Annotated in this window: 41 protein-coding genes and 1 tRNA gene (1 of these 42 cut by a window edge); 22 read left to right on the forward strand and 20 right to left on the reverse strand. The window is 70.2% G+C overall.

What is annotated here, in order from left to right; all coding sequences use genetic code 11:
• The 13 genes from pstA to AC4BG9_RS12045 form a co-directional block, all read right to left on the reverse strand.
• Positions 1 to 144: the 5' end (the start) of a phosphate ABC transporter permease PstA gene (gene pstA, locus AC4BG9_RS11985; protein ID WP_490571326.1), read on the reverse strand. The gene continues 990 nt to the left of window position 1, outside the view; only the first 144 of its 1,134 coding nucleotides appear in the window; its start codon is at positions 142 to 144; its stop codon lies beyond the left edge, outside the window.
• A 1-nt stretch (position 145) separates the two neighbouring features.
• Positions 146 to 1,081 carry a phosphate ABC transporter permease subunit PstC gene (gene pstC / locus AC4BG9_RS11990; RefSeq protein ID WP_490571327.1) on the reverse strand — a complete coding sequence of 312 codons (936 nt, stop codon included), beginning with the start codon at positions 1,079 to 1,081 and terminating at the stop codon, positions 146 to 148.
• 40 nt (positions 1,082 to 1,121) lie between these two features.
• Positions 1,122 to 2,222, reverse strand: a complete 1,101-nt coding sequence (pstS, locus tag AC4BG9_RS11995) for a phosphate ABC transporter substrate-binding protein PstS (RefSeq protein WP_490571328.1) — start codon at positions 2,220 to 2,222, stop codon at positions 1,122 to 1,124.
• 125 nt (positions 2,223 to 2,347) lie between these two features.
• Complete coding sequence (locus AC4BG9_RS12000) at positions 2,348 to 3,226, reverse strand: NUDIX hydrolase (protein WP_490571329.1); 879 nt, start codon at positions 3,224 to 3,226, stop codon at positions 2,348 to 2,350.
• Positions 3,227 to 3,274: 48 nt separating this feature from the next.
• Complete coding sequence (locus AC4BG9_RS12005; protein WP_490571330.1) at positions 3,275 to 4,858, reverse strand: ABC transporter permease; 1,584 nt, start codon at positions 4,856 to 4,858, stop codon at positions 3,275 to 3,277.
• The gene (locus tag AC4BG9_RS12010; RefSeq protein WP_490571331.1) at positions 4,855 to 5,745 is read right to left on the reverse strand and encodes an ABC transporter ATP-binding protein; all 891 of its coding nucleotides are present in this window, start codon (positions 5,743 to 5,745) and stop codon (positions 4,855 to 4,857) included. Before AC4BG9_RS12010 ends, AC4BG9_RS12005 begins: the two co-directional genes overlap by 4 nt.
• Positions 5,746 to 5,801: 56 nt before the next feature.
• Positions 5,802 to 8,060, reverse strand: coding sequence for a heavy metal translocating P-type ATPase (locus AC4BG9_RS12015; protein WP_490571332.1), 2,259 nt, complete (start codon positions 8,058 to 8,060; stop codon positions 5,802 to 5,804).
• Positions 8,050 to 9,039, reverse strand: a complete 990-nt coding sequence (locus AC4BG9_RS12020) for a DUF8832 domain-containing protein (RefSeq protein ID WP_490571333.1) — start codon at positions 9,037 to 9,039, stop codon at positions 8,050 to 8,052. The genes AC4BG9_RS12015 and AC4BG9_RS12020 overlap by 11 nt, the downstream gene beginning before the upstream one ends.
• A gap of 51 nt (positions 9,040 to 9,090) precedes the next feature.
• Complete coding sequence (locus AC4BG9_RS12025; RefSeq protein ID WP_490571334.1) at positions 9,091 to 9,297, reverse strand: heavy-metal-associated domain-containing protein; 207 nt, start codon at positions 9,295 to 9,297, stop codon at positions 9,091 to 9,093.
• Positions 9,298 to 9,317: 20 nt separating this feature from the next.
• Positions 9,318 to 9,602, reverse strand: coding sequence for a metal-sensitive transcriptional regulator (locus AC4BG9_RS12030; RefSeq protein ID WP_490571335.1), 285 nt, complete (start codon positions 9,600 to 9,602; stop codon positions 9,318 to 9,320).
• 128 nt (positions 9,603 to 9,730) lie between these two features.
• Positions 9,731 to 9,892, reverse strand: coding sequence for a hypothetical protein (locus tag AC4BG9_RS12035; protein WP_490571336.1), 162 nt, complete (start codon positions 9,890 to 9,892; stop codon positions 9,731 to 9,733).
• A gap of 345 nt (positions 9,893 to 10,237) precedes the next feature.
• Positions 10,238 to 10,441 carry a cold-shock protein gene (locus AC4BG9_RS12040; RefSeq protein WP_068108172.1) on the reverse strand — a complete coding sequence of 68 codons (204 nt, stop codon included), beginning with the start codon at positions 10,439 to 10,441 and terminating at the stop codon, positions 10,238 to 10,240.
• 281 nt (positions 10,442 to 10,722) lie between these two features.
• Positions 10,723 to 11,250, reverse strand: a complete 528-nt coding sequence (locus AC4BG9_RS12045) for a MarR family winged helix-turn-helix transcriptional regulator (protein WP_490571337.1) — start codon at positions 11,248 to 11,250, stop codon at positions 10,723 to 10,725.
• A gap of 75 nt (positions 11,251 to 11,325) precedes the next feature.
• Between AC4BG9_RS12045 and idi the strand changes: the two genes are divergently transcribed.
• The 6 genes from idi to AC4BG9_RS12075 are packed head-to-tail and all read left to right on the forward strand — an operon-like array spanning position 11,326 to position 17,257.
• A complete protein-coding gene (idi, locus tag AC4BG9_RS12050) occupies positions 11,326 to 12,027 on the forward strand; it encodes an isopentenyl-diphosphate Delta-isomerase (RefSeq protein WP_490571338.1) in 702 nt (233 codons plus the stop codon).
• Positions 12,024 to 13,145 carry a polyprenyl synthetase family protein gene (locus AC4BG9_RS12055; protein WP_490571339.1) on the forward strand — a complete coding sequence of 374 codons (1,122 nt, stop codon included), beginning with the start codon at positions 12,024 to 12,026 and terminating at the stop codon, positions 13,143 to 13,145. Before idi ends, AC4BG9_RS12055 begins: the two co-directional genes overlap by 4 nt.
• Complete coding sequence (locus tag AC4BG9_RS12060; RefSeq protein WP_490571340.1) at positions 13,142 to 14,065, forward strand: phytoene/squalene synthase family protein; 924 nt, start codon at positions 13,142 to 13,144, stop codon at positions 14,063 to 14,065. Before AC4BG9_RS12055 ends, AC4BG9_RS12060 begins: the two co-directional genes overlap by 4 nt.
• Complete coding sequence (crtI, locus tag AC4BG9_RS12065; protein WP_490571341.1) at positions 14,065 to 15,744, forward strand: phytoene desaturase family protein; 1,680 nt, start codon at positions 14,065 to 14,067, stop codon at positions 15,742 to 15,744. The genes AC4BG9_RS12060 and crtI overlap by 1 nt, the downstream gene beginning before the upstream one ends.
• Positions 15,741 to 16,079, forward strand: coding sequence for a lycopene cyclase domain-containing protein (locus AC4BG9_RS12070; protein WP_490571342.1), 339 nt, complete (start codon positions 15,741 to 15,743; stop codon positions 16,077 to 16,079). The genes crtI and AC4BG9_RS12070 overlap by 4 nt, the downstream gene beginning before the upstream one ends.
• Positions 16,076 to 17,257, forward strand: a complete 1,182-nt coding sequence (locus tag AC4BG9_RS12075) for a prenyltransferase (RefSeq protein WP_490571343.1) — start codon at positions 16,076 to 16,078, stop codon at positions 17,255 to 17,257. The genes AC4BG9_RS12070 and AC4BG9_RS12075 overlap by 4 nt, the downstream gene beginning before the upstream one ends.
• 7 nt (positions 17,258 to 17,264) lie before the next feature.
• On the opposite strand, the gene AC4BG9_RS12080 is transcribed toward AC4BG9_RS12075, so the two are convergent.
• Together AC4BG9_RS12080 and AC4BG9_RS12085 are read right to left on the reverse strand one after the other, a co-directional pair.
• Positions 17,265 to 18,053 carry a glycosyltransferase family 2 protein gene (locus AC4BG9_RS12080; RefSeq protein ID WP_490571344.1) on the reverse strand — a complete coding sequence of 263 codons (789 nt, stop codon included), beginning with the start codon at positions 18,051 to 18,053 and terminating at the stop codon, positions 17,265 to 17,267.
• Positions 18,050 to 18,694 carry a DUF2238 domain-containing protein gene (locus AC4BG9_RS12085; RefSeq protein ID WP_490571345.1) on the reverse strand — a complete coding sequence of 215 codons (645 nt, stop codon included), beginning with the start codon at positions 18,692 to 18,694 and terminating at the stop codon, positions 18,050 to 18,052. The genes AC4BG9_RS12080 and AC4BG9_RS12085 overlap by 4 nt, the downstream gene beginning before the upstream one ends.
• 286 nt (positions 18,695 to 18,980) lie before the next feature.
• Between AC4BG9_RS12085 and AC4BG9_RS12090 the strand changes: the two genes are divergently transcribed.
• Positions 18,981 to 19,823, forward strand: a complete 843-nt coding sequence (locus AC4BG9_RS12090) for a resuscitation-promoting factor (RefSeq protein ID WP_490571346.1) — start codon at positions 18,981 to 18,983, stop codon at positions 19,821 to 19,823.
• A gap of 102 nt (positions 19,824 to 19,925) precedes the next feature.
• On the opposite strand, the gene AC4BG9_RS12095 is transcribed toward AC4BG9_RS12090, so the two are convergent.
• Positions 19,926 to 20,270 (reverse strand): cupin domain-containing protein, encoded by a 345-nt coding sequence (locus tag AC4BG9_RS12095; RefSeq protein ID WP_490571347.1) that lies wholly within the window; start codon positions 20,268 to 20,270, stop codon positions 19,926 to 19,928.
• Positions 20,271 to 20,343: 73 nt separating this feature from the next.
• Positions 20,344 to 21,774, reverse strand: a complete 1,431-nt coding sequence (locus tag AC4BG9_RS12100; protein WP_490571348.1) for an FAD/NAD(P)-binding protein — start codon at positions 21,772 to 21,774, stop codon at positions 20,344 to 20,346.
• A 274-nt stretch (positions 21,775 to 22,048) separates the two neighbouring features.
• Here AC4BG9_RS12100 and AC4BG9_RS12105 point away from each other — a divergent pair, with 274 nt between their 5' ends.
• The 4 genes from AC4BG9_RS12105 to AC4BG9_RS12120 all read left to right on the forward strand — a co-directional run bounded on the left by AC4BG9_RS12105 (position 22,049) and on the right by AC4BG9_RS12120 (position 27,668).
• Positions 22,049 to 24,811 carry a beta-glucosidase family protein gene (locus AC4BG9_RS12105; RefSeq protein ID WP_490571349.1) on the forward strand — a complete coding sequence of 921 codons (2,763 nt, stop codon included), beginning with the start codon at positions 22,049 to 22,051 and terminating at the stop codon, positions 24,809 to 24,811.
• Between the two features lie 25 nt (positions 24,812 to 24,836).
• Positions 24,837 to 26,294: a right-handed parallel beta-helix repeat-containing protein gene (locus AC4BG9_RS12110; protein ID WP_490571350.1), complete on the forward strand. Its 1,458-nt coding sequence runs from the start codon at positions 24,837 to 24,839 to the stop codon at positions 26,292 to 26,294.
• Between the two features lie 66 nt (positions 26,295 to 26,360).
• Entirely contained in the window at positions 26,361 to 26,798 is a 438-nt protein-coding gene (locus tag AC4BG9_RS12115) for a hypothetical protein (protein WP_490571351.1), read from the forward strand.
• A 237-nt stretch (positions 26,799 to 27,035) separates the two neighbouring features.
• Positions 27,036 to 27,668: a hypothetical protein gene (locus tag AC4BG9_RS12120; protein WP_490571352.1), complete on the forward strand. Its 633-nt coding sequence runs from the start codon at positions 27,036 to 27,038 to the stop codon at positions 27,666 to 27,668.
• A 385-nt stretch (positions 27,669 to 28,053) separates the two neighbouring features.
• Here the strand turns inward: AC4BG9_RS12120 and AC4BG9_RS12125 are convergent, their stop codons facing one another.
• The 3 genes from AC4BG9_RS12125 to AC4BG9_RS12135 all read right to left on the reverse strand — a co-directional run bounded on the left by AC4BG9_RS12125 (position 28,054) and on the right by AC4BG9_RS12135 (position 30,361).
• On the reverse strand, positions 28,054 to 28,782 hold the full coding sequence (locus AC4BG9_RS12125) for a hypothetical protein (protein ID WP_490571353.1): 729 nt from the start codon (positions 28,780 to 28,782) through the stop codon (positions 28,054 to 28,056).
• A 60-nt stretch (positions 28,783 to 28,842) separates the two neighbouring features.
• Positions 28,843 to 29,592 carry a hypothetical protein gene (locus AC4BG9_RS12130; RefSeq protein ID WP_490571354.1) on the reverse strand — a complete coding sequence of 250 codons (750 nt, stop codon included), beginning with the start codon at positions 29,590 to 29,592 and terminating at the stop codon, positions 28,843 to 28,845.
• A 169-nt stretch (positions 29,593 to 29,761) separates the two neighbouring features.
• Entirely contained in the window at positions 29,762 to 30,361 is a 600-nt protein-coding gene (locus AC4BG9_RS12135; RefSeq protein WP_490571355.1) for a hypothetical protein, read from the reverse strand.
• A gap of 668 nt (positions 30,362 to 31,029) precedes the next feature.
• Between AC4BG9_RS12135 and AC4BG9_RS12140 the strand changes: the two genes are divergently transcribed.
• The 11 genes from AC4BG9_RS12140 (at position 31,030) to AC4BG9_RS12190 (ending at position 44,231) form a co-directional block, all read left to right on the forward strand.
• Positions 31,030 to 32,367, forward strand: a complete 1,338-nt coding sequence (locus AC4BG9_RS12140) for a 3'-5' exonuclease (RefSeq protein ID WP_490571356.1) — start codon at positions 31,030 to 31,032, stop codon at positions 32,365 to 32,367.
• Between the two features lie 172 nt (positions 32,368 to 32,539).
• Positions 32,540 to 33,982 carry a hypothetical protein gene (locus AC4BG9_RS12145; protein ID WP_490571357.1) on the forward strand — a complete coding sequence of 481 codons (1,443 nt, stop codon included), beginning with the start codon at positions 32,540 to 32,542 and terminating at the stop codon, positions 33,980 to 33,982.
• A gap of 260 nt (positions 33,983 to 34,242) precedes the next feature.
• On the forward strand, positions 34,243 to 35,031 hold the full coding sequence (locus tag AC4BG9_RS12150) for a hypothetical protein (RefSeq protein WP_490571358.1): 789 nt from the start codon (positions 34,243 to 34,245) through the stop codon (positions 35,029 to 35,031).
• A gap of 1,032 nt (positions 35,032 to 36,063) precedes the next feature.
• The gene (locus AC4BG9_RS12155; RefSeq protein ID WP_490571359.1) at positions 36,064 to 37,152 is read left to right on the forward strand and encodes a hypothetical protein; all 1,089 of its coding nucleotides are present in this window, start codon (positions 36,064 to 36,066) and stop codon (positions 37,150 to 37,152) included.
• A 167-nt stretch (positions 37,153 to 37,319) separates the two neighbouring features.
• The gene (locus AC4BG9_RS12160) at positions 37,320 to 39,770 is read left to right on the forward strand and encodes a GmrSD restriction endonuclease domain-containing protein (RefSeq protein ID WP_490571360.1); all 2,451 of its coding nucleotides are present in this window, start codon (positions 37,320 to 37,322) and stop codon (positions 39,768 to 39,770) included.
• 341 nt (positions 39,771 to 40,111) lie between these two features.
• On the forward strand, positions 40,112 to 40,435 hold the full coding sequence (locus tag AC4BG9_RS12165; protein ID WP_490571361.1) for a hypothetical protein: 324 nt from the start codon (positions 40,112 to 40,114) through the stop codon (positions 40,433 to 40,435).
• Between the two features lie 116 nt (positions 40,436 to 40,551).
• Positions 40,552 to 40,698, forward strand: a complete 147-nt coding sequence (locus tag AC4BG9_RS12170; RefSeq protein ID WP_490571362.1) for a hypothetical protein — start codon at positions 40,552 to 40,554, stop codon at positions 40,696 to 40,698.
• Between the two features lie 244 nt (positions 40,699 to 40,942).
• Complete coding sequence (locus AC4BG9_RS12175; protein WP_490571363.1) at positions 40,943 to 41,902, forward strand: sunset domain-containing protein; 960 nt, start codon at positions 40,943 to 40,945, stop codon at positions 41,900 to 41,902.
• 225 nt (positions 41,903 to 42,127) lie between these two features.
• Positions 42,128 to 42,283: a hypothetical protein gene (locus AC4BG9_RS12180; RefSeq protein WP_490571364.1), complete on the forward strand. Its 156-nt coding sequence runs from the start codon at positions 42,128 to 42,130 to the stop codon at positions 42,281 to 42,283.
• Between the two features lie 378 nt (positions 42,284 to 42,661).
• Positions 42,662 to 43,792, forward strand: coding sequence for a hypothetical protein (locus AC4BG9_RS12185; RefSeq protein WP_490571365.1), 1,131 nt, complete (start codon positions 42,662 to 42,664; stop codon positions 43,790 to 43,792).
• 366 nt (positions 43,793 to 44,158) lie between these two features.
• A tRNA-Lys gene (locus AC4BG9_RS12190) sits at positions 44,159 to 44,231 on the forward strand.
• The last annotated feature ends 113 nt before the right edge of the window (positions 44,232 to 44,344 follow it).

Consider the following 44,344-nt stretch of genomic DNA (forward strand, 5'->3'; position numbering starts at 1 on the left):
GGCCGGGGCCTGGGCGGGAAGCTGCGGGCGGACCAGCGGGATCGACCCGGCCGGCGCGGCGGCGGGAGCGGCGTCGCCCTCGCAGCCGGACGGCTCCGTGGCCGAGACGTCGGGCTGCGTCTTCAGGTGCGTCGGGGTCTCCATCTCAGCGACCTCCCTTCACGGCGCCCCGCGTGGCGATGAGCCGGGCGAGGAAGTTGACGACGAAGGTGACGACGAAGAGCACCAGGCCGGAGAAGATCAGCACGTTGACCCGCACCCCGGAGGCCTCGGGGAACCCGAGCGCGATGTTGGCGGCGATGGTCGACGGGTTGACCGAGGAGATCAGGTTGAAGGTGATCACCCCGGTCGCGGAGAGGACCATGGCGACCGCCATCGTCTCGCCCAGCGCCCGGCCCAGGCCGAGCATGACCGCGGAGATCATCCCGGACCGGGCGTAGGGGAAGACGGTCATCCGGATCATCTCCCACCGGGTCGCCCCCAGGGCCAGGGCCGCCTCCTGGTGGAGGGTGGGGGTCTGGGCGAAGATCTCGCGGCAGATGGCGGTGATGATCGGCAGCGCCATGATCGCCAGCACCAGGCCGGCGGTCAGGATGGACCGGCCGTTGGCCGGGCCCTCGAAGAAGGGCAGCCAGCCCAGGTGCTCGGCCAGCCACTCGTAGACGGGGTGGACGCGCGGGGCGAAGAACTGGATCCCCCACAGCCCGTAGACCACCGAGGGCACGGCGGCGAGCAGGTCGATCAGGTAGCCGATCGGCCTCGCCAGGCGCCGCGGGGCGTAGTGGGAGATGACCAGCGCCAGCGCGATGCTCAGCGGGGCCGCCACCAGGATCGCCAGCAGGGCAGCCAGCAGGGTGCCGAAGAGGAGCGGCCAGACGTAGACGACGATGTTGTCGGCGCCGATCCGCTCCGACGGGGCCGTGATGGCCGGGACGCCCTCGATGGTGAGGAAGAGGGCGACCCCGGCGAGGGCGACCAGGATGAGGATCCCGGCGGCACGCGCCAGCCCGGCGAAGACGAGGTCGCCGGTACGCCGCACCCTGACGGGGGCGGCAGCACGCTCGGTGGTTGCCGTGGGCACGAGGGTCCTTCCTGGTCCGGTCACGCGGGGAGGGCGGGGGTCACCCGGCGGAGATGGCGTCGACGTGGCGCTGCGCCTCCTCGGCGAGGGAGTCCGCGAGCGGCGCGGAGCCGGCGTTCTCCTGGGCGGTGGCCTGGCCCTCGTCGCTGAGGACGTAGGTCAGGTAGCCCTTGACCAGCTCGGCGGTGGCGGCGTCCTCGTAGGTGCCGCACGCCATCAGGTAGGAGGTCAGCACGATCGGGTAGACGCCGGCCTCGTCGGTCTCGTAGTCGAGGTCGAAGACCATGGAGGTCTCAGCACGGCCCTCGACCCGCGGGGAGACCTCGAGGATCTTGGCGGCGGCCTCGGCGGTCGGGGCCACGAAGTCGTCGCCCACCTGGACCCGGGCGACGCCCAGCTCCCCGGCCTGGCTGGCGTCGGCGTAGCCGATGCTGTTGACGCCGTTGCCGACCGCGGAGACGACGCCGGAGGTCTGGTTGGCGCCCTCCCCGGCCTTGATCGGCCACTCCTCCACCTCGCCGTGCGGCCAGGCGTCGGGGGCCACCACCGAGAGGTAGTGGGTGAAGTTCCCGGTGGTGCCCGACTCGTCGGAGCGGTGGACGGCGGTGATGGCGGCGTCCGGCAGGTCGGCGTCGGGGTTGGTCTCGACGATGGCCGGGTCGTCCCAGCGGGTGATCTTGCCGTTGAAGATCCCGGCGATCACCTCGGGGGTCAGGTTCAGCTCGTCGACGCCCTCGACGTTGAAGACGACCGCGATGGGAGAGACGTAGTTGGGGATCTCGATCGGCGCCGCGGTGCACCGCTCCGTGGCCGCGGAGAGCTCGCCCTCGTCGTCGTCGAGGTAGGAGTCGGAGCCGGCGAAGGCGAAGCCGCCGGACACGAAGCCCTCGCGGCCGCCGCCCGAGCCGGTGGGGTCGTAGTTGACGGTCACGTCGGGGTTGGCCTGCTGGAAGCCGGCGCGCCAGGCGTTCTGGGCGGCCTCCTGCGAGCTGGCACCACCCCCGTTGAGGGTGCCGGAGAGGCCGGACGGCGACTCGCCGTCGGCGGAGGCTTGCTCGTTGGCCGCGCCGCAGGCCGAGAGGGTCAGGGTCAGGGCCGCGATACCGGGGACGATCACCCGGCGGAAGGAAGTGCTCGTCACTTCGTTGTCTCCTGAGTCTTCATGAGTGCTGACAACAGGAGTGAAGACCGTCGAGGTGACCATCGCCCCGAGCGCCGGTGAACGCCGGGTGAACGGGGGTGGGGAGTTGGTCGAATCCCGCGCCCTCAGGCCCGGGGGGCGCCGAGCAGCTCGGTCGCGACCACCCGGCGACCGCGGTGGTGGACCACCACCATGCCGCCCTTCTCGAGCCGCGTCATCGGCAGCCCGAGGGCGGCCAGGACCTCGGGCAGCACCGGACGATGGGTGCACACCACCGCGCACTCCTCGGTGTCGAGCAGCCGGGTGACCAGCGCCGTCACCGACCGGGCGGTGGCGTCCTCCTCGCTGAGCACGTCGGTCGCCTCGATCGCCAGCCCGTCGGCGGCCAACGGCGCGACGGTGTCGACGCACCGGGTGGAGCTGGAGGTCACCACCCGGGTCACGCCGTACGCGTCGAGCACCGGGGCCAGCGCGTGGGCCTGCTCGGCGCCGACGTCGGTGAGCGGCCGCTCGCGGTCGTCGCCGTCCCACCCCTTGCGCGGCAGCGCCACCGCGTGGCGCAGCACCACCAGGGCCTCGGTGCGACGCCGCAGCCGCCGGGCGTGCTCCAGGGTCGTGCGATCGCGGGCGTAGGTCAGCCGGGAGGCCGCCTTCGACCACGGCACCCACGCGACGCGGTCTATCTCGCCGGCGCGGGTGTAGTGGTCGACCGCGTCGTCCCCGCGCACCCGGGCCGCCCAGTAGTGCACGACCTTGTCGCGCCCGCCGGTCTCGTAGCGCTGGCGCGGCAGCGGCACCCCCAGGCGCACCCGCAGCCCGGTCTCCTCCTCGACCTCGCGCACCGCGCAGGCCGGCAGCTGCTCGCCGGGGTCGAGCTTGCCCTTGGGGAAGGACCAGTCGTCGTAGCGGGGGCGGTGCACCAGGAGCACCTCGTGGCCCGGGCGGCTGACGACCGCGCCGGCGGCCACGATCTCCGCACCCCCGATGGGGCCCTGCGCCGGCATGACGGCAGTCTCACACACCGGCGACGCCGGGAGGAGGAGCGCGGCCGCTCAGCCGGCCAGGTCGCGGCGGCGCAGCCCGGCCAGCCCGACGCCGGCCGCCGCCACGGCCAGGGCGAGCACCACCGTCGCGGGCACCGGGTCCCAGGAGTCGGCCGGGAGCAGCGGCAGGTGCCAGAACGGGGAGAGGCCCGCGACCGCGTCCGGCAGGTCCAGCAGGTCGCCCAGGTAGGACTGGAGGAGGGCGAAGGCGAAGAACGCCCAGGCCAGCACCGTCCCGCGCGGCCACCACCCCAGGAGCAGCACCGCCGAGGCGGCCACCAGCAGCACCGCCGGCACGGTCGCCAGGCAGGCGCCCAGCAGCGGCCAGAAGAGGCCGGGGTCACCGGAGACGAGGGCATGCGTGCCGGCCATGCCGACCCCCACCAGCAGCATCACCAGCAGGGTCCCGCCGACGGTGACGCCCAGCTGCCCCGCCGCCCACCGGGTCCGGGAGACGCCCGTGGCCAGCACCACCTCGGCCCGGCCGTCGGTCTCCTCGTGGCGCAGCCGCATCGCGGAGGAGACGGCGTACGCCGAGGCGAGCACGGCGAGGAGCGAGACGGCGAAGCCGAAGTAGCCGCGGACCACGTCGTCGAGCCCGCTCCCGATGACCTCGGCGATCTCGGGGTTGGAGGCCACCAGGGTCTCCACCTCGCGGCCGACCGCCCCGAAGAGGCAGCCCATCGCCAGCAGGCCCGCTGCCCAGCCCAGCGTCATGCCCCGCTGTACCCGGAGCGCCAGCCCGAACGGGGTGCCCAGCGAGGCCGGGGCCCGTGGTCGACCACCCCGCGGCTGCAGCAGCCCGGCGCCGAAGTCCCGGTGCGCGGCCAGCCACGCCGCGCCGGCCAGCACCAGCGCGGCGAAGGCGAGGAGCAGCAGGAGCGGCCACCACCGCTGGTCGCCGTAGGCCCGCACGCCCTCCTGCCAGCCGAACGGCGAGAGCCAGACGAGGCCGTCGCCGCGGACCGCACCGACGCCGCGGAGCAGGAAGAGGAGACCCAGCACCGCGATCGTCAGCCCCAGCGCGGCCCGGGCCGAGGAGGCCACTTGCGCCGCGACCGCGGCCACGGCGGTGAAGGCCAGCCCGACGCCGACCAGCGCGGCCCCGTGGAGCAGCGAGCCGCTCGCCGGGAGGCCGGCGGCGAGGAGCACCGCGGCGTCCAGCAGACCGACGAGCAGGCAGGCGCCGGCGGCGACCAGCAGCGTCGCCGCGATGGCCGCGTGCCGACCGAGCACCGTGCTGCGCAGCAGCTCGGCGGCGCCCGACTCCTCCTCGGCCCGGGTGTGCCGGACCACCAGGAAGGTGACCATCAGCGCGACCAGCACCCCCGAGGTGGCGGTGAGCTCGTAGGCGGTGATGCCGCCCAGGGTGTCCACGGCGTACGGCGTCCCGTTGAGGAGCTTGCCGGCGGCGCTGCTCTCGACGGTGGCGCGGTAGCCGGCCACCTTGACGGGGGTGTCGTAGAGGGACTGCAGGGACGCCGCCGAGACGGCGGTGAGCGCGGTGAGGCCCACGACCCACAACGGCAGCCGGACCCGGTCGCGGCGCAGCGCGAGCCGGACCAGGTGACGGGTGCCGGTCAGGTCGCTCACGGCTCGATCCGCTCGCCGTACTGCTGGAGGAAGAGCGCCTCCAGGGTCGGGGGGTGGGCCTGCAGGGAGAGGAGGCCGGCCTCGGAGAGGTGGCGCAGCGCCTCGCCGATGCGGGCGGAGTCGACCTCGAAGGAGACCCGCCCGTCCTGGTGCTGCACGTGGTGGACGCCGGCGACCTCGTCGAGCCCGGCGGCGGGCCGCGCGGTCTCCGCGACCACGGTGGTGCGGGTCAGGTGCCGCAGGTCGGCGAGCGACCCGGTGAGCACGTTGACGCCCGCGCGGATGATGCTGACCCGGTCGCAGAGCGCCTCCACCTCGGCGAGGATGTGGCTGGAGAGCAGCACCGTGGCGCCCTCGGCACGCATCTCGTGCACCACCCGCTGGAACTCCGCCTCCATCAGCGGGTCGAGCCCGGAGGTCGGCTCGTCGAAGAGGTAGAGCTCGACCCGGGAGGACAGCGCAGCGACCAGCGCGACCTTCTGGCGGTTGCCCTTGGAGTAGGTGCGCGCCTTGCGGGTGGGGTCGAGCTCGAAGCACTCGAGCAGCTCGGCGCGCCGCCGTTCGTCGAGCCCGCCGCGCATCCGCCCCAGCAGGTCGATCACCTCGCCCCCGGTCAGGGTGGGCCAGAGGTTGACGTCGCCGGGCACGTAGGCGAGGCGGCGGTGCAGCTCGGCGGCCTCGCGCCACGGGTCGCCGTCCAGCAGCCGGACCCGCCCCTCGTCGGCGCGCAGCAGCCCGAGCAGCACCCGCATCGTGGTCGACTTCCCCGACCCGTTGGGCCCGAGGAAGCCGTGCACCTCGCCGGTCTCCAACCGCAGGTCGAACCCGTCCAGAGCCCGCACGGTGCCGAAGGTCTTGACCACCCGCTCGATCTCGATCGCGCTCATGTGCCCACTCTGGCAGCGGGACGACCGGGTGGGGAGACGCCCGGGTTTGCGCCTCGCTAACGGAAGCGGCGCAGGCGGAGGCTGTTGGTCACCACGAAGACCGAGGAGCAGGCCATCGCGGCGCCGGCGAGCATCGGGTTGAGCAGGCCGGCCGCGGCGAGCGGGAGGGCGGCGACGTTGTAGGCGAAGGCCCAGAACAGGTTGCCCTTGATCGTCGCGAGGGTGCGCCGGGAGAGCCGGACGGCGTCCGCGGCGGCGCCGAGGTCGTCGCGGACCAGCGTCAGGTCGCTCGCCTCGATCGCCACGTCGGTGCCGGCCCCCATCGCCAGGCCGAGGTCGGCCTGCGCCAGGGCGGGGGCGTCGTTGACGCCGTCCCCCACCATCGCCACCACCCGGCCCTCGTCCTGGAGCCGCTTGACCACGTCGACCTTCTGCGCGGGCAGCACCCCGGCGACGACCTCGTCGATCCCCACCTGGGCGGCGACCGCACGGGCGGCGCCCTCGTTGTCGCCGGTGACCAGCAGCGGACGCAGGCCCAGGCGCCGCAGCTCCGCGACGGCGGCGGCCGAGCCCTCCTTGACGGTGTCGGAGACCACCAGCACGCCCCGCACCCGGCCGTCCCAGCCGACCGCGACCGCCGTACGCCCCTGCGACTCGGCGGCCTCGACCGCCGCGGCCAGGTCGCCCGGCAGGTCGCCGTCGCCGACGGTGGAGGCACGGCCGACGGTCACCACCCGGCGCTCGCCGTCGACGTCGACGACCGCGCGCGCCCCCAGCCCGGGCAGCACCTCGAACTCCTCGGCCGCCGGACGGTCCGGGGTCGCCTCGACCACGGCCCGCGCGATCGGGTGCTCGGAGCCGGACTCGACGGCCGCGGCGAGCGCCTGCAGCCGCTGGCGGTCCTCACCGGCGCCGGCCACCACGTCGACCAGCGACATCCGGCCGGTAGTCACGGTGCCGGTCTTGTCCAGCACCACGGTGTCGACCCGGCGGGTCGACTCGAGCACCTCCGGCCCCTTGATCAGCACCCCCATCTGGGCGCCGCGGCCGGTGCCGACCAGCAGCGCGGTGGGAGTGGCGAGGCCGAGAGCGCAGGGGCAGGCGACGATGAGCACCGAGACCGCGGCGGTGAAGGCGGCACTGGTGGTGGCGCCGGCGCCGAGCCAGAAGCCGAGGGAGGCCGCGGCCAGCAGCAGCACCAGGGGGACGAAGACGCCCGAGACCCGGTCGGCCAGTCGTTGCACCTCGGCCTTGCCGGACTGCGCGTCCTCGACCAGCCTGGCCATCTGCGCCAGCTGGGTGTCGCCGCCGACCCGGGTGGCGCGCACCAGCAGCCGCCCGCCGGTGTTGACGCAGCCGCCGATCACCTCGGAGCCCGCGCCCACCTCCACCGGCACCGACTCGCCGGTGACCATCGAGGCGTCCACCGCCGAGGTCCCGGTGACCACGACGCCGTCGGTGGCGATCCGCTCGCCGGGGCGGACGACGAACTCGTCGCCGACGACCAGCTCCTCGACCGGGACCCGGGTCTCCACGCCCTCGCGCAGCACCGCCACCTCGCGGACGCCGAGGTCGAGCAGGGCGCGCAGCGCGGCGCCGCTGGCCCGCTTGGCCCGCTTCTCGAACCAGCGGCCGGCGAGCAGGAAGGTGGTGACGCCGGCGGCGACCTCCAGGTAGAGGTTCATCGTCGGGTCGCCGCGGGCGATGGTGAGCTCGAACTCGTGGGTCGTGCCCGGCTCGCCGGCCGAGCCGAGGAAGAGGGCGTAGAGGGACCACCCGGTGGCGGCGAGCACCCCCATCGAGACCAGGGTGTCCATGGTCGTCGCCCCGTGGCGCAGGTTGGTCCAGGCGGCCCGGTGGAAGGGCCAGGCGCCCCAGGTCACTACGGGCGCGGCGAGCACCAGGGAGGCCCACTGCCAGTGGTCGAACTGCCAGGCCGGCACCATCGACAGCACGATCACCGGCAGCGAGAGCAGGGCCGACCAGATCAGCCGGGTGCGCAGCGCCTCGACCTCGGCGTCGCGCCGGTCGGGTGCGGTGGCGGCCCGCTCCTCGGACGCCGAGGGCGGGGGCGCCGGCAGCGCGGCGGAGTAGCCGGCCGCGGCCACGGTCTCCAGGAGCACCTCGGGGGTGACCGACTCCGGGATCCGCACCTTCGCCTTCTCGGTGGCGTAGTTAACCGAGGCGGTGACGCCGTCGAGCTTGTTGAGCTTGCGCTCGATGCGGTTGGCGCAGGAGGCGCAGGTCATCCCGGAGATCTCGAGCTCCAGGTCACGCGTGGGCTCCATCTGGCCCACCGTCTGGTCAGTGGTCATGGCTCCCCTCCTGGTGCTCGTCCCCGGCCCCGTCGCCGGCGGGCGCGCCGCCGGCCGTCACGGTGAAGTCGGCGGTGCGGACGCTCCCCTCGTGCTTGAAGTCGAGGAAGAGCCGGTAGGTGCCTGCGGTCGGGAAGGTGGTGGCGAAGGTGATCTCGGGCCCACCCGGGCCGGTGCCCTCACCCTCGGGGTGCACGTGGAGGTAGCCGAGGTCGCCGGCGCGCAACGCGACCAGGTGGCCGTGGGCGCCGAGGTAGGGCTGCAGGTCGGCGACCGGCCGCCCGGCACGGCGTACGGCCAGGGTCAGCTCGGTCGCGGCGCCGGGCGCGGTGTCGCCGGTCAGGGTGACCTCGTAGTCCCCCACCCGGTCGCGGAACCTCTCCCGCTGCTCCCCGGCCGGAGCGAACCGCCCGGCGACCGCGAGGTCGTCGGCGAGCGTGACCTGCTCCCAGCCCGCGGGGACCAGGTCGGCGATCACCCGCCAGGTGCCGGCGGTGAGGTCGGCCCGGGTCGTCCAGACCCCCGTCTCGGGGTCGAGGACCGGGTGCAGGTGCTGGAAGCCGACGAGGTCGCGGCGCACCACGATGAGGTGCAGCTCCTTCTCGTGCTGGGTCTCGTAGTCGAGCAGCGGACGCCCGCTGGAGGTCTCGATGGTGAAGTCGAGCCGGGTCCCGCGGCCGGCCGGGAGAGTGCGGTCGGCCAGCGCGAGGGTGAAGCCGTCGGCACGGGCGGTGAGCCCGGAGACGTCGTGGCCGGCGGCCTCCGGGTCGTGGGACGACTCGGCGTGCTCGGAGTCGGCGTGCCCCGTGTCGGCGTCCCCCGTCTCGGTGTGCCCCGTGTCGTCAGTGTGCTCGGTGTTGTCGGGGTGCGCGGCAGGCTCCGCGTCGAGCGGGCCGACGGCGCGGCCCACCCCGGCGGCCAGGGCGAAGGCCAGGACCAGCGCGCCCACGAACGCGGCGACTCTCGACGGCGTGCTCATCCTCGACCTCCTCGCCCAGGGACTCGTGCGGTGACTCGTGTGCTGCGGGGGTCAGGCCAGCGCGTAGCCCGCCTCCTCGACGGCGCCGCGCACGGCGGACTCGTCGACGGGCTGCTCGCTGGTGACGGTCAGGGCGCCGGTCTCCAGGACGACGTCGACGGCCTCCACGCCGGGCACCTCGCTGACCTCCTCGGTGACGGAGGCGACGCAGTGCTGGCAGGTCATACCGGTGACGGTGAAGGTGGCGGTCTGGGACATGGGCCCTCCTGGGGTGGTGGTCAGGACTTCACGAGGCGGGCGATGGCCGCCACTGCCTCGTCGATCTTGGGTTGGGCATCGCCCGCGCGGGCGGCGTCGACCACGCAGTGGCTCAGGTGGTCCTCCAGGAGACCGAGGGAGACGGCCTGGAGCGCCTTCGTCATCGCGCTCACCTGGGTGAGGATGTCGATGCAGTACTTCTCCTCCTCGACCATCCGCTGCAGCCCCCGCGCCTGCCCCTCGATGCGGCGCAGGCGGGCGAGGTAGTCGTCCTTGCCCTGGATGTAGCCGTGGTGGTGCTCCATACCGTCCAACGTACCCCTGGGGGGTACCCGTATCAAGGCGACGGTGCACCCGACAGGAAGGCCCCGCCACCAGGTGACGGGGCCCGGACAGGACCGAGGTGCGGCGCCGGCAGCGCGGCGCCGGAGTCTCAGCGCTGGTGCGGCACGGGAGCGACGCCGAGGATGCGGTCGATCTCCTCGGTGGTCAGGCGGTCGTCGGACTCGCTCGCGGCAATGATCAGCGTCGTCGTGAGCTCGACCTCGCCAATGAGGTCACCATCCTCGAGAGTCACATCGAACGGATCGTGCACGTGGTGAGCCTCCTCACGGATGGATGAGTCCGGATTTCGTGGACAGTGAGCCCGAACCCGCGGACTGCTTGTTCTAGCGTGCCCCTTTTGTGGAACCCGAAACAGTCGATCCCCCAAACATCCCCCAACTGAGGGAGACGCTTCTGACCCACTCGGGGCCTTGACAGGGCGCCCGGTCACATGTCCGAGCGCTGAGACAAGTCTACAAGCGCGGACCTCGCGACCGAAGAGGGCGCTCACCCGGGAAGCCGGCCGACATGCCACACCCTGAGACGGACCGAGGCCCCGTCCTTGCGGACGGGGCCTCGGCACGAAGTCGTGGAACAGGTGCTCCACGTTCGAGAATCACACAGCGCGGACGTTCTCCGCCTGCGGGCCCTTCGGCCCCTGGGTGACGTCGAACTCGACCTTCTGGTTCTCGTCGAGGGACTTGTAGCCCTGCGTCTGGATCGCCGAGTAGTGCACGAAGACGTCGTCGCCGCCGTCCTCCTGCGCGATGAAGCCGAAACCCTTCTCGGCGTTGAACCACTTCACGGTGCCTTGAGCCATTGCTCTGTTACTCCTGTTATCGGGCGAGAGGCCGTCACTTCGACGACCCCGCATCAGATGCGGTGACACGTCGCTCCGACCCGGGGTATCGCACTCGAGAAGAAACGCCGTTGGATCACAAACTCCGCGGGCGTCTACCTGCTGGAACTTGCACCTGTTGCACCAACAACACTACCAACAAAGCGCCTCATGGCCAGATCCCGAGCGGATGAAATCCCATCGATTGGGTGAACTTCTCGTTTCAGGGTGATCACAGCGCACCCGCCGAGGCCCTCCTTGCGCTAGCCGCCGACATCGAGCCGCCCCTTCTCCATCTCCCGGGTCAAGGCCCTCAGGAACTCCACCACCGCCGGGCGGGCCTCCGGCGGCACGGCGGCGGCGATCTCCTTCATCCGCTGGTGCATGGCGTCGAGGTGCTCGTGCATCTCGCGCCGGGCGCGGGCGGTGGGGACCAGCAGCACGGAGCGGCGGTCGGCGGGGTGCGGCACCCGCTCGAGGTGGCCCGACCCCACGAGCCGGTCGACCAGGCCGGTGGTGGCGGCGGTGGTGATCTGCAGGTGGTCGGCGAGCTTGCGGGGGGTGACGCCGTGCGGCTGGGGGGCGCCGGCGTCCTCCGCCTCCTGCACCCGCCGGATCACGTGGCGCAGCGCCTGCAGGTCGGTGGTGTTGACCGCCATCGAGCTGCCGACCCGGCGACGCATCTCCCGGTCGGCCCGGACCAGGTGCCGCACGGCGCGCAGCAGCTCGGTCTCCGCACCCGAGTACCCGGTGGTCATCCGGGTACTCGAGGAGTCAGCGTCGTCGGTCACGAAAGTATCTTAGTCAGTTGATATCTAGATTGCCTAGTAATATGCTTTCGGTTCTGACACGGGAGGAATCTGGCGATGGAACGCACGCTCACCCGGGAGCCGGGCCCCCGGCCACCGGAGCCCGCTGACGAGGCCCTGCCCGACCGCCTGCCCGCCGGCGACCCCCAGGACCTGGTCGTGCTCCTCGACGAGGAGCACCGCCGCCCGATCGGCACCGCCCCGCGCGAGGGCGTGCACGGCGCCGACACCCCCCTGCACCTCGCGTTCTCCTGCTGGGTGCTCGACGAGTCCGGGCGGGTGCTGATGACCCGCCGAGCGCTCGGCAAGCGCTCGTGGCCCGGCGTGTGGACCAACTCCTTCTGCGGCCACCCGCGCCCGGGCGAGCTCCTCGCCGACGCCGTACGCCGCCACGGTCGCGCCGAGCTCGGCCTCGACGTCACCGCGGTCACCTCCCTGCTCCCCGACTTCTCCTACCGCGCCGTGGACGCGGCGGGCGTGGTGGAGAACGAGTTCTGCCCGGTCTTCGTCGCCGTCGCCACCGCGCCGCCCCAGCCGCACCCCGACGAGGTGGCGGAGCACGCCTGGGTGGAGATCTCCGACCTGCGCACCGCGCTGACCGCCGCCCCCTGGGCCCTGAGCCCCTGGCTGCGCGAGCAGGCCGCGGCCCTCGACGCGGACGACGCCTGGTCGCGGCTCAGCACCGCCGACGCCGGCCCCGAGCCAGCACCCGAGCCAGGGCAAGACCCGGACCCGCGCAGCCAGGAGACCGAGCGATGAGCGTGCAGAGCGAGATCGACCGCCTCCTGCGACCGGCCCGACAGGTCGAGGGGCTGCCCCGCGACCGGGCCGCGCTGGCCGCCGCGCTCGACGTGGGCAGCCAGGGTGGCAAGCGCTTCCGGCCGTGGCTGCTGACCAGCGTCCAGCAGGCCCTCGTCGCAGGGGGTGAGGCGCCGTCCCCGGCCTCCACGGTCGACCGGGTCGCGGCCGCCGTGGAGCTGCTGCACACCGCCTTCGTGATCCACGACGACGTCATCGACAACGACGACACCCGGCGCGGCCGCCCCAGCGTGCCGGGCTGGTTCCGGGCCGACGCCCGCGCCCTGCCCGAGGCGCGCGCCGAGGGGGCGGGCGCGACGTCCGGCGACGACGTCTACGCCCGCGCCGGCGCGGTGCTGACCGGCGACCTCGCGCTGGTGGCCTCGGTCCGCGCGGTCGCCACCTGCGGCGCCCCGACGGCCGTGGTGACCCGGCTGCTCGACCTCCTCGACACCACCCTGCTGGTCTCGGCGGCCGGCGAGCTGGCCGACGTGCGGCTGGCCCGCGGCGGCGGCTCCGCCCCCGAGGAGTCGCTGGCGGAGGCGCTGGAGATGGCGGAGTACAAGACGGCCGCCTACTCCTTCGTGTTGCCGATGCAGGCCGGGGCGGTGCTGGCCGGGGCCGAGGAGCACGTCGTCCGGGCGCTCGGCGAGATCGGGCGCCGGCTCGGCATCGCCTTCCAGCTCCACGACGACCTCCAGGGCGTCTTCGGGACGGGCGAGACCACCGGCAAGGACCCGCTCGGCGACCTGCGCGAGGGCAAGCGCACCCCGCTGGTGGTGCACGCCGCCCGCAGCCCGCACTGGCCGCGCGTGGCCCGGCACCTCGGCGACCCCGCCCTGACCGAGGCGCAGGCGGTCGAGATCCGCCAGGCCCTGGTCGACGCCGGCTCCCGCGACTTCGTGGAGGCCCTGGCCGCCGAGCACCTGCGCGCCGCCCGCGACCAGGCCAGCACCTTCGACCTGCACGAGTCCCTGGTCGACCCGCTGGTGAAGGCCTGGTCGCCCCGGCCGGCCGTCCCCCCACAGGGGGCCACCCATGCCCACCCGCAGGTCTCCGTCGCGGCCGGTGCGGCATGAGCGCCGAGACCAACCCGCCGGCCCCGGTCCAGTCGGGGGCCGCCGGGAAGAGCGCCGTGTCGCGCGACCTGGCGCCGTACCAGCTCTACGACCAGGTCGCGGAGGCGACGTCGGCACTGGTGATCAAGCGCTACTCGACCTCCTTCGGCATGGCCTCACGCCTGCTCGCCGAGCCGGTCCGCACCCACGTGTGCAACGTCTACGCCCTGGTCCGGGTCGCCGACGAGATCGTCGACGCCCCCCGCCCCGACTCCCGGCGCGCCCAGCAGGCACTGCTCCTCGACGGGCTCGCCGCCGACGTCCACGCGGCGCTGCGCACCGGCCACAGCGCCAACCTCGTGGTCCACGCCTTCGCCCGCACCGCCCGCACCTGCGGCATCGGGCCGGAGCTGATCGACCCGTTCTTCGCCTCGATGCGCACCGACCTCTTCCGCGAGGAGCACGACGAGGCGAGCTTCGCCGAGTACGTCTACGGCTCCGCCGAGGTGGTCGGCCTGATGTGCCTGCGCGCGTTCCTGGTCGAGCGTCCCGCCGCCGACCGCGAGTACGTCGAGCTCCGGGCCGGCGCCCGGCGACTCGGCGCCGCCTTCCAGAAGGTCAACTTCCTGCGCGACCTCGCCTCGGACAGCGACGACCTGGGCCGCAGCTACTTCCCGGGGCTCGACGTGCGGACCTTCGCCGAGGCCGACCGCGACCGGCTCCTCGACGACATCGACGCCGACCTGGCCGCCGCGGCCGCCGTGGTGCACCGCCTGCCCGCCGGCAGCCGGCGGGCCGTCGCCGCCGCCCACGCCCTCTTCGCCGAGCTCTCCCGACGCCTGCGCCAGACCCCGCCCGAGGTGATCCGCGCCCGGCGGATCCGGGTGCCGGGGGCACGCAAGGCGCGCGTGATCGCCCGCGCCGTGGCCAGGGGCGCGTGATGGGCCGGCGTCACCGGCCCGACGGCACCGGGGCGGGCACGGCCCCCGGCCGGGTCGCCGTGGTCGGGGGCGGCATCGCCGGCCTGGCCACCGCCGCGCTGCTGGCCGAGGACGGCTGGTCGGTCGACCTCTTCGAGCAGCGCGACGAGGTCGGCGGCCGGGCCGGCAGCTGGAGCCGCGACGGCTTCCGCTTCGACACCGGACCGTCGTGGTACCTGATGCCGGAGGTCTTCGACCACTTCTTCCGGCTGCTCGGGACCAGCGCCGGGGAGGAGCTCGACCTGACCCTCCTCGACCCCGGCTACCGGGTCTTCTTCGAGGGCCACGACGAGCCGTTGGAGATCCGCACCGACCGGGAGCGCAACCTGGCGACCTTCGAGGCCGTGGAGCCCGGCGCCGGGGCCCGGCTCGCCGACTACCTCGAGTCGGCCGCGGACGCCTACCGGATGGCGGTCGACCGCTTCCTCTACACCAGCTTCGACTCCCCCCGCTCGCTGCTCCACCCCGAGGTGCTGCGCCGCACCCCGACGCTGCTGGGGCTGCTCGGCCGCTCGCTGGAGGACCACGTCGCCGCCCGCTTCCGCGACCCGCGGCTGCGCCAGGTGCTGGGCTACCCGGCCGTCTTCCTCGGCTCCTCCCCCGCCCGGACGCCGTCGATGTACCACCTGATGAGCTCCCTGGACCTCGACGACGGCGTGCTCTACCCCCAGGGCGGCTTCAGCCGGCTGATCGAGGCGATCGCCGACCTGGCCCGGGAGCGCGGCGTCCGCATCCACACCGGGGCCACGGTGACCTCCCTCGACACCACCGCCCCCCGGGCCGGCCGCGCCCGCCGCCTCCGCCGTCCGCGGGCCCGGGTCTGCGGCGTCACCTGGCGCGACGCCACCGGGGTCGAGCACCGCGTGCCGGCCGACGTGGTCGTAGGTGCCGCCGACCTGCACCACCTCGAGACCGAACTGCTCCCGCCCGACCTGCGCACCTATCCGGAGTCGTGGTGGCGGCGTCGCGACCCCGGCCCAGGCGCCGTGCTGGTCTACCTCGGCGTCGAGGGCGAGCTCCCCGAGCTGGAGCACCACACGATGTTCTTCACCCGCGACTGGGACCGCAACTTCGGCGACGTGCTGGGCACCCCCGGCCGCGTCCCGGACCCGGCCTCCTCCTACGTGTGCCGGCCTTCGGCCACCGACCCCTCGGTGGCCCCTGCGGGCAGCGAGAACCTCTTCATCCTCGTCCCCGTGCCGGCCGACCCCGGGCTGGGGCGCGGCGGCCTCGACGGCGCCGGCGACCCGGCGGTGGAGAAGGTGGCCGACGCCGCGATCGCGCAGGTGGCCGACTGGGCCGGGGTGCCCGACCTCGCCGAGCGCGTCGTCGTACGCCGCACGGTGGGTCCCGGCGACTTCGCCGCCGACCTCAACGCCTGGTCCGGGGGGATGCTCGGCCCCGGCCACACGCTGCGGCAGAGCGCCTTCCTCCGGGCCGGCAACGCCTCGCGGCGGGTCGAGGGGCTGCTCTACGCCGGCTCCGGCACCATCCCCGGGGTGGGACTCCCGATGTGCCTGATCAGCGCCGAGCTGGTGCTCAAGCGGCTGCGCGGCGACCGCTCGACCGGACCGTCGCCCGAGCCCGAGCCCGAGCCCGGTCGTCCCCGGCCCGGCACCACCCGGCAGGGGGCTGTGTGAGCCTGCTCTACCTCGGCTTCGTGCTCGTCTCCACGCTCTGCATGGCTCTGGTCGACCACCGCTGGCGACTCTTCCTCTTCGACCGCCCGCGGGTCGCGGGGGCCGCGGTGGCCGCGGGCTTCGTGCTCTTTCTCGTCTGGGACCTCGCGGCGATCGAGCTCGCCCACTACAGCAAGGGCGACTCCCCCGCGATGACGGGCATCGAGGTGGCCCCGGAGCTGCCGCTGGAGGAGCTCTTCTTCATCGTCTTCCTCAGCTATCTCACTGGGGTGCTGCACGCGCTCTTCCGGATGCTCCTCGCCCGCCGGGCGGCCCCGGCCGAGGAGGAGGCGTGAGCTACCTGGCCCTGGCCGGGCTCTTCCTGGCCGCGACCCTGCCGGTGCTGCTGCTGGCGGTCCTGCTGCGCCGCGCCGATCGCGGGTGGTGGGCGGCCACCGGGGCGACCGCCCTGGCGCTGGTCGTGCTCACCGCGGTCTTCGACTCCCTGATGATCGCCGCCGACCTCTTCCGCTTCGACGAGAGCGCCCTGTCGGGGGTGCACGTCGGCCTGGCGCCGGTGGAGGACTTCGCCTGGCCGCTCGCCGCGGTCGCGGTGGTGCCCTCGGTGGTACTGCTGCTCACCGGCGAGCGGCGCCGAGGCAGCCGGCTCGGTCAGCTGCTGGCCTCCTCGCGACCGCTCTCGTGGGTCAACACCGCGTTCCCCTTCGGGGCCGCCTACCTGCTCGCCGGGGGCGGGCCCGACGCGGCCTTCTGGATCGGCTGCCTGTGGTTCCTGGTCCCCTACAACCTGCTGATGTACGGCGTGAACGACGTCTTCGACTACGAGTCGGACCTGCGCAACCCACGCAAGGGCGGGGTCGAGGGGGTGGTCCTGGACCGCGGGCTGCACCGCGCCACGCTGTGGGCCGCCGCGCTGTCCAACCTGCCATTCGTGGTGGTGCTGCTGGCGCTGGGGTCGCCGACCTCCGCGCTGGTGCTGGGGGTGAGCGTCTTCGCGGTGGTGGCCTACTCCGCGCCGGGGCTCCGCTTCAAGGAGCGCCCCTTCCTCGACTCGCTCACCTCCAGCACCCACTTCGTCAGCCCGGCCGCCTTCGGCCTGGCGCTGGCGGCCGCCCGCGGCGCCGACGTCGCGCTCGACACGACGGTGCTCGCCGCACTCGGCGGGTTCTTCGCCTGGGGCGTCGGGTCGCACGCCTTCGGCGCCGTGCAGGACGTCGCGGCCGACCGGGCCGGCGGGATCGGGTCGATCGGCACGGTGATGGGAGCCCGGACGACGACCTGGTTCGCCCTGGCCGCCTACCTGCTGGGGGGCGCGCTGCTGCTCCTGCTGCCCTGGCCGGCCACGCTCGCCGCGGCGCTGGTGCTGCCCTACGTCGCCAACGTGGCGCCCTACCTGGGGATCACCGACGAGGAGTGCGAGCGGGCCAACGCCGGGTGGCGCCGGTTCCTCTGGCTCAACTTCCTCACCGGCTTCCTGGTCACCCAGCTGATGATCTGGATCGCGCTGCGCTGAGGCGGGGCTACGGGCCGACCCGGCGCTGCCGCAGGCTGGCCTGCCACCGCTCCCACGGCGGCTGCACCGCCCAGTTGAGGCGCAGCGTGGTGACGGCGCGGGCCATCCGGCGGCGCAGCTGCGGCAGGCCGCGCACCGACCGCCCGGAGACCCCCACCCGCATCCCGGGCACGAAGCGGAGCCTGGCCTGCGGCCCCAGGGCGAAGGCCAGGTCGAGGTCGTCGTGCACGTCGGCGGTGGTGTGCACCCGGGCGCGCGCGGCCTCCCAGGAGCTGCGGCGCACCGCCATGCTCGACCCCCACAGGGTCAGGTGGCCCAGGGCGAGGTGGGTGAGCGCGAAGTAGGACCCGAGGTAGAGCAGCGTCGCCAGCCGGCGCAGCCCGGGCGGGAGGTCGTGGAAGCGCCCGTCGCCGGTGACCGCGTCGACCTCGGGGTCCGCCATCGCCCGGGCCACCTGGGCCACCCAGTCCGGGCCGGGGCGGGAGTCGGCGTCGAGCCGGCCGATCACCTCGCCGCGGGCCGCGTCGTAGCCGGTCGCGGCGGCCGGCGGGATGCCCGCCCGGGGCTCCACCACCACCCGGGCCCCGCCCGCCCGGGCCACGGCCGCGGAGGCGTCGGTCGAGCCGTTGTCGACCACCACCACCTCCAGGGGCGGCATCGTCTGGCCGGCCAGCAGCCGCAGGCACTCGGCCAGCTCGACGGCGTCGTCGCGCACCGGGATGACCACCGAGACGGTGGGGCAGCGCCCCGGGTCGCCCGCGGGTCTGCCCTCGGGCCCGCGCTCGTGGGCGCTCACCGGACTTCCCTCCGGGCTTCTCCCCGGGCTTCTCCCCGGGCTTCTCCCCGGGCTTCTCCCCGGACTTCTCCCCGGGCTTCTCCGGGCTCCGGGCGCGCGTCACCAGGCAGGGTCCGCGCCACCAGCAGCCCGGCCACCACGGCGCCCAGGACACCGGCAGCCAGGTCGCCGACGGTGTCGTCGTACCCGACCTGGATCCGCGGGTCGATCAAGGTGTGGCCGAGCCACTCCCCGATCTCCCACAGCGCCGCGAGGGCGGCCGCCAGGGCCGCGGTGACCACCACCGCCCCCAGCCTCGGGCGCGCTCCCGCGTCGCTCCCCCCGGGAGCCGGCAGGGCGCCGACGCGCACCAGCAGCTGCCAGCAGAGCACGCCGATCAGGCCCGTGGCGAGGGCGTGGACGACGAGGTCGAGACCCGGGACGGTGACGTACCAGTCGAGCTGGGCCGCCCAGGCCCCGACCAGCAGCACCACCCCGTAGAGGGCGTCCAGCCACCCCGGCGTACCGAGCGCGCGGGGCAGCATGACCCCGCCCAGCACCAGGAAGAAGAGGGCGAAGCCCAGCCAGCCGTAGAGCACGGTCCCGGCCACCACGCTCACCAGGGACGCCACCCGCACGAGGTCGGGCGCGATCAGCGGCATGGAGCGAGCCTACAAAGGGTGAGGTCGCTCACCCCGGATGGGCTCGGCCACGCTCGTGACGGCGGGCCGCGACACGCCCGGCGCGTTGACGATTGGACAACGACGGGGGGGCGTGTGTTGTCGTGGACGAGTCGCGGCGGTGCAGCTGAAGCTCCCGAATCCGTCGAGGCGCCTCCCCATCGCGAGGCGCCCGCGCCGTGACCTCGATGCCCGGCAAGGCGGCGTCGCGTCCGAGCGCCACGGCAGCCAAGATGCCACCGGCGCAGAGCCCGAATGAGGAACACACTTGCGCGCATCCACCCCCCACTCCACCCGTCGCGGCCTGGGCCGCGTCGTCCCCGGTGTCGCCGCGACCGGCTCGGCCGCCCTGGCACTCGCCCTGTCGGCGGGCCTGGTCCCCGGCACCGTCCAGACCGCCCAGGCGGCCCCCGCCCTGGCCGACGGCCAGGTCGCGGTCACCGTCGACGTGCCCGACCGCCCGCTCTTCCAGGTGGCGGCCGACTCCCGCACCAGGCCCGACAAGGTCCTGGAGGGCTACGGCATCGACGTCGACCGCGACGACCTCGTCAAGGTCGTGCGCAAGGGCCGCTTCGTCGCCGGCAGCGGCAAGAAGGTCCGCCACGGTGACCGGGTCAAGCTGATCGACGTCCGGAAGCGGATGCAGGTCAAGCGGGTGCGCACCGAGCCGCGCACCGTCGAGGTGCCGACCACCAAGCTCAAGCCCGGGAAGCGCAAGGTCGTCCAGCAGGGCAAGCCCGGCGTGCAGCGCGTCAAGGCGCGCCGGACGACGCACAACGGCAAGCTCGTCAAGTACGACGTCGTGAAGCGGACGACCGTGAAGAAGGCGACCCCGCGACGGGTCCTGGTCGGTCGCAAGGCGGCGACCGTGCCCGGCACCGACGGCCTCAACTGGGGCGCCCTGGCCCGCTGCGAGTCGGGCGGCAACCCCCGTGCCGTGAACGCCGCCGGCTACTACGGTCTCTACCAGTTCAACGTGGGCACCTGGAACAGCGTCGGTGGCTCCGGCATGCCGCACCACGCCTCGCCGGCCGAGCAGACCCACCGCGCCAAGCTGCTGTACCAGTCGCGCGGCGCCCAGCCGTGGCCGCACTGCGGCCGCTACCTCTGAGCCGCTGGCGCTGACCCTTCCCCCGCGGGACGTCATACGAAGTGGGGGCTCCAGCAGCCACCTCGTATGACGTCGCGCCGGAGGGACGGGCGGCGGGCGGCGTCAGGTCCCGGGGACCCCGTGGACGGCGACCGTGAGCAGCACCGCGGCGTCCTCGACGGCCTCCAGGTCGTGGCGGGTCGGGGGGATGAGCAGGTACTCCCCCGGCCCGCCTTCCCATGTCTGGTCGCCGGCGTGCAGCCGGACCCGGCCCTTGAGCACCTGCAGGGTCGCCTCTTCGGGGCTGTCGTGCTCGCCGAGGCGGTGATCGGCCAGCAGGGCGATCAACGTCTGGCGCAGCGCGTGCTCCTGGCCGCCGTACAGGGTGTGGGCGCTGCGCCCCGGCCCGCTCTCGCGGGCCCGCGCGAGCTGCTCGTCGATCAGCTGGGGCAGTGACGTGACATCCATGGATCCTCCGTCGGGTCGGTTGAGTGTCGCGCCCCCCGTACCCGGTCGCGGCGCGAGGACTCGGGCGAGAGCCTCAGGTCGCCGGGTCGGGGCCGGCCAGGAGGGCCGCGGCCACCGCGACCGCCTGCACCCGGATCTCCGGGATCGCCGTGGTCTCCCACAGCTCGCCGCGGCGCAGCGCGCCCAGGACCCAGATCGGGAGCTCGCCGTCCGCGCCGAGCAGCTGCCCCTCGCGGCTGCGCAGCCCCAGGCCGAGCTCGTCGGTGTCGGCGGCGGGGTCGCCGCCGCCCACACCCAGGAGGCCGTCCAGGACCGGGTTGCCGAGGGTGCGCAGGTCCTGACGCGGGCCCGTGCAGTTGACCACCCACCTGGCCCGGAGCGGCTCGCCGTCGGCGACGGTGACGACCAGGCCGTCGCCGGCGGGGTCGGCCTCGACGCCGGTGATCTTCCCGGCGCGGACCTCCAGCCGGCCTGCGGCGCGGTGCTCGGCGATCACCGCGTCGCTGGCCGGCGGGATGCGGTGCCGGTGCACTCCCCACTCACCGGCCACGTCGCGCAGGAACGCCTGGCGGTCGGTCACCGCGAGACGCCGCCACAGCTCCGCCACCCGGTAGCGGATGCCGTCGATCGCGGGGCGCCAGTCGCCGTTGAGCTGGGCCACCGCCGAGACGTGGGCGTGGGCGGCGGCGCGGATCTCGGGCATCGTCGTGCCCCACTCGCGCACGTCGGGCACGACCTCGCCCAGGTAGGAGGGGGCGTGCGCCTGCGGAAGCCGCCCGTTGCGGGAGAGGGCGACGACGCGACGGCCCGGGGCGGCCGCGAGGGCGCTGAGCGCCACGTCGACCATGGTCAGCCCGGTGCCGACGACGAGCACGTCCGCCACGTCGGCCCCGCGATCGCCCGCGGACGCCAGGTCGGACAGCATCGGGTCGAGAGCACCGGGGCGCCAGGGGTCGGCGATGTAGCGGGGCTCGCCGGAGAGGTCGCGCGGGGCCCAGGCGTCACCCACGCTGGGCAGGCCGGTGGCCAGCACCGCCCGGTCGGCGTGGAGCTCCGCACCGTCGTCGGTGGTGACGGTGACGCCCTCGGGCGTCGGGACGACGCGCTGCGCGAGGCGGCGCACGTGCGAGACGACCACCCGGTCGCCCGCGGCGGCCAGCGCCTCCTGCCAGCGCTGGCGCAGGTAGCGCGCCCACTCGCGGCGGGGAGCGAACCAGTAGCTGGCGTCGTCACCCTCGACGAGCTCCTGCTCGACGCACCAGGTGGCGAAGTCGAAGCGGTCCTCGGGGTCGCACGACATGCCGGCGGCAGGCACGTTGAGCAGGTGCTGGGGGTCGGTGGTGGAGAAAGCCGCTCCGGAGACGAGCTCCGAGGAGGGGTCGACGAAGGTGATCTCGAGCCCCGTGCCGGAGGCGCTCTGCCGCACGAGGTTGAGGGCGACCAGCGTGCCGGCGGCCCCGGCACCCACGATCGCGATCCGCAGCGCGCCGTCTGCAGGGGACATCACCGGCTCCTGACCTTCCGGCCGAGGGACTGGTCGGCCGGAACTCACGTTTGTAGACATTGTTAGGCGAGTTTAAGCCGTTCGGCTCGTGGACGAGAATTCCCGCGCCGCGGCACCGTGACGGACTGGGCCGAGCAGCAGCTCGAAGGCCGCGAGCCACGGCGGACGGCAGCACCGGCGAGTGCTCGTGCCGTTGTACCCGGGCCTTGTTGGGTCTCCGGACGAGGCGCATGCTGAGGGATTCGCGTCATTCCGATGGATGGGGACGTAGCTCATGAAGAAGACAATTCTCGGCGCACTCTCCGCGCTGGCCCTCGTGGTCGCGCTGACCGGGGCCACCAGCAGCAACCAGACGGCCTCCGCACAGGCCGAACTCCCGTGGATGAACACGAGCCTCTCGCCGACGGAGCGGACCGAGCTCCTGCTGAACGCGATGACGCTCGACCAGAAGCTCGAGCAGATCTTCAACCGCCCGGTCTACAACGAGGACCTCGACGACGGGACCGACGGCAACGGAAAGGGCTGCGACTTCACCCAGATCGGCCGTCACATCGAGGGCATCCCGGAGCTGGCGATCCCCGACTTCCGGATGGCCAACGGTGGCACCGGCATCCGGGGCGGCGACTGCCTCCCGGAGCCGACCGCCACCGCGTTCCCGGCCCAGATCTCCTCCGCGGCGACGTTCGACCGCCCCCTGGCCAACCGTTGGGGCCAGGTGCTCGACTACGAGCTGCGGGCCTGGGCGCACCAGGTGCTGTGGGGACCTGTCCTGAACCTGATCCGCACCCCCTACGGCGGGCGCAACAACGAGTTCTTCAGCGAGGACCCGTACCTGACGGGCGCCCTCGCGTCGAAGATCATCAGCGGCATCCAGGAGCGTCGGGTGAGCCAGGCGACGGCCAAGCACTTCGTCGCCAACGACTCCGAGTTCCAGTTCGAGCGGTGGACCGCGGCGATCCGGGTCCCCTCCCGGGCGATGCACGAGCTCTACCTGCTGCCGTTCGAGATGGCCGTCAAGGACGCCAACGTGGCTTCCATCATGTGCGCCTACGGCTACGTCAACTTCAGCTACAACTGCGAGAGCAAGCCCCTGCTCCAGCAGACCCTGCGCCAGGACTGGGGCTTCGACGGCTACGTCTTCTCCGACCGGCGCGCCCAGCAGAGCACGGTGCCGTCGATCCTCGCCGGGACCGACGTCGAGGTCGACGAGCAGCCGGAGTGGTACCAGCCCGCTGTGGTGAAGGCCGCCATCAACGCCGGCGAGATCACCGAGGCCGACATCGACGACATGCTCCGCGACCGCTACATCAAGATGTTCGAGTTCGGCGACTTCGACGACCCGGCCACGTCGTTCGGCTGGGACCAGCTCAAGGACGAGCTGGCCCAAGGCGGCCCCCACGCCGACGTCGCCAAGGACGCCGCCTCCGAGAGCCTCGTGCTGCTGCGCAACGAGCGCAAGCAGCTGCCGCTCAACGCCGGAGCGATCGACTCGGTGGCGCTGATCGGCCCGACGTGGTTCGCCGGCCAGGCGACCCTGCCGCCACGCAGCGGTGACCGGACGCGCTTCATCTCCGTCAACGCGCCGTACGAGGTCACCCCCCAGGAGGGGCTGGAGAACACGCTGCGCCAGCTCGGCGCCGAGGACGCCACCGTCACCTACAACAACGCCAGGAACATCGGCAACGCCATCGACCTGGCCGAGAGGTCCGACGTGACCATCCTGATGGTCGGTGACGTCGCCCGCGAGACCTGGGACAAGAACAGCAACTACCAGGACGAGAACCCCGGCGGCAACGTCTCGGGTGCCGGCAACGAGATCCCCGACCTGGACCTGCCCACCGTGCAGGGCACCAACCAGCAGGAGCTGATCCCGCGGATGCTCGACGCGGTGCCCAACACGATCATGGTGCTCAAGACCCAGGGGCAGGTGAACATGCCCTGGATCAACAAGGTCGACACCATGGTCGAGGCGTGGTACCCGGGTCAGGAGGACGGCAACGTCGTCGCCGACGCGCTCTTCGGGGTCACGAACTTCTCCGGCAAGCTCCCGGTGACCTTCGGGCGGACCGACCGTGAGGCCGCCTACCAGAGCCAGGAGCAGTACCCCGGCTACGAGGAGGACACCGGTGTTCCCGGTGGCATCGGTCGCGACCCGATCCCGGGGTCGCCGCAGCGGGTCGTCCGCTACACCGAAGGCCTGAAGATGGGCTATCGCTGGTACCAGGCGACCAACACCAAGCCGCTGTTCCCGTTCGGCTTCGGCCTGTCCTACACGACGTTCGACTACAGCAAGCTCGACGTGGACAAGGTCCGGCAGAACGGGACGCCGACCGGGCTGCGGGTCAGCTACACCGTGACCAACACCGGCAAGGTGGCCGGCCAGGAGGCCTCGCAGGTCTACCTGCGGCTGCCCCGTGAGGCCCGGGAGAACTTCAACCGCCTGGTCGAGTTCGAGAAGGTCCAGCTCCAGCCCGGTGAGAGCAGGCGCGTCTCGGTGGTCCTGGACGGCAGCGCGTCCAACCACCCGTTCTCCTACTTCGTGCCCGAGGATCCCGACGACCTCGCACGGTGGGCGGACGGAGAGTGGACGACGCCGAAGGGGAACTTCACCGTCTACGTCGGCGGATCGTCCGAAGACCTTCCCCTGCAACAGACGGTGGGCATCGGCGACATCACCACGACGCCGCCGACTACGCCGCCGACTACGCCGCCTGCTCCCCCGACCACCACCAAGAAGCCTTCGGTGATCAAGAAGCCGACCGTTCGCCCGAAGCCGGTGACCCCGAAGACCCGAGCCCTCATCAAGTTCCAGGTCGTCTCGGGAGGGAAGCCCGCCACGGGCAAGGTCGAGGTGAAGAAGAGCGGAGTCGTGATCGGACGCGACACCTTGAACAGCCGCGGCTTCGCGCGGGTGAGGATCTCCCGGCTCAAGGCGGGCGTGCGCCAGGTCAAGCTCCTCTACCTCGGCTCGGAGGTCTCGAAGCGAGCGACCCGGAACCTGGTGATCCGGGTGAAGCAGAAGAAGGGGAGAAGGTAAGGCGCTGCCCCCCAGGTGGCGGCCCGTGCCGACCGGTCGGCGCTGCGGAACCGTCCTCTGCCTGCTCGCGCTCTCGCTGGGCGCCTGCACGGGGGGCGGTCCCGCAGCGCCACGCGAGACGCCCGGGGGGACCACCGGCTCCTCCGCGGACGGCCCCAGGGCCGGCTTGGTCGCCCCGGACGGCACCCCCGTCGAGGTCGCGGCGCCGGGCCCGCCGACCGGCACGTCCCACGACGTCACCGACCTGGGGGCCGACCCGGAGTCCGGCACCGGGGACGACGCCCCCGCCATCCGGGAAGCGCTGGCCACGGCGGAGCCCGGCGACGAGGTCGTCCTCCCCGCCGGGGTCTTCGACCTGCGCTCGAGCCACCCCGACGACGAGGAGGCGAACCTGCTCCTGCCCGACGAGGTGCGGCTGCGTGGGGCAGGACCGGGCGCCACCGTGCTCCGCACGTCGTTCGACGGGGAGGAGGACAGTGCGGTGGTGCGCGCCCCGGGCGTGCACGACGCCGCCGTCACCGGTCTGACCATCAGCTCCGAGCACGTCGGGGAGCTCGGCACCGACCCTGAGGAGGAGGGCCCGGGAGGCGGGCCGATGTACGGCGTGCAGATCGGGGAGGGCAGTGGCCGGATCCTGGTCGAGGACGTCGCTGTCGAGCTGTTCCAGCGCCACGGCATCACCCTCAAGGCCAGCAGTGAGGTGACCGTGACCGGCTGCCGGGTCGCCGACGCCACCAGCGTCGGCCCCGGTGGGTCCGGGTACGGGATCGCGGTCGAGGGCATGGCGGACCAGCGCGACCCGGACGCCGTCAACGACTCCCGGCACAACGTGGTGGTCGACAACCACCTGGACGGGACGCACCTGCGGCACAGCATCCTGCTGCAGTTCCCCACGCACAACAACCTGATCGCCGACAACACCATCGAGGGGGGCGTGCTGGACGCGATCGACCTGCACGGCGAGGGCGAGTACCTCAACGAGATCCGCGGCAACACGGTCAACGACGTCGACGCCGCCGCCGTCGCCCTGGGCAACTCCGGGGGCGAGCAGCACCGGCACGACGCGAGCGGCGAGGGGAACTGGATCCACGGCAACAGGCTGGTCGGCAACACCCAGGGTGTGCTCGTCATCCTCGGCACCCCCGACACCGTGATCGATGCCAACGAGATCGTCGGGCGCAGCCGCTCCGAGGTGGGCATCGAGCTGCGCAACGCACCCGGCACGGTGGTCCGCGACAACACGGTGACCGGCAAGGACGCGCAGTTCTGGGCCGTCGCGGTGACCGCGGACGGCGGGGCGGACGGCCGGGGCGCGGGCGTCGCCGCCGACGTGCTCATCTCCGGCAACCGCCTGGCCGGGGCGGGGAACGGGATCGTGGTCGAGGCCGGTCGCAACATCACGATCGAGGAGAACACCCTCGACGTCCGGGGCACGCCGTTGCAGGTCGCGGAGGAGGCCGAGGTCTCAGGCGCTTCACGGTGACCGGCTCGGGTGCGAGCGCAGAGTTCCCGCCTCGTGCCAGGGAACGTGTCTGCCAGACTCACGGACGTGGATCCCGGAACCCGTGCTCCCTGGCAGGTGAGCGCAGAGCAGCAGCTCAAGGTGCTGCGCGTCTCGCTCCAGGTGGCCGCGGCACTCGCGGTGGCGGGCCTGGTCCTCGCGGTCGTGGTCTACGACCCCGACGACGAGGGGGCGGGGTTCCTCGGCCTCTTCACCCTCCTCGTCGCCATCCCGCTGCTGGCCCTGGTCGCCGTCGTGGTGCTGCTGCGCCGGCTGCTCCGCGCCGGCATCGCCCGTGCCCAGGCCGGCGAGACCCGCCTCCTCGCCTCCGCGTCGTGGGGCACGGCCGCCCTGGGCCTGGTCGGCGTCGTCTCGTCGTTCAGCATCCCGCTGGCCTTGCCCCTCGTCGTGGCGCCGGCGGTGGCGGGGTTCTTCGCCGTCCAGACGATCCGGGAGGTGCGGGCCGAGACCCGGTCGAGGGGTTGACCCGATCGACGGCGAGGGGTCGTGGCGAGGCACGCCTGAGTGGCCGCCCTGGTAGCGGGGACGACCGGCCCGACGGGCCGACGGGGCCCCGCTCGGGAACTGCCTGCTGGGCCGGTCTCCCGGCAGCGCCCGGAGTACCACCGCGGGGAGCGAACGCAGAGGGCGACGAGCGTCATGCGCGTCGCCCACTGTCGTGCTTCCGGAAGGACACGCGCCTCCACCGGCCGGGGTGACAGCATGGCGGCCATGCCACGCCGCTGGAACGAGATCGACTGGAATCAGGACCGCCCGTCGGTCCAAGACCTGATCGACTCGTGGAACACCATCACCTGGGAGCGGCGTCCACTGTCGCTGCCCGAACTCGATCGCTATCTCGACCATCTTGCTCGCACCCACGTCAATGGCGGTTACCTCGTCGGCCGCTGGCAGGCCGTCGACTACTCCGAAGTCACAGCGTGGTTCGCAGCGCGCAACAGGTTCGAGGAGTACGAACTCCTTCGGGTCTTCTTCGACAGTCCGACGATTCGCGCTCACCTCACCGACCTCCAGCTACCGGCCGACCTGCGCGGCGTCGGAAAGAACTTCCGCCAGGAGCCATCGGGGCCCCTCACACTTGATGGCCTGCTGGCGGGTGTGCTCGTCTCTGGCGGTGCATACGAACGTTTCCGAGGGCTGGCGAGGGAGGCGAAGGACATCGCGAGCCACGCCGTCGACGCTCTCACCGCCCGGCGCTACGAAGACTTCCGACTTGACACTTCGCACGAGGCCTGGACGCCCTGGTTCTACGACGTCGCTTGGGACCGCACATTCGTGCTCACGGATCTGGCGAACGCGGAGGTCACGGTCATCTGCATCACGGACACTGACTGACGACCCAGCCGTGCTCTAGGCAAGGCATCGGGTGGGCAGTCAGATCATCTCGGAGTCATCCGGGAAGGGCAGCCACCAGACGAGCGACTCGTCCCACGGCTCGAAGTCGCTTTCACGATAGGTCAATGCGCTCCACCAGGTGCAGAGTGTGCGCCGCAGGTCCGACACCGGCAGGCCGTTTCGCAGCGCAACCCGGACCGCCAGTAGGCTCCCGAAGGAGGTTCCATTCCGTGGAGGGATCCGTCGAGGCTTCCGTGGATTAGAGAGTGGAACCCCCGGGCCTCTGGGGGATGGAAAGAACCCCTCTGACCTGCGCTTCTTGCGTCCGGCCTCGGTTCCGAGATCGGGGGACCCGGGACGCGGGTGCCGGTCATACGGAACGCGCTCAATCAGTTCGTGGAACGCTGCCCTCATGCCCGGCGGGCGTGACCGACCGATCCTTCGGCCGCCGCCAGCCCTCGGGAACCGGGTCGTCGACGATGCCGGAGTTGGGGGACGGGAGGTGCTGCTCTTCAATGCTCACCACGTAGCGGTGCCAACCGACTCCAGCTTGGAATCTCGCCAGCCACATCTCCGTCGAACCTTGCCGATCTTGCGGGTCTCGCCGCGCCCGGCCGCGGAACCAGACGTCTGAGATCGCGTCCGGAAGGAGCAGGTCGTCAACGTGCTCGGCCGGACGGTCATCGTATGAATCGGTGAGCCGGTAGAAGTAGTGGCCCACATCGTGCCCGCGCGCGAAGAGAAACAGGTGCCGCTCCTCTGCCGGCTGAGCCAACAGCTTGTCGACGTTCTGTTTGGCCCACTCCGTCGCGAGCATCTCGGTGCACACTTGCGCGAGCTGGCCCAAGCGAAGGTCGAGGCACCCTTCCTCGCTCTGCGGTCGACCCTCCCGCTTCGTGGCCGCCCATTCCTTCATCAGCTCTTTCGCTGGCGGAGACGTGATCTCGACCATGCCGCGCTGATCCGGCCGGTCGGGATACACCCAGGTGCCGTCTGGCATCTTGTTGCCGGCACCGGCATCTGCGAGCCGGATGTCGACCCCGAGCACTTCCTCCATCGCGAGGAGTGCGATCTCCTCTTCTCGGCTCGCCTGCGCGCCGGCCGCGTTGCTCATGAAGTGAGACTAGCTGCGCCGCTCCGGGTGTCGGGTGCGCCGCTGCCGCGACGTTGACCGTCAGGGGATGCGTCCGAACAGGACGACGGGACCGCCGTCCGTGTTGCTGTCGGCGAGCATCTCGGCCCAGTCGCCCTGCTTCGTGTGCATCGGGTGAGCCAGGGCAGGAAGTATTCTCGTCAGGTGTCGTAGATCCACCGAGGTTCGGTCCTTCCCGTAGTGAACCCAGTCGCTGGCGTCGACCAGCGGCTTGGTCACCTCTGGGCCGAGCTGCGGCTCGGCCGCGTCCTCAACGGGCACCAGGCACCACACGAACGGGTGGAACACGATGTCGCCGAAGCTCGAGTGCCGAACCCGCTCCACGAGGACCCGCATGGACCACACGCCACTCACCAGCAGCCCATGTCGCTCAAACCTCGGGTGCGTGCGACCGACCTTCAAGACGAGCCGGTCGGGCCACCGCACCGGCCCGTCGCCGGGCTGCTCACTCAAGAGGTCCTGAGCGAGGTCGGGGAACAGGACCCGAAGACGAGGGTTGATCGCGAACATTCCGAACAGGACGCAGCGGGCGACGAGACCGGGGGCGAACCGTGCTCCGGGCGCCTCGCCTGGGATGACGGCCATCCGCAACGCGGCCGGAGTCGTCAGCCGGGCGACCTGATTGGCGATGTCGGCGTACGCGCGATCGTAGGAACCTCCTGCCCGATTGTTGCAGGGCTCGCACAGGCCACGAACCCACATGCCGCCCGGAGACCACCTCCCCGGGCGCCGCACGCGGCCCTCATCGACCAGATCCGACGCTCGCTCCACGCGACCAGTGTTACCGGCCACCTGAGGTGGCACGTGCGCCTTCGAGAGCTTCCGGAAGTCTCCACACAGCCCGCACGGTCGCGGGTCGGGCGAACCCATCGTCGACCCGATCAGTTGATGACCTGCCACGACACCCCTCCAACCCGGCGGTGACCGTATCCGGAACCAGTCACCACGTCGGGATACGACCGTCGTGAATGAGGCGTCGACTCGCCTCATCCCACAGCCACCGCTTCGGCGGGATCCCGTTCGGCGCCGGAAGCGGCCACCGCGGCACCCACCGGGACCTTCCGACGATGACGGCGCGCACCGCATCGTTGAGTTCTAAGACGGCCGGTGGGCTCGGATGCGGCAACAGCACGTCCGCGACGTTCCAGACCACCGGCGTGGGCGGCTCGAAGCAGAATCGCCACTCGCGCTCCGCAGTCCAGTCGTCGGTGCCCATCTCGGTTCGCACCACCAGCGCCGGCCCCGTCGAGCCGTACAGATGCTCCATCGCTGCACGTACTGCCTCGACCCGTTCCCCCTCCACGCAAATGACCGGCCGGAACCCCGCCTGCCAGGCCAGCGGCCGATCCAACACCACCGCCCACGGCTCAAGCCGGCCCCGCTTGCTCAACCCGCGCGCAAACGCCGTCTCCAACTCCGCCGCTGACAAGTCCGACACGCACGCCACCGACAGCAGCCGTGACTGATAGACCTGCCACCCGAGCAGCTGACGCGTGTTCAAGATGTTCGCCAGCCGCTGCTCTGTCGTGAGGTGCTCCACAGCCGAAGGCAGCGGGGTCCTTTGACCGCGCTGCCGCCGACGAAGTGAACGACCTTGTCGGCCATCGCCGGGTCGCCATACTCGTGAACGACATGGCTCCCCACCTCCGGGTCGTGGGAACCACTTCGTCACCGACATGAACCCGATCGTGCCGCTGCCGCGCTCTCGGCGCCGCCGTTTCGCCACCAAGGCCGCCGGACGACGGCGCGTACCCCCCCCCAGATCGGGATGTTTGCCTCGTGTGCCGAACGGTACGTCGGCAGGAGGGGACGCCACCGCCCCCTCCTGGAAAGCAAATCGACTCCATATGGAACTCCCCGGATCGTGGCTGAGATGCGGGTCCGAGTTTCGGTCTCTGCGCTCGAGAGACGAATTGCGTGGTTCCGATCCATCGGTCGGTGGCTAAACCTATGGTGCCGGGCATGGGTTGGGTGCTGCTTATCGTCCTCATCAGCGCGGGACTAGTAATCGCGACACGCAGTCGCCGTGCACCATCGCCGATGAAGTCGGCACAACCGTTGCAGCGGCAACGAGCTCAGCCCGTGCTCCCCACGGCGAAGCGACCGCCGACCTATTCGCGGCCACGTTCTTCGCCAACGCCAGCAGCGGAACGGTGGAGCCCCGCAGGACGAGAGATCCCGTTCGCAGAGCCGGGGCTCGCCGGGCCGATGTTCCGCTACGGCGGGACGAACGTCCGAGGCGGCATCGAACACCACGGCCCGTACGCGGTGATCGACTTCGAGACCACGGGCCTTTCGCCGCGCCGTGACCGAGTTGTCGAGGTTGCGGTAGCTCGGGTCGATGCCAGCGGCCGAATCGAGGACGAGTTCGCGACCCTGGTCAACCCGGAGGGTCGAGACGTTGGCCCGACGTTCATCCACGGCATAACCAACGCGCAGGTCAAGCGCGCACCGGTGTTCGCCGAGGTGGCTCCGGAACTGCTCGCCCGCATGAGCGGTGCGATCGTCGTGGCGCACAACGCAACCTTCGAAGAGGCGTTTCTTGCTGCTGAGCTGAAGCGAGCGGGCATCGACGTCGTACCGGTCCCGGCGCTTTGCACCCTGTGGCTAGGGCGACAGACGTTCGCAACGCCCAACCACAAGTTGGGCACGCTCGCACGTGCAGGCGGAGTTCCGCTCGTCGACAAGCACGCCGCACTCGGGGATGTCCGAGCCGTCAGCCTCCTTCTCCCGCAGATGACCGGCAGGCTCAAGGCGCCGCTGCGGTACTCCGGCAGGCCACCGACCTGGCCGGCCGCGGACCCCGCCCGCTCGTTGCCGCTAGTCACCAGGGCGGTCGCCCTGCGAAAGGGGACCGACGGCTGGATGCACTCGCTGGTCACCCGCCTGCCCGGGTCCGGACTCGCCCCGGACGACGCCGCCGCCGAGGCCTACCTCGACGCGCTGGCCGAGGCGCTCTCCGACGGTCGGCTTACGGGCGACGAGGCCAACGCCTTGGCTCACCTCGCCGGATCCGCGGGCATGGGCGGCGCACAGGTGCTCGGGTTGAACCAGCGGTTCCTCGACGGGCTCAAGGCAGTCGCACTCGAGGACGAGGTACTCACAGCCACCGAGATCCGGCAACTGCGGACAGCGGCGAAGGCGCTGAGCATGCCCGACTACTACGGTGACCTTCAGCCGAACGTCCCCGCTGCGTCCACGTCTCCCCAAACTGCGGCCAGAGGCGAAACGAGTGTCGACAACTCGATGGAAGCGCGCGGGGAACGCGCGGCGCAGGCACTGGCCCTGCAACGGGCGGGCTCAAGCCGCGCCGAGATCGCCGCCGCCCTCGGCGTCGGGGTGGACACCGTCAAGTCGCTGCTGCGCGACGCGAAGTTCTACGAGAGTCCCGAGTCAGATCCATCGCGACTCTTGTTGGCGCGGGAAGCGCGTCAAGCGCGCGACTCCGGCGCCACCCGAGATCGGTTCCAGCGAGACCGAGGACTTACCTCTGGAAAATGCACCGAGGCTTGGCGCGACGCGGCAATGATCGCCGACCGTCTCTAGATGAGGTCGAACGGTAACCAAACCATCCAGATCTGCCGATGCTGTCGACAACGCGGGAATCCCGCCCAGAATGGGGCCCTTGTCCGGCAGTCCGACCGCGCAGACGCGGCATGCGACACCGGATTTGTCGGACCGATGATGGGTGCCCGTGCAACGGTGGTACAACCTGAGCATGGCCGCCGAAGCTCAAGACTTCTTCCTATTCCTGGGTTCCACAGACAGCGAGTCGGCGACGACCCGGCTGAGGGCTAGTGGGTCGGTCTATCGCAAGAAGATGCTCAACTCCGGACCGGACAACTGGCGACAGATCATTGACCTGCTTGCGTCGCCACACAACCAAGGAACCCTCGTCACGCTGACGAATGGCGATTACGGAAGCATCCGTAGTGATGTGTACGAGGACGTCGCCGAAGACCTGCTTGACGGACTCGCGAAGATCCCGCACGTGATCTTCGTTCACGAGGCTGTCTTCCTTACCAGAGAACAGCGGGAAGCGGCCGAGGGCGAGCACGTCGACCGAGCCGCGCTGGTTGATGTAACTCCGCGATTCGACGACGAGGACTACTTCGGGATGTCTCGCCAAGAGTTCTTCGGCGAGATCCCGGATGACCTACGACAGCACGTGAACACCATGCTCAGGAAACGTGGCCTCAACGTGGCGCCCTACCGTACCAACGTCGAGCGATCCATCATGGCCAACAACTTCCTTGAGGACCACGAGCGGCACCTTCTCTTCCGCCTGTATGTGCCGAGCGGGCGCCTATACGCCCAAGAGGCAGAAACCCTGCTCGGACTGTTCCGCGATTGGCTTGGGCAGACAGGTCGGAGCGGGATCCGACAGGAGGGATACAGCACGACTGCTGGGCAGGTTTTCGAGTTCTTCAGCGCCGAAGGCGAGCCGCTCGGCGGGGTTACTCGCTACTTTCAGGACTTCTCCGAGTTTCTCGACAGTTGCGTGTCCTCCCCTGATGCGGCGATCAGCCAGCTGACTAGCACTGGGCTGGAGGAATCGGCGGCAACCCGTGTGGTCTCCCGTTTCGGAACACAAGCCAGGCGACTGACGCTCGATCTCAAGCAACGCCGCGAGGAGCGGGCGCTGTCGCTGAAGCACCAGTTCGAAAACCTCCTTATGGAGGCTGAAGGACTGGATGGCGGAGAGCTCGACGACCTCATCGACACACTGTTGCCGCCGCCCACCGTAGGCGGCGTTGCTCTACGTGCCCGCACAGAAGTGGGCCCTGCCAGCAATCTCGCTGTGTCCTCTACGCCCGTAGCGAGCCAGTCTCCGTCAGCCGGACAGCCGACCGTCGTCAACTTCAACCCGCAGTTCATAAACGAAGTTGCAGGTTCTGTCGTGCAGAACATTCAGGGCACGGTCAACATGGGCCCGGAGGTCCACGCGCTCCTAGACTTGGTGGCGAGATTCGGCGGTACTGAACAGGCGCAGTTGGAATCCGCGGTTTACGAACTCGAGGATGGTGGCGCTCGCGCAGAGGACCGGATCGTGGCCCGTGGCCGTCTGAAGCGCTTCCTCGCGGACTTGGGCAACAGGAGCCTGGGAATCGGTCTTGACGTTCTTCAGAAGTACGTCGAGCACAAGGTTGGGGTGTCGTAGGGGTCTGCTTCCGCACACCTCGACCAGGTGGATCGCTGCATAGTCGCGGCCCGGTTCCGTTGGAGTGAGCCAGTCTGGCAGGAGCCGATCTCGTAATGCCGAGAGCGGAGGACAGTGCGCAGGTGCACCGCGTCCGATGCCCTCCGCTGGGGCCTCCTATATGCGTGCCGCAACTGAGCACACCCGTTGGCCTCGTGAGCCGAGACACTCACTCCTGTTGATCTGACAAGACTGTCGGTCCATGTGCATAGGCTGCGCACATGGCGCACGAGGGGGAGGAGCACGAGTACGTGACCGAGAAGATGAACGTCACGCGCCGTAAGGACTCCCGCTACTCGCAGTCGCGCAAGAAGCCTGGCGAGTTCAGTCCTCTCACTCGAAGCGATGAGGACGAGTTGGGCCAGGTGACGCTCAGTCCCCTTGACGAATGTGACGACGTCCCCGAGCCGGAAACCATCTACATCTACGAGGAGGCCCAACCACCGCGCCGCACACGGGAGCAGGAGGAGTGGGATGCCTTCGTAGCGCAGGTCGTGCGCGAGTTGCTGGTCGTGGCGATCGAGTACGGCGCCCCGATCGCCAAGCGGTTCTGGATCGAGAAATTCCGCCCGGCCATTCGCGCCCGGAACGAGCGCCGACGTGCCCGTCGTGTGCTCCGCCATCAACGGCGAGCGGAGAAGAAGAACGGCGTGCTCCGCGCAGAGGTGGTTGAACCCCCTAATGACATCGCCACTATCGCGCAAGAGTTCAAGACCAACATGACGAGTTCCGAGGCGCAGGCTCGCTACCTCATGGCGTTGGCGGCGCAGCGGTTCGCGTCGGAGCAGATGCGCCTCATCGCTGAGGCTGACATTCGCGCTGCCGAAGGGCTCCAAGAACTGGAGCGCGCCCTGGCGGAACTGCCGCCGGAGCAGGTTGCGAACATGCTTCACCGGTTCGAGGCTAAGCCGACACTCCTCACCGGTGAGGCACTCACCGGGCTTGGACTCATCCTCGGCGTCGAACGTGCTGACGGTCCCTTCTCCGTTGAGGGGCGTCGACAGTCTTAGACGCTGTCAGCAACCATAGCCACCAGGTTCGTGTGTCCGTACATGCTGCGCGGGGCAGCGCACCCAGGTTGGCTTACGCCCGCGCACTGGGATGAGCGACCGATTCGCGCGAGCCATCTGACGACCCTGCCCTCGTCACCGCGCGAAGAACCTGGCGCCGGGAACCTCCCCGTCGCGGCCCTAGTTGGACCGAGTGCACTGACTAGAGTCGAGTTGTTGCCGTGCGGTGCGTGACGGCAAGAACTTCGACCTGGCGACAGCGAGACGAAGGGAACGTCTCCCGACGGTCTGGGCGCTGGGCCGCGCGTATCGATCCCGGGGCAACGACGCCCCCGGCGCGGCGCGCCAGTACCCTCAACCCGAGGGTTCATTCCGTAGAGGGTTCCGTAGAGGTTTCCGTCGATTATTGGTTGGAACCCCCGGGCCTCTGGGGTATGGAAAGAACCCCTCTGACCTGCACGTATTGCATTTTCAGCTTGCGACAAGTCGCAGTGTTCCGGGACACGCGTGCCGGACAAACGGAACGCACGTAGGCGGATCCTGGAACGCGGCCAAATGTCGTGGCCTCATAGTTACCTCAGGATGTGGCTCAACCAAGCAGGGTCGGCCCAGATGAGCCCCACCACCGCGAGCGCGACGAGGCGCGCAGTCTCGTGGTTGGAGCCAATCGGGACGCTCCGAGCGCGCCGAGCCCGCCCGCGCGCGAGGATGAGTAGCGTCTTGTTGATCGTTCTCTTGGTCGACTTGATTGTGGTCTCGTCGCTGTCCGCCCCCGGCCGCCCCGAGCGCCCCGCTCGCCCTGATTTCCTCATGCCCATGCCCTTCGCGCCACGCCGAGTTGGGTCGGCGAACCACCGTCGCCGCGGCGATCCACGGCATGGTCCGATCCTTGGGCACAGCCATCCCGCGAGCAACGACGGTTGGAGCGCTCACGAACGGCACTTGGAGCGCCTTATAGTAACGTTATCGCTGAGAGGCTACGCTAAGAGGCGCTCCAACCGACGGCGTTCCAATCGACGCGAAAGGCTCCAGATGGCGCCCAGAGTCGCACTCACATCGGTCGACGCAGAGGACTTACGCCATCAACAATGGGCGCAGGCAGCTGGGTCGCGGGCACGCGCCGCGCGCAAGCGCCGCCTGGAAGCTCTGCGACTTCGCGAAGGCGCGATCAAGGCCGGCATCGACAAACTGGCGGTGGAGCATCGGGAGGGCGGAGCCCTGGCGCCCGCGTACGTCCTCCTTCGTCCCGCGCTCATTCACCTGCCCACAGTTATCGCCCCCGAGGTTGCCGACCCGTCACTTAGTCCGAACCGGAAGCCGGAGCATCCAGGCGTACTCGCAGCAACGATCAAGCATCGGGTCGCCGTCCGACCTCCCCTGGGTCAGTTAGTGCATCGCCCGGGAGCTGCAGCCCCCCTCTTCATCGCCGCCCTCGGCGTTGCCGCATTCCGCTCAGCGCCCGGCGAGACAGTAGACCTGAGCGATATTCCCAACACGGGGCGAGGCTCGTGGGCCAAACTCATCGGGGATGCGGATAGTCCGGAACGCGCGCGGCGCCATGTCGTAGACGGCGTGAAGCGGCTCCGGGGACTCGACCTGGTTTCGTTAGCGGGGCCGATCTCCAAAAGCCCCGGGTTCAATGGCTGGGGCTTACTGACGGAGGACGGCGATGGTGGAGAGTATGCAGTGCCTGACTCAGGAGTGGGAGTCCCGAGTCACTTCTGGCTGAACGGTTGGAATCAGGTCCTTACACCCCCGGAGATCCTGGCCTACCTGATGATCCGACACCTCGCGCTCACCTATCCCGCGGCGCACCATGAGCGTGGGGTAGGTGCCGCTCCTAGCGTGCGGCGACAGCAGTACGGCGTAACGAAGACTGTCTACGCGACCCTGAATGAATTGGAGGAGTTTGGCCTCCTGCGTCGAACGACACCCCGGCAGTCGGGCACGGCGCGCGAAGACAGTCCGAGGGTGGTAGACCGATTCGTGCTCCTTGACGACGGGCTCTCCCAAAACGCCTTCAAGAAGGCAATTTCGGTATGCGTGGAGAGGCCCACGCCGGCGCGCATGAGCCGCTATGACCCCGTCCAGACTGACTTCTTGGACGTCCTCGCGGACTAGGACGTCTTGCTCTCGTGCCACCGCCATCTGGCTAGGGGACCGTGCGCAGGATGCCTACACGCTGATGGCACGCGAGGAGCTACGACAGCCTCCCCCGCGTCCACGGAGGCCCTGACAGGCGCGGCAGCACAGGACAGAATGCCTGCACATGCATCCGAGGGGGCCTCGTGGAGACCAACGTCCGTACACCGCTGGACATCTTCAACCTGCCGCAGCATCTGGTGATCCCGCTGTTTCAGCGGCCCTATGTGTGGGATGAGACGGAGCAGTGGCTTCCCTTGTGGCAGGACGTGCGCCGCTTGGCGGACCTGAGATTGTCCGACCCATACAGCACTCCTGCGCACTTCCTCGGCGCCGTCGTCGTGCAGGCCCAGGAGAACCAAACGGGCAACCTCCCTGCCCGCAACGTGATCGACGGTCAGCAACGACTGACCACGCTGCAGCTCTTGATGGACGCAGCCGGCTCGGTTCTCGAAGAGGCAGGGCTCGACTCCCTGGCCGGGCAGCTGGAAGTGCTGACCCACAACCTGGAACTGTACGTCTCGGACGGCGGGGTCCGACTGAAGCTGCGACACACGAACAGGGACCAAGCGGCGTTCGACGAGGTGATGAACGCTGAGCCTCCCGTGGACCACGACGCCCTGAAGCACTCGGGGTCGTTGATCGCCCGCGCACACCGGTTCTTCGTGAACGCCGTCGCGGACTGGTTGGGCGACCAGGCTGATCCGACGTACGCCAGCCGTGCTGCGACCCTGGTGCAGGTCCTCACCCGCGGGCTGCAGCTGGTGGTCATCGACCTGCAGTCGATGGAGAACTCCCAGGAGATCTTCGAAACGCTGAATGCACGAGGCACTCCCCTGACGGCTGCGGACCTGGTGAAGAACTTCGTCTTCCAGCGGCTCGAGGCCGAGGGAGTGGACACCCGACGCGCGTACGCCGAGGACTGGCCTTTCGAGTCCCCATTCTGGGAGGCCGAGGTCTCGGCGGGCCGTTACGTGGTCTCCCGCAGCTCACTGTTCTTGAACCAGTGGCTGGTCGCCCGAGTCGGAGAGGAGGTCAGCCCCAAGTCGACGTTCTCCCGGTTCAAGCACTACGTCGACCACGAGTGCGGCCAGAAGATGAGTGAACTGCTGGTCACGATCAAGCACCAGGCCGACCTCTACGAGGAGTGGACCACCGCTGCCGCGGACCCTGATCGTGCGCTCAATCCGACTGAGATGGCCGTCTACCGGATGAGCGCCACCGGCGTGGAGCTGCTCAAGCCGGTCCTGCTGTGGCTGCATGACCCCGAGCTCGACATCCCTGAGGACGTCGCGACCGAGGTGATCGCAGCGATCGAGAGCTGGGTCATCCGCCGCCAACTTCTGCGGCTCAGTTCCGGTGACCACAGTCGTGTCGTGGCCGAACTGATCCGCACCCACCGCGACGCCCCTTCGAGCGAGCTCGGCCAACGCGTCCGTCACGACCTGACCCAGCTGCGCTCGGCCAGCACCTACTGGCCGGGCGACGACGAGATCCGGACAGCACTGCATTCCGAGAATGCCTACCGCCGCTTTCCCCGGGGCCGGCTCCGGATGCTTCTCGAAGCTGTCGAGGACCACCTCCGCGCCGTGCATCGGTACCCACCGGTGCGGCGCCGCGGGTATCCCATCGAGCACGTCCTGCCGCAGAAGTGGGAGACGCACTGGCCCGTGGAGGGCTTGGAGGCTGAACTCCACCGCGGCGCCCACGTGCACCGTTTGGGCAACCTGACGTTGCTCACCGAGAGCTTGAACTCGTCGGTGTCCAACGGTCCCTGGAAGGTCAAGAGGGACAAGCTTGCCAAGTACGACGTGTTGTTGATGAACCGTCCCTTCAGCCACTCTCCCGCTGAACCCTGGGACGAGGACCGGATCGACAGCCGCACCGACGCGATGGTCGAGGCTCTGCTAGCGACTTGGCCCGTACCAGAGGGACACAGCGGCGAGGTGGCCCATGCGGTATCAGTTGACAACTCCTGGGTCGAGATCAAGCACCTAGTGGCAGCCGGGCTGTTGGTACCAGGCACGCGCTTGCAGCCACGTCCGGGCCAGTGGAACGCGCTCGAGGCCGTCGTCCGCGAGGACGGCAAGCTGGAGACCGGCGGCAAAACTTTCGACACCCCATCCGGCGCAGGCAAGTACGTCAAGGGCGCTGTCACCAACGGGTGGGCGTTCTGGCGGCTGGAGGACGGTCGCAAGCTCGCCGACATCCGGGCCGTGTACCGCGGAGAGAAGCCCAGCCCCAAGAAGTCTGGGTCCTCCTTCGACTGGTCCCCACTCCACGCCATCCTCGAGGTCATGCCTGAGGGCCGCTGGACGACCTACGGCGAACTCGCCGACGCCGTCGGAACCGCGCCGCAGCCGCTGGGTGCCCACATCACTGCGTGCGCACAGTGCTCGAACGCGCACCGCGTGCTGACCCATCACGGTCGGGTGGCGCCGGCCTTCGCCTGGCCAGACCCCGACGATCACCGCGACCCGGAGCAGATGTTGCGGGCCGAGGGGCTGGCGTTCCCCGAGGGCAAGGCAGACGCGAGCAAACGATTGAGCAGCGACGACCTCACCGCGCTCGTCAACGAGGAACCGCAGGGTCACTAGAGCACTGCCGTTGGCGCGGGCGACGGCCACGACTCTGACGGTAGGAAGTCTGGGTCTGACCTCCGGGTTGGCCGTCGTCGTGTCCCTGAGGGTTGCGCGAAAAAGATGCGCGGTCGGCAGTGCAAGCGGGTTGCGATCGTTTGCCGCGCTGGCCCCCTTGGCTTCTTGACCCAGGTCCTTGCCCCGTTCCCGCCCGGAGTTCGACAAATGCTGGAAGCATCGACGAATGGCACGCGACGGTCAGGAGGCATCGCATGGGTAGACAACTTGACGACCCCGGCTTTGATCCCAGTAACGATGAATGGGTTGGGACTGGGGCGACTTGGGACCGGCGGAGTTCCATGGATGGCTCGAGCAGCAGCGGCTTCACGGGCGAGCGCACCTCGGTCAAAGAGAAGGCCCCGCCGATGTCTGCTGAGGAGTTCGAGTTGATCTCTGATGCGATCGGTGGCGGCGGCTTGTCCATGTCGTACGAGGGCTGCCTCGGCCAGTTGCATCGAGCAGGCCACGAGCACATCACCGTCGAACAAGTCGCGATGGTCGCCGAGCTGATCGGCGTGCGGACGAGCAGCCGGGTGTGGACAGGTGTGCCTGCACCCATCAAGAAACTTGCGGCGAAGCGGGCACGAGAGCGGGCCGCGGCGCGGCGTCGGAAGGGACGTTAGCTCCGGGTTTTACTCAGCACTCGGTTGTCGTTTTCTCCTCATTAGTCGTCAGCCGCCACGCCAGATCAGGGGCCAATCTCGACATCACATGGCTCCGGGACGAGTCCCTTGAGGACATGGACAACCTCCCGGCACCGGAGATCATTGCCCGAGAGATCGTCGAGGATCTCACCGCGGCACTTGCCGAGTTCGAGGCGGTCGCGGCCGCACTCGAGTTGGCAGCCTCTGACGGCGGGTCGGAGCTGGACGCACCGGCTGACTAGGCTGCTCACCGTATGGGTTCTTCCTTGGCTAGTTCCCAGCGTTCTTCCCAAGGTTCTTTCCATACGCCGGGCCTCTGGGGTATGGAAAGAACTATCCTGACCTGCGGATTCGCGACTTGAGGCGGGTGTGGGGACTGCGTAACGTGGGACATCCATCGCATGACGTTGGAACGCATCGGCTGGCAAGTTGGAACGTCGCGGGCATTCGGCAGCGCTGCCGCCTATTCCTTGGGACGCTTCACCCGTGACCCAAGTCTTCGTCACGCGCACAGGCGCCAAGTACCACGCGGTCTACGACTGTCCCGGCATTGTCGACGCCGAGCAGCGGAACAACCATGCGATTGAGCGCTGGCCGACTCCCTTGAGGAACCTCGAGCAGGAACCGTGCGCTGTCTGCTGGCCATCGACGGCAGGCTGGGATTCCTGGAGTCAGTTGGAGCACCGCGTAGAGCAAGCCGGCGGCGCGGAGTACGAGCGGGTCTTCGTCAAGCAGGTGTTGAGGCACGTCCGCGATCTGCGTGCGTTCGATGTGTCGGTACAGCGAGATGCGGAGGGCCGCAGCGGCAAGCGCTACCGCCTGGACTTTGCCATCCAAGGCGAAGGCGATCAGCGGGTTGCCGTTGAGATCGACGGAAAGGACAAGGCGCCTGGTGAGCGCTCTCCCGAGGAGATGCGACGCAACGTGGAGACTCGGCGGGCAGACCTCAGCGCAGCTGGTTGGAAGGTAGTGAACCTTGGCAACGAGCGAGTAGCCAACCGATCAGCCGAGTGTGTCGCCGAACTCGAAAGCGCCCTCCGCGACGCTTTTCGGCCAAAGCACCGCGACCCCCGCACGACGCCCGATCCAGCGCCCCACGGGTGGTCCGGGTCGTCGGCGACGCCTCCTCCATCTAGCACGTCCGCACCGGTGGGCACGGGACGGGGACGGTTTCGCTCCCTGGGATTCGCGGCAGGCGCCGCTCTCTTGGTGATCGGAGTGGGCGCGTGGGTCGCGGTCAGCTCTAACGAGGTGCAAGGGCCGGAACAGCCGAACGGCTTGGAGTGCCCTTCGTCCTCGCCGGTGAAGGGCAACCTGAGCGAAGGAGGAGACAAGATCTTCCACCAACCAGGTTGGACCTACTATGACCGGACGGCGCCTGAAGAGTGCTTCGTTTCGGCGACCGACGCGGAGGCAGCCGGATATCGGCCGTCGTCCATCCGCTAGGCAGCCAACGGGCGACATGCCCATCAACCGCCAGCGGAGCGCAGCACGTCCGTCGTATTGCGGAGTGGCAGCCGAAGATCCGCTCGTCCGCCAACTCTTTCTCAGGCTGGTGGTCGGATTCGAAGCAGGTCGCTGACGTTTGTTGCTTCTGCGTTGGCGATGCGCAAACCGTTGCTGCGCGACCCAGGCAACCGGCTGGCGGGGGTGTGAGGCATCCTTGCCCCCATGGACAACCTCTTCTGCTTCCCGTGCCTCACCGACCCCGACGGTGGCGGCGAGGAGCGGGCCACGACGATGCGGAAGGGCACCGCCTTGTGCACCCAATGCGCCCGGACCGTCGCGCAGAACGTCAGCGGCTCCCGCAAGACCGGCATCGCCTGACGTTCACAGCGACCCAGTCGGAGCACCTACGTCGCGTTGCGGCGGATGATCCCGAGCGGCGGGCGATGTAATTCGCCTTGTCGTGCCCTTCGGGGACCTCTTTAGTGCCGTTGCCGATACGGACGCTGAAGGCGTTCTTCTTGACGACCCGGCCCGCTCCTCTCGGAATGAGCTATGCCAGTTCGCTTGGCACCTTGATCCCCGCCTCATCCAACAAGGGACTCACCCACCGCCGCAAGATGAGGCGAACTGAGGGGCTGATCTCCTCCCACTTGAGAGCCTTCGCCACCTCCGCTCGCATCCAGTCTCCCTTTGCCGCCGAATCCTTCGCCTTGCCTCTGACTTTGGAGCCCAAGGCATACATGAGGTCCTCCCGAGTTGGGGCGTTCGTTTCGAACAAGGCAGCCAGCGCCGCAACAGTCGCTGGCCCCGACCACCGCGCTCGACGAGTTCGACTACACCGCATTCGTACTCCGCACCGACAGTGCCTACCCGCCCCTCAACCCCACGGCGCTCGCCACCCATCTCCCCGACGAGCAGGCCATCCTCGACAACAACACCACCGACGTCCTCGCCTGCATCGTCGGCATCTGGACCCAGTTCTCCATCCCCGCCAACGCCATCGCCACGATGTCCGGGGTCCTGCACGGTCTCCTCACCAGTTTCGCGGACGAGGGCGGGCTCTACGAGCCGAACGAAGCCCACCTCCTCCGGTTCGTCACCACGAACCCCGCCACCACCGGGAACCCGCCAACCCGGGAGGAGATGCGCCTGCGCCGTAACACCATCAACGCTGCCTACCTCGCTCTCGAAGACGCTGACATCACCGACACCGCACCGCTGCTCGACGTATCGCAACTGTCCGCCGACCTGCGCGCCAACCAGCGGGGCACAACGCGGGGACACGTCGCCACGAAGCGCGCGCGCAGGGGCTACGACCAGCAGGTCCATGTCCGTCCCGCCACCCACGACGAGATGCTCCTGGTCCGTCTCGCCACCCGTCTCGTGGGCACAAGCCGGGGAAAGCACCGCGCCGCGGCCGCCGCCGCACTGTGCTCGAGCACCGCGACGACCTCAGAGGCGCCCCAAGTGCTGTGGGGCTCCCTCTCTGACCGCACGGTCGAGCTCACCGGCCGGCACCACCCCGCCGGAGCCAACGAGACGGACATCGCCGCGCGCCGTGTCACCCTCGACCCCTGGGCCGACTCCGCCTTGCAGTCCTGGCGCGACGAGCAGAGCCGCTTCCGGACACTCGACCCCCAGGCTCCGATGGTCTACGACGGTCGACAGGCAGTCACCAGCAACTCCGCCCAGGTCTGCGTCGACAACCAGATCGGTAAGGCATTCATCCGTGCCGGACTCGACCAGATCACCGGCTCCCTCCGACTCTGGGGCGCCATCAAGAACGCCACCGACGTGACCACGATCCGCGACGGAGCCCACCGCGCGGGAACCAGCTTCGTCACCCTGCACCGTCTCGTTCACCAACTCGGTGAGGGCGCGTTCTGACGTGGTTACAACCGAACGGGCCCGATGCCGTGACGCACTCGGCCGCCCCATCGGGGCTATGTGCGTGCGTCCACCTCGACGTCCCAGGTCAGGACGAGCCGAGGGACGGCGCAGATCGAGTGGCGAGCATCCACCCACGTCGAGCAGTACGGCACCGTCATGGGGCACCGGGCCGTGCCGGGCCTCCCCGTCATCGGCAGCAGAGCGAGAACCATGGCAGGCATTAGAAGACGCCGGACGATCCGAAGGTGTCTTGTCTGGAACCCACGCCCGAAGGACGCCCGCCAGAGCACTAGGCTGCGACCGTGGTGTGGCTTGTTCCCAGGGTTCTTCCCATCGAAGTTCCTAGGGTTCTTTCCACACCCCGGGCCTCTAGCTCAATTGGCAGAGCAGCGGACTTTTAATCCGTTGGTTCAGGGTTCGAGCCCCTGGAGGCCTACCGCTCCTGTGATCGCCGCCCACCCCCTCCACAGCCGGACACGGCCGTCGTGTCCTGGGGTCGCCGAAGAGTTCCCACGTGGGGCCGACAGAGGGCAGAAACGTGGCCGTCCT

The organism is Nocardioides sp. Z40_12 (assembly GCF_058215795.1).

Coding starts and splice junctions, on each gene's coding strand:
- AC4BG9_RS12100 (WP_490571348.1), bottom strand. CDS start 21,774: ATGTCCCCTGCAGACGGCGCGCTGCGGATCGCGATCGTGGGTGCCGGG.
- AC4BG9_RS12060 (WP_490571340.1), top strand. CDS start 13,142: ATGAGCGCCGAGACCAACCCGCCGGCCCCGGTCCAGTCGGGGGCCGCC.
- AC4BG9_RS12140 (WP_490571356.1), top strand. CDS start 31,030: ATGTTCCGCTACGGCGGGACGAACGTCCGAGGCGGCATCGAACACCAC.
- crtI (WP_490571341.1), top strand. CDS start 14,065: ATGGGCCGGCGTCACCGGCCCGACGGCACCGGGGCGGGCACGGCCCCC.
- AC4BG9_RS12180 (WP_490571364.1), top strand. CDS start 42,128: ATGGACAACCTCTTCTGCTTCCCGTGCCTCACCGACCCCGACGGTGGC.
- AC4BG9_RS12120 (WP_490571352.1), top strand. CDS start 27,036: ATGGCGGCCATGCCACGCCGCTGGAACGAGATCGACTGGAATCAGGAC.
- AC4BG9_RS12025 (WP_490571334.1), bottom strand. CDS start 9,297: ATGTCCCAGACCGCCACCTTCACCGTCACCGGTATGACCTGCCAGCAC.
- AC4BG9_RS12105 (WP_490571349.1), top strand. CDS start 22,049: ATGAAGAAGACAATTCTCGGCGCACTCTCCGCGCTGGCCCTCGTGGTC.
- AC4BG9_RS12095 (WP_490571347.1), bottom strand. CDS start 20,270: ATGGATGTCACGTCACTGCCCCAGCTGATCGACGAGCAGCTCGCGCGG.
- AC4BG9_RS12155 (WP_490571359.1), top strand. CDS start 36,064: ATGGCGCCCAGAGTCGCACTCACATCGGTCGACGCAGAGGACTTACGC.
- AC4BG9_RS12000 (WP_490571329.1), bottom strand. CDS start 3,226: ATGCCGGCGCAGGGCCCCATCGGGGGTGCGGAGATCGTGGCCGCCGGC.
- AC4BG9_RS12150 (WP_490571358.1), top strand. CDS start 34,243: ATGGCGCACGAGGGGGAGGAGCACGAGTACGTGACCGAGAAGATGAAC.
- idi (WP_490571338.1), top strand. CDS start 11,326: ATGGAACGCACGCTCACCCGGGAGCCGGGCCCCCGGCCACCGGAGCCC.
- AC4BG9_RS12010 (WP_490571331.1), bottom strand. CDS start 5,745: ATGAGCGCGATCGAGATCGAGCGGGTGGTCAAGACCTTCGGCACCGTG.
- AC4BG9_RS12020 (WP_490571333.1), bottom strand. CDS start 9,039: ATGAGCACGCCGTCGAGAGTCGCCGCGTTCGTGGGCGCGCTGGTCCTG.
- AC4BG9_RS12145 (WP_490571357.1), top strand. CDS start 32,540: ATGGCCGCCGAAGCTCAAGACTTCTTCCTATTCCTGGGTTCCACAGAC.
- AC4BG9_RS12085 (WP_490571345.1), bottom strand. CDS start 18,694: ATGCCGCTGATCGCGCCCGACCTCGTGCGGGTGGCGTCCCTGGTGAGC.
- AC4BG9_RS12015 (WP_490571332.1), bottom strand. CDS start 8,060: ATGACCACTGACCAGACGGTGGGCCAGATGGAGCCCACGCGTGACCTG.
- AC4BG9_RS12170 (WP_490571362.1), top strand. CDS start 40,552: ATGGACAACCTCCCGGCACCGGAGATCATTGCCCGAGAGATCGTCGAG.
- AC4BG9_RS12055 (WP_490571339.1), top strand. CDS start 12,024: ATGAGCGTGCAGAGCGAGATCGACCGCCTCCTGCGACCGGCCCGACAG.
- AC4BG9_RS12030 (WP_490571335.1), bottom strand. CDS start 9,602: ATGGAGCACCACCACGGCTACATCCAGGGCAAGGACGACTACCTCGCC.
- AC4BG9_RS12040 (WP_068108172.1), bottom strand. CDS start 10,441: ATGGCTCAAGGCACCGTGAAGTGGTTCAACGCCGAGAAGGGTTTCGGC.
- AC4BG9_RS12165 (WP_490571361.1), top strand. CDS start 40,112: ATGGATGGCTCGAGCAGCAGCGGCTTCACGGGCGAGCGCACCTCGGTC.
- AC4BG9_RS12125 (WP_490571353.1), bottom strand. CDS start 28,782: ATGAGCAACGCGGCCGGCGCGCAGGCGAGCCGAGAAGAGGAGATCGCA.